Origin of the sequence: Aquimarina callyspongiae, from assembly GCF_034322225.1 — a bacterium.
Taxonomy (GTDB): domain Bacteria; phylum Bacteroidota; class Bacteroidia; order Flavobacteriales; family Flavobacteriaceae; genus Aquimarina.
In genome coordinates this window covers 288,358-346,028 of the sequence record NZ_JAXLPA010000001.1, presented here as the reverse complement: position 1 = coordinate 346,028, position 57,671 = coordinate 288,358, and the positions used below count along the sequence as shown (strand labels likewise).

General features: G+C 32.4%; 52 protein-coding genes (2 of these 52 only partly in view). 28 read left to right on the top strand and 24 right to left on the bottom strand.

Annotated elements, in window-relative coordinates; genetic code table 11:
• The 3 genes in view from U0D62_RS01435 to lipA are tightly spaced (at most 24 nt apart) and all read right to left on the bottom strand, a layout consistent with a single transcriptional unit that may run on beyond the window.
• Positions 1-1,066, bottom strand: the start of a protein-coding gene (locus U0D62_RS01435) for a tetratricopeptide repeat-containing hybrid sensor histidine kinase/response regulator (protein ID WP_322193427.1). The gene continues 1,178 nt to the left of window position 1, outside the view; only the first 1,066 of its 2,244 coding nucleotides appear in the window; its start codon is at positions 1,064-1,066; its stop codon lies beyond the left edge, outside the window.
• 9 nt (positions 1,067-1,075) lie between these two features.
• Complete coding sequence (gene gap, locus U0D62_RS01430; protein ID WP_322193425.1) at positions 1,076-2,080, bottom strand: type I glyceraldehyde-3-phosphate dehydrogenase; 1,005 nt, start codon at positions 2,078-2,080, stop codon at positions 1,076-1,078.
• Positions 2,081-2,104: 24 nt separating this feature from the next.
• Positions 2,105-2,977, bottom strand: a complete 873-nt coding sequence (gene lipA, locus U0D62_RS01425) for a lipoyl synthase (protein ID WP_322193423.1) — start codon at positions 2,975-2,977, stop codon at positions 2,105-2,107.
• Positions 2,978-3,791: 814 nt separating this feature from the next.
• On the opposite strand from lipA, the gene U0D62_RS01420 reads away from it, so the two are divergent.
• Positions 3,792-4,043 (top strand): hypothetical protein, encoded by a 252-nt coding sequence (locus tag U0D62_RS01420; protein WP_322193422.1) that lies wholly within the window; start codon positions 3,792-3,794, stop codon positions 4,041-4,043.
• 79 nt (positions 4,044-4,122) lie between these two features.
• Here the strand turns inward: U0D62_RS01420 and U0D62_RS01415 are convergent, their stop codons facing one another.
• The 4 genes from U0D62_RS01415 to U0D62_RS01400 form a co-directional block, all read right to left on the bottom strand.
• Positions 4,123-4,689 (bottom strand): RNA polymerase sigma factor, encoded by a 567-nt coding sequence (locus U0D62_RS01415; protein WP_322193420.1) that lies wholly within the window; start codon positions 4,687-4,689, stop codon positions 4,123-4,125.
• A 38-nt stretch (positions 4,690-4,727) separates the two neighbouring features.
• Entirely contained in the window at positions 4,728-4,934 is a 207-nt protein-coding gene (locus U0D62_RS01410; protein WP_322193418.1) for a membrane or secreted protein, read from the bottom strand.
• 238 nt (positions 4,935-5,172) lie between these two features.
• Entirely contained in the window at positions 5,173-6,186 is a 1,014-nt protein-coding gene (gene murB / locus U0D62_RS01405) for a UDP-N-acetylmuramate dehydrogenase (protein WP_322193416.1), read from the bottom strand.
• Positions 6,177-7,376 (bottom strand): pyridoxal phosphate-dependent aminotransferase, encoded by a 1,200-nt coding sequence (locus U0D62_RS01400; RefSeq protein ID WP_322193414.1) that lies wholly within the window; start codon positions 7,374-7,376, stop codon positions 6,177-6,179. Before U0D62_RS01400 ends, murB begins: the two co-directional genes overlap by 10 nt.
• A 105-nt stretch (positions 7,377-7,481) precedes the next feature.
• On the opposite strand from U0D62_RS01400, the gene U0D62_RS01395 reads away from it, so the two are divergent.
• Positions 7,482-8,858, top strand: a complete 1,377-nt coding sequence (locus U0D62_RS01395) for an aspartyl protease family protein (RefSeq protein ID WP_322193413.1) — start codon at positions 7,482-7,484, stop codon at positions 8,856-8,858.
• 72 nt (positions 8,859-8,930) lie between these two features.
• Here U0D62_RS01395 and U0D62_RS01390 read toward each other — a convergent pair whose 3' ends face one another.
• A complete protein-coding gene (locus U0D62_RS01390) occupies positions 8,931-9,332 on the bottom strand; it encodes a DUF1573 domain-containing protein (RefSeq protein WP_322193411.1) in 402 nt (133 codons plus the stop codon).
• Between the two features lie 297 nt (positions 9,333-9,629).
• On the opposite strand from U0D62_RS01390, the gene U0D62_RS01385 reads away from it, so the two are divergent.
• Positions 9,630-12,263: a valine--tRNA ligase gene (locus U0D62_RS01385; protein ID WP_322193410.1), complete on the top strand. Its 2,634-nt coding sequence runs from the start codon at positions 9,630-9,632 to the stop codon at positions 12,261-12,263.
• Between the two features lie 106 nt (positions 12,264-12,369).
• On the opposite strand, the gene U0D62_RS01380 is transcribed toward U0D62_RS01385, so the two are convergent.
• The 6 genes from U0D62_RS01380 to rsfS all read right to left on the bottom strand — a co-directional run bounded on the left by U0D62_RS01380 (position 12,370) and on the right by rsfS (position 17,152).
• Positions 12,370-12,639, bottom strand: a complete 270-nt coding sequence (locus U0D62_RS01380; protein WP_322193409.1) for an acyl-CoA-binding protein — start codon at positions 12,637-12,639, stop codon at positions 12,370-12,372.
• 2 nt (positions 12,640-12,641) lie between these two features.
• Positions 12,642-13,289 (bottom strand): phosphatidylserine decarboxylase family protein, encoded by a 648-nt coding sequence (locus U0D62_RS01375; RefSeq protein ID WP_322193408.1) that lies wholly within the window; start codon positions 13,287-13,289, stop codon positions 12,642-12,644.
• Complete coding sequence (locus U0D62_RS01370; RefSeq protein WP_322193407.1) at positions 13,279-14,082, bottom strand: phosphatidate cytidylyltransferase; 804 nt, start codon at positions 14,080-14,082, stop codon at positions 13,279-13,281. The genes U0D62_RS01375 and U0D62_RS01370 overlap by 11 nt, the downstream gene beginning before the upstream one ends.
• Position 14,083: 1 nt before the next feature.
• The gene (locus U0D62_RS01365) at positions 14,084-14,695 is read right to left on the bottom strand and encodes an LUD domain-containing protein (RefSeq protein WP_322193406.1); all 612 of its coding nucleotides are present in this window, start codon (positions 14,693-14,695) and stop codon (positions 14,084-14,086) included.
• A gap of 117 nt (positions 14,696-14,812) precedes the next feature.
• Complete coding sequence (gene ftsH, locus U0D62_RS01360; RefSeq protein WP_322193405.1) at positions 14,813-16,762, bottom strand: ATP-dependent zinc metalloprotease FtsH; 1,950 nt, start codon at positions 16,760-16,762, stop codon at positions 14,813-14,815.
• Between the two features lie 18 nt (positions 16,763-16,780).
• Complete coding sequence (gene rsfS / locus U0D62_RS01355; protein WP_322193404.1) at positions 16,781-17,152, bottom strand: ribosome silencing factor; 372 nt, start codon at positions 17,150-17,152, stop codon at positions 16,781-16,783.
• 91 nt (positions 17,153-17,243) lie between these two features.
• Here rsfS and U0D62_RS01350 point away from each other — a divergent pair, with 91 nt between their 5' ends.
• Complete coding sequence (locus U0D62_RS01350) at positions 17,244-17,975, top strand: biotin--[acetyl-CoA-carboxylase] ligase (protein ID WP_322193403.1); 732 nt, start codon at positions 17,244-17,246, stop codon at positions 17,973-17,975.
• On the opposite strand, the gene U0D62_RS01345 is transcribed toward U0D62_RS01350, so the two are convergent.
• Both U0D62_RS01345 and pyrE read right to left on the bottom strand, forming a co-directional pair.
• Positions 17,976-18,368: an SRPBCC family protein gene (locus tag U0D62_RS01345; RefSeq protein ID WP_322193402.1), complete on the bottom strand. Its 393-nt coding sequence runs from the start codon at positions 18,366-18,368 to the stop codon at positions 17,976-17,978.
• Between the two features lie 14 nt (positions 18,369-18,382).
• Positions 18,383-19,024: an orotate phosphoribosyltransferase gene (pyrE, locus tag U0D62_RS01340; RefSeq protein ID WP_322193401.1), complete on the bottom strand. Its 642-nt coding sequence runs from the start codon at positions 19,022-19,024 to the stop codon at positions 18,383-18,385.
• An 8-nt stretch (positions 19,025-19,032) separates the two neighbouring features.
• Here pyrE and U0D62_RS01335 point away from each other — a divergent pair, with 8 nt between their 5' ends.
• Entirely contained in the window at positions 19,033-19,641 is a 609-nt protein-coding gene (locus U0D62_RS01335; RefSeq protein WP_322193399.1) for an NUDIX hydrolase, read from the top strand.
• A 67-nt stretch (positions 19,642-19,708) separates the two neighbouring features.
• Entirely contained in the window at positions 19,709-20,947 is a 1,239-nt protein-coding gene (locus tag U0D62_RS01330) for a glycoside hydrolase family 18 protein (protein ID WP_322193398.1), read from the top strand.
• A gap of 4 nt (positions 20,948-20,951) precedes the next feature.
• Here the strand turns inward: U0D62_RS01330 and U0D62_RS01325 are convergent, their stop codons facing one another.
• Positions 20,952-22,697: a M14 family metallopeptidase gene (locus tag U0D62_RS01325; RefSeq protein WP_322193397.1), complete on the bottom strand. Its 1,746-nt coding sequence runs from the start codon at positions 22,695-22,697 to the stop codon at positions 20,952-20,954.
• Positions 22,698-22,850: 153 nt separating this feature from the next.
• On the opposite strand from U0D62_RS01325, the gene U0D62_RS01320 reads away from it, so the two are divergent.
• Complete coding sequence (locus U0D62_RS01320; RefSeq protein ID WP_322193396.1) at positions 22,851-24,695, top strand: SulP family inorganic anion transporter; 1,845 nt, start codon at positions 22,851-22,853, stop codon at positions 24,693-24,695.
• A gap of 616 nt (positions 24,696-25,311) precedes the next feature.
• Here the strand turns inward: U0D62_RS01320 and U0D62_RS01315 are convergent.
• The 7 genes from U0D62_RS01315 to U0D62_RS01285 all read right to left on the bottom strand — a co-directional run bounded on the left by U0D62_RS01315 (position 25,312) and on the right by U0D62_RS01285 (position 31,306).
• Positions 25,312-25,770, bottom strand: a complete 459-nt coding sequence (locus U0D62_RS01315) for a GyrI-like domain-containing protein (RefSeq protein ID WP_322193395.1) — start codon at positions 25,768-25,770, stop codon at positions 25,312-25,314.
• A gap of 138 nt (positions 25,771-25,908) precedes the next feature.
• Entirely contained in the window at positions 25,909-26,247 is a 339-nt protein-coding gene (locus tag U0D62_RS01310) for a hypothetical protein (protein ID WP_322193394.1), read from the bottom strand.
• A 455-nt stretch (positions 26,248-26,702) separates the two neighbouring features.
• Positions 26,703-27,896, bottom strand: a complete 1,194-nt coding sequence (locus tag U0D62_RS01305) for a DUF1501 domain-containing protein (RefSeq protein WP_322193393.1) — start codon at positions 27,894-27,896, stop codon at positions 26,703-26,705.
• Between the two features lie 13 nt (positions 27,897-27,909).
• On the bottom strand, positions 27,910-29,304 hold the full coding sequence (locus U0D62_RS01300) for a DUF1800 domain-containing protein (protein WP_322193391.1): 1,395 nt from the start codon (positions 29,302-29,304) through the stop codon (positions 27,910-27,912).
• A 57-nt stretch (positions 29,305-29,361) separates the two neighbouring features.
• Positions 29,362-29,751 carry a VOC family protein gene (locus U0D62_RS01295; protein WP_322193390.1) on the bottom strand — a complete coding sequence of 130 codons (390 nt, stop codon included), beginning with the start codon at positions 29,749-29,751 and terminating at the stop codon, positions 29,362-29,364.
• A gap of 4 nt (positions 29,752-29,755) precedes the next feature.
• A complete protein-coding gene (coaD, locus tag U0D62_RS01290; RefSeq protein WP_322193389.1) occupies positions 29,756-30,211 on the bottom strand; it encodes a pantetheine-phosphate adenylyltransferase in 456 nt (151 codons plus the stop codon).
• A gap of 111 nt (positions 30,212-30,322) precedes the next feature.
• The gene (locus U0D62_RS01285) at positions 30,323-31,306 is read right to left on the bottom strand and encodes a D-alanine--D-alanine ligase (protein ID WP_322193388.1); all 984 of its coding nucleotides are present in this window, start codon (positions 31,304-31,306) and stop codon (positions 30,323-30,325) included.
• 95 nt (positions 31,307-31,401) lie between these two features.
• Here U0D62_RS01285 and U0D62_RS01280 point away from each other — a divergent pair, with 95 nt between their 5' ends.
• The 21 genes from U0D62_RS01280 to U0D62_RS01180 form a co-directional block, all read left to right on the top strand.
• Complete coding sequence (locus tag U0D62_RS01280) at positions 31,402-31,992, top strand: PASTA domain-containing protein (protein WP_322193387.1); 591 nt, start codon at positions 31,402-31,404, stop codon at positions 31,990-31,992.
• 64 nt (positions 31,993-32,056) lie between these two features.
• On the top strand, positions 32,057-33,103 hold the full coding sequence (locus tag U0D62_RS01275) for an RluA family pseudouridine synthase (RefSeq protein ID WP_322193386.1): 1,047 nt from the start codon (positions 32,057-32,059) through the stop codon (positions 33,101-33,103).
• A gap of 69 nt (positions 33,104-33,172) precedes the next feature.
• Entirely contained in the window at positions 33,173-34,267 is a 1,095-nt protein-coding gene (locus U0D62_RS01270) for an AraC family transcriptional regulator (protein ID WP_322193385.1), read from the top strand.
• Positions 34,268-34,357: 90 nt separating this feature from the next.
• The gene (locus U0D62_RS01265; protein ID WP_322193384.1) at positions 34,358-35,701 is read left to right on the top strand and encodes an amidohydrolase family protein; all 1,344 of its coding nucleotides are present in this window, start codon (positions 34,358-34,360) and stop codon (positions 35,699-35,701) included.
• Positions 35,702-35,813: 112 nt separating this feature from the next.
• Entirely contained in the window at positions 35,814-36,005 is a 192-nt protein-coding gene (locus tag U0D62_RS01260; RefSeq protein WP_034244160.1) for a cold-shock protein, read from the top strand.
• Positions 36,006-36,132: 127 nt separating this feature from the next.
• The gene (locus U0D62_RS01255) at positions 36,133-36,822 is read left to right on the top strand and encodes a nitroreductase family protein (protein ID WP_322193382.1); all 690 of its coding nucleotides are present in this window, start codon (positions 36,133-36,135) and stop codon (positions 36,820-36,822) included.
• A 117-nt stretch (positions 36,823-36,939) separates the two neighbouring features.
• Complete coding sequence (gene yaaA / locus U0D62_RS01250) at positions 36,940-37,701, top strand: peroxide stress protein YaaA (protein ID WP_322193381.1); 762 nt, start codon at positions 36,940-36,942, stop codon at positions 37,699-37,701.
• Between the two features lie 204 nt (positions 37,702-37,905).
• Entirely contained in the window at positions 37,906-38,409 is a 504-nt protein-coding gene (locus tag U0D62_RS01245; RefSeq protein ID WP_322193379.1) for a TRAP transporter small permease subunit, read from the top strand.
• A complete protein-coding gene (locus tag U0D62_RS01240) occupies positions 38,409-39,755 on the top strand; it encodes a TRAP transporter large permease (RefSeq protein WP_322193377.1) in 1,347 nt (448 codons plus the stop codon). The genes U0D62_RS01245 and U0D62_RS01240 overlap by 1 nt, the downstream gene beginning before the upstream one ends.
• Before the next feature lie 78 nt (positions 39,756-39,833).
• Positions 39,834-40,964 (top strand): TRAP transporter substrate-binding protein, encoded by a 1,131-nt coding sequence (locus U0D62_RS01235; RefSeq protein ID WP_322193376.1) that lies wholly within the window; start codon positions 39,834-39,836, stop codon positions 40,962-40,964.
• A 200-nt stretch (positions 40,965-41,164) separates the two neighbouring features.
• Positions 41,165-44,617 (top strand): pyruvate carboxylase, encoded by a 3,453-nt coding sequence (locus tag U0D62_RS01230; RefSeq protein WP_322193375.1) that lies wholly within the window; start codon positions 41,165-41,167, stop codon positions 44,615-44,617.
• 117 nt (positions 44,618-44,734) lie between these two features.
• The gene (locus U0D62_RS01225) at positions 44,735-45,247 is read left to right on the top strand and encodes a ClbS/DfsB family four-helix bundle protein (protein WP_322193373.1); all 513 of its coding nucleotides are present in this window, start codon (positions 44,735-44,737) and stop codon (positions 45,245-45,247) included.
• A gap of 21 nt (positions 45,248-45,268) precedes the next feature.
• Positions 45,269-45,994: a hypothetical protein gene (locus tag U0D62_RS01220; RefSeq protein WP_322193372.1), complete on the top strand. Its 726-nt coding sequence runs from the start codon at positions 45,269-45,271 to the stop codon at positions 45,992-45,994.
• A 335-nt stretch (positions 45,995-46,329) separates the two neighbouring features.
• A complete protein-coding gene (locus U0D62_RS01215; protein WP_322193371.1) occupies positions 46,330-46,587 on the top strand; it encodes a hypothetical protein in 258 nt (85 codons plus the stop codon).
• Between the two features lie 278 nt (positions 46,588-46,865).
• Entirely contained in the window at positions 46,866-47,990 is a 1,125-nt protein-coding gene (locus U0D62_RS01210) for a M57 family metalloprotease (RefSeq protein WP_322193370.1), read from the top strand.
• Positions 47,991-48,241: 251 nt separating this feature from the next.
• Positions 48,242-49,759: an SGNH/GDSL hydrolase family protein gene (locus U0D62_RS01205; RefSeq protein WP_322193369.1), complete on the top strand. Its 1,518-nt coding sequence runs from the start codon at positions 48,242-48,244 to the stop codon at positions 49,757-49,759.
• Positions 49,749-51,026 (top strand): GDSL-type esterase/lipase family protein, encoded by a 1,278-nt coding sequence (locus U0D62_RS01200; RefSeq protein WP_322193368.1) that lies wholly within the window; start codon positions 49,749-49,751, stop codon positions 51,024-51,026. Before U0D62_RS01205 ends, U0D62_RS01200 begins: the two co-directional genes overlap by 11 nt.
• Complete coding sequence (locus tag U0D62_RS01195; protein ID WP_322193367.1) at positions 51,019-52,677, top strand: MBOAT family O-acyltransferase; 1,659 nt, start codon at positions 51,019-51,021, stop codon at positions 52,675-52,677. The genes U0D62_RS01200 and U0D62_RS01195 overlap by 8 nt, the downstream gene beginning before the upstream one ends.
• A gap of 176 nt (positions 52,678-52,853) precedes the next feature.
• The gene (locus U0D62_RS01190; RefSeq protein WP_322193366.1) at positions 52,854-53,519 is read left to right on the top strand and encodes a uracil-DNA glycosylase family protein; all 666 of its coding nucleotides are present in this window, start codon (positions 52,854-52,856) and stop codon (positions 53,517-53,519) included.
• 596 nt (positions 53,520-54,115) lie between these two features.
• Entirely contained in the window at positions 54,116-57,376 is a 3,261-nt protein-coding gene (locus tag U0D62_RS01185; protein ID WP_322193364.1) for a S8 family serine peptidase, read from the top strand.
• Between the two features lie 193 nt (positions 57,377-57,569).
• Positions 57,570-57,671, top strand: partial view of a S8 family serine peptidase gene (locus U0D62_RS01180; RefSeq protein WP_322193363.1) — the beginning only. It continues 3,474 nt past the right edge of the window; the window shows 102 of its 3,576 coding nt (coding positions 1-102); its start codon is at positions 57,570-57,572; its stop codon lies off the right edge, out of view.

Here is a 57,671-nt window from a genome sequence, read left to right as displayed (position 1 = left end):
TTTGTAACAATTCATTAGCTCGAGCTCTTAAATTATTGTTTTTATATAAAGATAAGGTGAGTAGTGAAAGAATTGTAATTAAAGCTATACTAAGAATTGTTGTTAATCGTCCAAGTTTTAGAGATTTTTGTTGTTGACTATTTTCTTCCTGTAATTCTTCAATAAGGACTTTATCGTCATCCATATTAAGTTTGGCAGCAGCTTCTTGAGCTATAATCTCTTTGTTGATACTAAAGAGAGAATCCTTGAATTGCTGATGTGCCCTAAGGTTGGATAGAGAGGTTTTATAATCATTTTTGTTTTCATAGATCAGACTGTAGATCTCAAAGGATTCAGATCTAATTTCAGAAAACCCCATATCTCGACCAATTTGCATAGCGAGATCATTGGTTTCTTTTGCATCTGTTAATTTACCCAAAGTTAGTTGTGCTCGGGCTTTATTAGTATATAGTTTTGCTTTGTTGTAAGATTGATCCAGAGAATTAATAATTGGAAGACCGCTATTAAAGTGTTTAATAGCCTGTTTTGGATTGTTTTGTGCCAATGCTAACAAACCAAGATTTAATTTTACGGATCCTTCTAGATTCTTGATCTTATTTTTTTCTACCAGTACAGATGCTTCTTCAAGATGTTGCTTGGCGAGATCATATCTCACCATTTCGGTTGCAATAGAGCCACAAATATTAAAAGAATGAGCTAAGGCGACTTCGTCTCCTTCCTTCTTTTGAATTTCTATGGCATTTAGAATTTGTTTTTCAGCGTTTTTTAAATCTCCTAACTCCAGATACAATTGTGAAAGAACTCTAGTGGTTTTTGCAAGGTATTTAGAGTTTTGATATTGCATTGAAAGCTCTTTGGCTAATATTATATTAGTCAAAGCTGATTCTAATTGAACCCTATTTATAGCATAGGAAGCTTCTTTTAAAAAGTTTTCTATAGAATCTTTAATCTCTTTGTTTTCAGATTCTTCTGTGTTCTGAGAAGAGACTGAAAAACAGCAAAAGAATGAAATTATGACGATTAAATATTTGATTTGGGTTGGCATTTTTCCTCTGAAATAACTCAACTAAGATAGTTATTTCTTACAAATGTTAATAATTAAATCTATTATTCTGTTACTATAACCTATTTCGTTGTCATACCAGCCGATGATTTTTACCATTTTTCCGATAACAGAAGTCATTAAAGAATCAAATACACAAGAGTTAGGATTTCCTAAAATATCTACTGATACAATGGGGTCTTCTGTATAAGCCATAATACCTTTTAAATGAGTTTCTGAAGCTTCTTTAAATGCTTTGTTAATTTCATGAATAGAAGTTTCTTTTTTTACATTGAAAGTAATATCAGTAAGAGAACCATCCGGTACGGGAACTCTAATACCACACCCACCGATTACACTACTTAATTCAGGAAATATCTTAGTAAGGGCTTTTGCAGCACCTGTAGTGGTTGGTACAATGGATTGACTTGCAGCTCTTGCGCGTCGTAAATCTCTATGAGGTTGGTCATGAAGACTTTGATCAGTTGTGTAACTGTGTACTGTGGTAATGTAGGCTTGTTCAATACCACATAGATCATTAATCACCTTAATCATTGGTGCAGCATTGTTGGTCGTACAGGAAGCATTTGAGATAATGGTTTCAGAACCATCTAGAGTATGATCATTGACTCCTAAAACAATGGTTTTTATACTATCTTCTATAGGAGGTGCAGAAAGAAGGACCCTTTTTGCTCCAGCTTTTATGTGTTTGTTAGCCGCCTCTTTAGTTTTAAATTTCCCGGTAGCTTCGACTACTATATCAATTTGTAAATTTTTCCAATTGCAGTTTTCTGGATTTTCTTCATTAAACACTACGACCGATTTACCATTAACCTGGATCTGATCTTTAGTATGTGTTATTTCTTCTTTAAGAACCCCATGAATACTGTCATATTTTAAAAGATGGCTAAGAGTTTTTGTATCTGCCAGATCATTTATGGCAATAACTTCAATGCTTTGGTGATTAATTAGTAATCTAAAAAGATTACGACCAATTCTACCAAAACCATTAATTGCAATTCTAATAGGTGTATTCATTAGCGTGTATTACCCAATTCTTTTTTAAGTTAGATGTTTTTGAGCTTTATAAGAGGATCTTACCAAGGCACCACTTTCTACATGTCTGAATCCCATCTCTAAACCGATCTCTTCATATTTCTTGAATTGATCCGGAGTAATAAATTGTTTTACTGGCAAATGTTTTTTACTTGGTTGTAAATACTGACCAATAGTAACGATGTCTAGATTAACTGCACGTAAATCTTTAAGAGTTTGGATAACTTCTTCTTCTTTTTCTCCAAGTCCCAGCATAATCCCACTTTTTGTTCTATTGATACCGTTATCTTTTAAATATTTTAATACTTGAAGACTTTGTTCATATTTTGCCTGGATACGAACCTCGCGAGTAAGCCTTTTAACGGTTTCCATGTTATGAGATACCACTTCTGGTTTAACCGCGATAATTCGATCAATATTTTTTGTCTTACCTTGAAAATCCGGAATCAATGTCTCTAAAGTCGTATCTGGATTCATTCGCCTGATAGCTTGAATGGTTTCTGCCCAAATAATGGATCCACCATCTAAAAGATCATCTCTGTCAACAGAAGTAACCACCGCATGTTTGATATTCATAATTTTAATAGATCGAGCAACTTTTTCAGGTTCTTCCCAATCTACAGTCTCAGGTCTTCCGGTTTTTACTCCACAAAAACCACAGGAACGTGTACATATGTTACCAAGGATCATGAAAGTAGCAGTACCTTCACTCCAGCATTCTCCCATGTTAGGACAACTTCCTGAAGTACAAATGGTATGCAGATTATATTTATCAACTAGACCACGAAGTTCTGTATATTTTTTACCAGTTGGAAGCTTAACACGTAACCATTTTGGTTTTCCCTTAGGAGGTGCAGCTGTAGCAACGTCATTATTCATACAAGCAATATTTGAAGCAAAAATACAAAGAAAGCTTAGATTAATAAGCAGTTCTTTTGAAAGTTCTGGTTCTTACTACTAAAATATAATACGAATAATTTGACTGTTTTATTTATACATTAAGTTTTCAGGGGTTTTTTATGGTGAAGTTTATAGTAACTTGAAAAAGTTAATTGTCATTTTTGATGTATTTGTATTGAAGTATGTTTGATTTAAACTATATAATGAAAAATTATTAGGGCGCTACTGTGTAAAGAAAATATTACAATTGTTAAAGGTTTTGGTATTTTTATTTTGAGATCATAAGTGAAATAAAAAATAAATAATTGCAAAAAAGGGGAGAATCCCTATTTAAAAAGAGTTTTTTGCCCCGGATTTTTTATGCTATGACAATTTTTTTTTCTATAACCGTAATTCTATTGTTGATAAACTAACACTTGTTTGTTTAAATTCTCCTACTCTTGTTTGTTCCTTTTTTTTAACACTAAATGTTTAACATATTTTATTTAATATAAAATATGTTAAAGCGTTATATTATTGATATTCAGTGAGTAAAATTGTGTTTAAACAACTGGTTAAAAAAGTTTTTTTTAAGGGAATTTTCCGTTAAACTTTGAATGAAGATAGAATGAGAAAAATAAGAATTACGGTAAAACCGTAAACATATTACGGATTAATTCTTGTATTTAAAATTACTTTTCTTACTTTTGATGTATAAAATTTATTGAAAAAGAACTTTAAGTTAAGGTTAAAATTAGCTTAACCCCATTTTTTATTATAAAAAAAAGTTAAAAACCAAAAAAGTTTAGAGAATATGAGTCCACGTCAAACTCATTCGGATGAAGAATTAGAAAAAATTAAGAAAAGAGGAAACAACCGAAAACGACTAGAACGATGGTTGATTGAAAATCAACGATTTATAAACATTACAGGAATAGAAAAGGAAATTTCAGCTCCTAAAGGATTGCTTCAGAAATTCATTAAATATGATAAGAAGATTAATGATAAGTGGATTGATCCTCTACATACTGTTGTTAAAGAAATAACGACTTTCCGTCTTAAATAAGATTATAATAAGATTTATTCTGATTGATAGAGTCTTGATTTGTTGATGGTCGGTAATTTAGAATGCGTATTTGTGTTTTTTATTTAGTGTTCGTAATTATCTCTGATAATAATTTTCGAGCTCTTAATAATTTGACTTTTACATTGTTCATAGGTTCATTCATTACCTCAGATATTTCTTTATAACTCAATTCTTGAAAATATCTTAGATTAATTACCTCTTGATAATGTGGTTTTAATTCTTTGATGTAACGAAGTAATTGAGCTAAGTTTTGCTCTGTGATAAGCTTATCTTCAGGAGAAGGATTGTTATCTACAATTTTATACACAGAATCATCAACATCTGTGGTGGTTTTGGATCTAATAGAGGCATCTTTTTTTCTTAGTAGATCAATATGAATATTTTTGGATATCTGAATCAACCACGTCTTAAAATTATATTCTTCTTTAAAACTATCAATTTTATCAAATGCTCTGGAAAAACTTTGGATGGTGATATCTTCAGCTTCATATTCATCATGCGTTCTTTTTAACTGAAAACCATATACTTCATTCCAGAAAGTATCTAGTAAGTAGTTAAAAGAGGCTTGTTTGCCTTCTTTGGCTTTCTGTATATGATCTGACAGAGTAGAAGATTCTTTTTTCAAGGACTCGATTTTGAGAAGAATTACCTTTCTATGGATTTTTAGCTACCGTGTTCTTGATCGTTACAATTTGCATATTGATCAGGAGTTTTACCACATAAGGAACAAGGTTCTCCTTCTTTATTAAGAAACGGGCTTTGACTAGCACAAGTACCTGCAAATTTTCCATCCTTTTTTGCCCATAATTTAATTGCAATTCCACCAACTGCTAATAGCAACAATGCTATAGTAAGTAATAAAAGTTTCATATTGTAAAAACTATCAAATTGACTGCAAAGATACAAAGATTGTATATGTATGGCTCTTAATAAATGAATAAAACAATTTAAAGGAGTAATTATTAACTAACTTTTACAGTTTGTTTGATATAGTCTTGAGATTGTGTTGGGTATCTTTGTGTAAGTTATCTAAACTAAATACTTTAATTTTATAGTTGTTTAATTTAGTCAAATGGAATACCCTTGATAGTTTTATATCAGGGGTATTTTATATAATATTGACTTCGGTTTCAAGGGTTATAGAAAATTTCTCTCTAATCTCTTTTTGTATTCGTTGTGATAGCTCTAATATTTCTTTGCCCTTTGCATTGTCATAATTAACTAATACTAATGCTTGCTTTTCATGAACTCCGGCATCACCCCAGCGTTTTCCTTTAAAACCGCATTGTTCTATTAACCATCCAGCAGGAACTTTTATAGAGTATTCATCTATTTTGTAGCTTGGGATGTTAGGGTATGAAGCTTTTAAAGTCGTAAAATCATGACTCGAAATAACTGGGTTTTTGAAAAAACTACCGCTATTTCCAATTTTAGAAGGATCAGGAAGTTTACTACTTCTTATTTTGATTACTGCAGCAGAGACATCTTTAATAGTTGGGTGTGTTATGTTATTTTCTTTAAGCTCTTGCTCAATAGCGCCATAACTAGTGTTAAGAATGTGATTTTTTGTGGTTAATTTAAAAGTTACCTGGGTAATAATGTATTCTCCTTTGATTGTATTTTTGAATATAGAATTTCGGTAACCAAATTGACAATCTTCATTCGAAAAAATGCGTTTTTCTCCTGATTTGATATGAATAGCTTCGCAATTCACAAAAACATCTTTTAATTCGATACCATAAGCACCTATGTTTTGAATTGGAGCACTGCCTACATATCCTGGTATTAAAGAAAGGTTTTCTAACCCTCCGTAATTATGGTTAATACAATATTGTACAAAATCATGCCAATTTTCACCAGCTTTTGCAGATACTAAAACAGTATTATCTGTTTGAGCTGTAGTTGTTATTCCTTTATTGGCGATATGTATAACTAGAGATTCGATGTTTTTAGTGAGTAACATGTTACTGCCACCACTAAGAATAAACAATGAATCGTTCTTTTTTTTATTGAGAATGTTTACTAATTCTTCTTCAGAAGTTATTTTTACAAATTCTGATGCAATTACATCTATACCAAAAGTATTATGAGCTTTTAAAGATTTATTATATTCTAATTGCATGAACCTGGGTATTTTTCTAATGCTATTTTTAAAATGTTTACAGCTTGTTTTAGATCTCTTCGATTTAGCACATATGCTATTCTTACTTGGTTTTTACCTTCATTAGGGCTTGAGTAAAATCCAGAAGCAGGTGCTAACATTACCGTTTGTTTATTAAGGTCAAATTTATCTAGGAGCCATTGAGAAAAATGATCAGCATCATCAATCGGTAACTCAGCAATACAGTAAAAAGCTCCATTAGGAGTAGAAACTTTTACTCCAGGAATTTCTTTAAGTCCAGAAACTAATGTATCTCTTCTGGCTTTGTACTTTGCTATGGTTTCTTGATAATAAGATTCTGGAGCTTCTAATGCGGCTTCACTTGCTATTTGGGCAAATGTTGGAGGGCTTAATCGAGCCTGTGCAAATTTCATAGCAGTCTCCATTACACTTTTGTTTTTGCTAACCATACAGCCTATTCTAGCACCACACATGCTGTATCGTTTAGAAACAGAATCTACAATGATTGCGTGATCTTTTAATTCTTTTTCTTGAAGAACAGAATAATGTTCAGAGCCATCGTATACAAACTCGCGATAGACTTCATCAGAAATTAAAAACAAGTCATACTTTATTGCAAGTTTTGCTAACTCTTGTATTTCTTCCTTACTATACAAATATCCTGTAGGATTACCAGGATTGCATATTAATATAGCTTTGGTTTTTGGGGTTATTAGTTTTTCAAACTCCTTGATGTTTGGTAGTGAAAAACCAGTGTCAATTTTAGATATTACGGGAACTACTGTTATTGTAGATTGAGTAGAAAAGCTATAATAGTTTGCATAAAATGGTTCAGGGACAATAATCTCGTCTCCTGGATCTGTTATGCTTCCCATTGTAAATATCAGGGCTTCACTACCACCAGTTGTAACTAGTATATCGTCTGATGTTATGGTGATATCATGTTTTGCATAATAGGCAGCTAGTTTTTTTCTGAAACTTTCGAATCCGGCAGAATGACTATAGGCTAATACATCTACATTATGATTTCTAACGGCCTCTAAGGCCTCAATAGGAGTCTTTATATCGGGTTGACCTATATTAAGATGATAAATGTGCTTGCCTGCTTTTGCTGCTTTTTCTGCAAAAGGAACCAATTTACGTATTGGTGATTCGGGCATAGCTTTGCCTTTACTGGATACAACTGGCATTCGAAATGATTTAATTCTATAAAATAGCGGTAAATTTCTTAAATTATTTAAGAATAGATCGTTAAATAAGACGATTTTTTTAACTATTTTTTTATATTTAGCAGAATGAAGATTTTAATATTGAAATTTTATCATTTTCCTAAAAGTAAGGTTTTAGTCCCATTTCTGTTTTTATTTTTAAATTATTCACTGATAGCTCAGGGAGGTTTTAGGCTTCCGCATGGTGTGAAGAAAGAAAAAATAAAGTTTGAACTGGCTAATAACCTTATTATAATTCCCGTTGTTCTAAACGGAGTAGAGCTTTCATTTATTTTAGATACAGGTGTCAGTGCGACTATTATTTTTAGTCTAGAGGATAGAAATACTCTGGAGTTAAAGAACGCTTCTAAGATTTATATCCGAGGCTTGGGAGATGAAGCTCCCGTTGAAGCTGTGAAGTCTATTAATAATGAATTGAAAATTGGAAAATCTATAAGTAGTGATCATACAGTATTTTTGATATTTGATGAATCAATTGATTTTTCTTCCAGAATGGGATTTCCGGTTCATGGAATTATTGGATATGATTTTTTTAAAAAATTCATATTAGATATTAATTACTCTAGAGAAGTATTAACAGTAAATGACCCTAAATTCTATAATTATAAAAAATGTAAAAAATGCTATAGACCTAACTTAAGATTGATAGATGGAAAACGACCTTTTATGGATGTAAAACATAAGACCGAAAAAGGGATGATGAATCTAAATTTATTGATTGATACGGGATCTGGTTCTGCTTTATGGTTGTTTGAAAACGAAGAATTAGGGATAAAAGCACCACAAAATTCATTTGAAGACTTTTTAGGAAAAGGTTTTAGCGGGGATATTTATGGCCGCCGTTCTAAGATTAGTAGTTTTAGTATAGGAGATTTTGTGATGAAAGACGTTACTACTTCTTTTCCAGACTCGATTTATATTAAAGGAATATCTGTAGATAATAGACAAGGATCTATTGGAGGTAGTGTTTTAAGAAAGTTTAATTTGATAGTGGATTATCCTAATCAGAAAATCTCTTTCAAGAAAAACAATTCGTTCTATAAGCGATTTTATTATAATATGAGTGGATTAAGTATTCAGCATTCTGGTCAGCATTTGGTAAAAAAATATAGTAAGACAACGCCTAAAAAATCCACTTTTAAGATAGAAAAAGAATCAAACGGGAATATTAAATCTGTTGTTGGACAAAGAGAATATTCCTTACTATATAGTTTAAAACCTAAATATGAAATTGCAGATGTACGGCCAGATTCACCAGCTGATATTGCCGGACTAAAAAAAGGAGATGTTGTATTGGCTATAAACGGTAAAAATGCGTATCGATATAAATTATCGGATCTTAATGATTTATTTTATTCTAATGAGGGTAAAAGGATCAAAATTAAAATAGAACGATTAGGTGTAGAAATAGAATATGTGTTCTATCTTAAAAAAGTAATCTAGTCTAACAATATACCATTCAAAAAAAAGGTTTTGTCAAATGACAAAACCTTTTTTTCTAAAAAGTTATTTTTTTTAATTCTTTTTCTCCAAAACACTCTTAGTATTATCTAAGACAGTTCCTTTGATTTTTATAGGTTTCGGCATTTCACCAGCATTGGTGTATACCGATATTGTTTTGCGAAATGGTCCAACTCTTTTGGTGTCATATTTTACTTCTATGATCCCTGTTGCTCCTGGAGCAATAGGTTCTTCTGGTTTTTTAGGAATGGTGCATCCACAACTTGAGGATACCTTAGAAATAACCAAAGGCGCATTTCCTGTGTTTGTAAATTCAAATTGACGAACGCCATTACTGCCTTTAGCAATTTCACCATAATCAATAACATCGTTTTTAAATTCTATTTTTGCCTTATCTTGTGCTTGTAGGGTTGTTCCCAAGAAGCCAATAAATAGAATCATCATTACTTTTCTCATAATGTAGGTTTTTGTTAAACGTAAAAGTACTTACTTTTTACCCAACTTCAAAATTACCACTATAACTACTAAGCGGAAATTTCAGAAGTAAAAACGTATTTAACTCTAAATTATTACATAAGATTTATAAAGTAATAGATTATTAAGATTCTGATAATATAGATCTTAGTTTGTATATCTTGTCTTAATAATATTGTTATACCCTATAAAACATCGTAATATTTCTAAATTAGTACTTCATACTTCGTACTTTAATAAGTACTTTTGCACTTCAAATTTCAAAAACCAGACCAAAGTATGGCTTTATCGGAAAAATATGATGCAAAATCGGTAGAAGAAAAATGGTATAACTACTGGATGGATAACAATTATTTTCATTCTGAAGTTGATGAAAGAGAAGCATATTCAATAGTAATTCCTCCACCTAATGTCACAGGAGTTCTTCATATGGGTCATATGCTTAATAATACCATACAGGATGTTTTAATCAGAAGAGCTCGTCTTAAGGGTTACAACGCCTGTTGGGTTCCGGGAACGGATCATGCATCTATTGCTACAGAAGCTAAAGTGGTTGCTAAATTAAAAGAAGAAGGGATTGATAAAAATGATCTTACCAGAGAACAATTTCTGGAACATGCCTGGGAGTGGACTCATAAGCATGGAGGGATCATTCTTGAACAATTAAAAAAGTTGGGAGCATCTTGTGATTGGGAAAGAACTGCTTTTACTATGGATGACAATCTGTCTGCTTCTGTTATTAAGGTTTTTGTAGATCTTTATAATAAAGGATTGATCTATAGAGGGTATAGGATGGTGAATTGGGATCCTCAAGCTCAAACCACGTTGTCTGATGAAGAAGTGATTCATGAAGAAAAACAAGGAAATCTATACTATTTAAAATATAAAATAGAAGGTAGCGAAGATACTTTAACTATTGCTACAACTCGTCCAGAAACAATTATGGGGGATACAGCTATTTGTATTAACCCTAATGATGAACGATTTACACATCTTAAGGGTAAAAAAGCAATTATACCAATTGCTAATCGTGTGATTCCAATTATTGAGGATGAATATGTGGATGTAGAATTTGGAACGGGGTGTCTTAAAGTTACTCCAGCTCATGATCCTAATGATAAAGTGTTAGGAGATAAGCATAATTTAGAAGTGGTAGATATCTTTAATGATGATGCAACGCTAAACTCTTATGGATTGCATTATGAAGGAAAGGATCGTTTTGTAGTTCGAAAAGAGATAGTGAAAGAATTAGAATCTATTGGAGCTCTTGAAAAAACAGAAACACATCTTAATAAAGTTGGTACAAGTGAACGTACTAAAGCTGTAATAGAACCTAAACTAAGTGATCAATGGTTTCTTAAAATGGAAGGATTGGCCAAACCTGCATTAGATGCGGTATTGGATCAAGATGTTAATCTGGTGCCAGAGAAGTTTTTGAATACGTATCGCCACTGGATGGAAAATGTGAGAGATTGGAACATCTCTCGCCAATTATGGTGGGGACATCAGATACCAGCTTATTATTATGGGGATAAAAAAGAAGATTTTGTAGTAGCAGAGAGTAAGGAAGAGGCTTTGGTGTTAGCTAAAGAAAAATCAGGTAATGCTTCTTTATCAATCGATGATTTAACTCAAGATCCAGATGCATTAGATACTTGGTTTTCTTCCTGGTTATGGCCTATAACTGTATTTAACGGTATTTTGGAGCCAGATAATGAAGAGGTTAATTATTATTATCCTACGAATGATCTTGTTACTGCACCAGAGATTTTGTTTTTCTGGGTAGCGCGAATGATCATTGCTGGATATGAATATAGAAATGAAAAGCCTTTTACAAATGTTTATCTCACCGGAATCGTGAGAGATAAGCAAAGACGTAAAATGTCTAAATCTCTTGGTAATTCTCCCGATCCGTTAGATTTAATTGATCAATATGGCGCAGATGGTATTCGAGTTGGGATGTTATTGAGTTCTCCAGCGGGTAATGACCTGATGTTTGATGAAGATTTATGTAAACAAGGAAGTGCTTTTGTAAATAAAATATTCAATGCTTCCAGGCTTATTTTAGGGTGGGAGGTTAATCAGGAAATAGAACAGCCAGAAGCCTCTAGAATTGCGATAGATTGGTATAAATCCAGATTTCAGCAAGCACTATTAGAGCTTGAAGATAGTTATGCTAAGTATCGAATTAGTGATGCGCTTATGACTACATATAAGCTTATATGGGATGATTTTTGTAGTTGGTTGTTAGAAATGGTTAAACCAGCTTATCAAAGTCCTATTGATGCAAAAACCTACAGTGATATTATTGAGATTCTAGAGAATAACTTAAAAATATTGCACCCTTTTGTTCCTTTTATCTCTGAAGAAATATGGCAGCAAATTAAAGGAAGAACATCAGAAGAAGCGTTAATTATTTCTAGCTGGCCAAAAACAAAATCAGTTAATCTCGATTTGATTAACGAGTTTGAAGTGGCTTCTGAAGTGGTTTCGGGTATTAGAACGATTCGAAAAGAGAAAAATATATCATTTAAAGAAACTATAGAGTTATCTATATTGAATAGTGAAAAAGTAAATACAACTTTTGATGCTGTTATTTCTAAACTAGGAAACCTGGCTTCTTTGAGCTATGTAGAAGAAAAAGTAGAAGGAGCACTTTCTTTCAGGGTTCGATCTAATGAGTATTTTATTCCGATTTCGGGAGCAATTAATGTTGAAGAAGAGGTTAAAAAACTTACGGATGAGTTATCGTATACAGAAGGTTTTTTGAAATCTGTACAGAAGAAACTACAGAACGAGCGTTTTGTGAATAATGCACCAGAGCAGGTTATTGCTAACGAGAGAAAGAAAGAAGCTGATGCAGAGGCCAAAATAGCTACAATAAAATCAAGTCTTGCAGGTTTGCAAAATTAGTAAGATTAAAATAAAATTATTCAGGTGTGAAAAAGGTGTTTTGATCATATCAAAACACCTTTTTTATATGAGTTGTTTCGGTGCGTAAAACGATAAAACGAATAAGTTATATATCTGTAATATACTTATTTACTAATTCTATATATTTTAACTTTGCTTCTTTATGAGAGAGATCCTTAACTTGAAAAAGAGCATTGAGTTTAAAGGCATTTCTTAATTCACTATCTCCAGAAGGAGTGTAAAAACCTTGATTATGTATAGCATGCTTGTAATAAGCATACAAATGAAGCATAATATCAGGTGGCAACTGTATTTTTGTGTTACAAGCTCTTTCAAAAGCTTTTTCGAAGGCGGTATTTAATTCTTCTTCGGTCATAATTATACATGGGCAATAATGTTTTCGCCTCCTCGCACTTTTTGATTTAAAGACACGTTTAATTTTGTTCCTACAGGTAGAAAGACATCAACTCTAGAACCAAATTTTATAAATCCACTATCAGATCCTTGTGTTACTTTTTCACCTTCTTCTGCATAATTTACGATTCGTTTAGCTAAAGCACCGGCAATCTGTCTGTAAAGCACTTGAACATTGTTGTTTTTAACTACTACCGTGGTTCTTTCATTTTCTTCAGAGGCCTTAGGATGCCAGGCAACAAGATATTTTCCAGGATGATATTTGCTAAATAATACTTCTCCATTTATAGGATGTCTCGTTACATGAACATTGATAGGAGACATAAATATAGAAACTTGAAGCCTTTTTTCATTGAAATATTCTTTTTCAAAAACTTCTTCGATAACAACAACTTTACCGTCTACTGGAGCTACAACTGTATGATCATCGATTTTGGTTTTTCTTTCAGGATTTCTAAAAAACTGTAAGATTAAGATAAGAAACACTAATGTGATCAAAAATATGGAAGCAATCCATTCTTCTGGTTGAATAGCAACATATGAGGCTACATTAACACCTAGAAAAATTACAATTGCAATTGATATGATTTTATATCCTTCTTTATGGAACATACTTTAAAATTTGTAAAAATGCATATAAAAACGGACTGGCAAAAATTATACTGTCTAGTCGATCAAAAATTCCACCATGTCCAGGCATTATGGAGCCACTATCTTTAACTCCGGCTTGTCTTTTAAATTTTGATTGTATCAAATCTCCTAGAGTACCAAAAATACTCATAATAAAGCTTATAATCAACCAAATGGTTGTAGATAATGTATCTGTAAAAATAGAAATTAAGTATCCGGCTAATAAAGTAAAAAGAAACCCTCCTATAAAACCTTCGATTGTCTTTTTTGGAGAGATGCGTTCTAATAATTTATGTTTTCCAAAATTCTTTCCTACCAGATAAGCAAAAGTATCGTTAGTCCATATCATTAAAAGGGCTCCTGCTACAATAATAGGTTGATAGGTGCCATTATAATTGGGTATTAAGGTGAGAAAAACGATAGATGTGATCAGATAGAAAATGCTGGTTAAATATTTTCTTTTTTCAAACATTGGTATAATGCGAATGGTCACTAGATCTTTAACTAAAAATAATTCGGTAATAATAGTTAGAATTAATATTGGCAGTGTTACGTATAATTGATTTTCAAAATAATGAAGACCTGCCAGAAATAGAACAAAAATTAGATATAAACGTTTGTTCTTTAAATGAATTAGTTTTTGAAACTCATAAATGCATAATAGCCCAAAAACAAGAAATACTCCGATAAAAGTGTATTTAGAAATAAATATAGAAATTAGTAGTATCGAGACGTACAAAAAACCCGACAATGACCGTGTGAGCAGTTCCTTCATATTATAAATCTTCCAGCAGCAGCAAATATAGATTTTTTGAGCTACTTCCATAGCTTAAGAAGTCTTTTTCTTTTTGCGGTTCGAAGTTTTTAATTGTGGTAATATTTGAAGGGATTGAGTTTTTGTTTTTTTCCTTAATTCCTTTTAAACCTTCTCCAATACTTTTAACCAGTTGACTGGTAGCAGCTAATATTATAAAACTATCTGGTAATTCGGTTAATTTTTTTTCTCTTAGTTGGTTTGAAGAGATAAGAATGGATCCGCTATCCGCTATCAAATATTCACAAGTAGCAAAAAAGAATGATGCAGGAGTTTTTTTTGTAAAATTGAGATTATAGCCTGAGAATTTATGTTCTAAGCCTATTTCAAAACAACACACATCTTTTTCATACCAATCATTTTCTAATAGTATTTTGTCAAAAGAGTCTTGAACTTCGGCATCATTATCACAGTACAAAAATTTACCACCATTTCTTTTGAAATTAATCATGAAACTTTCGTCTATCGGGAGATTAATTTCTGGCATGTACTTACTGCGATCTTCTACGTGACGTTCCTTACTCTTTTGGTCTGATTTAGATTTTGAGGAAAATAATCTTCTAAATAGACTCATTTTATAGATTTGGATCCAGGTTACAATTTTACATTACTACCAAAGATAAAAAAAATCTTAACCTAATTTTCTCTTAGGCTAAGATTTTTCATTTTACTAGTAAAATTTATTGAGCGTTTATGATGGCTCAACTATAGTTTCTTCGGGTTTACCAAAAGGTCTTTCTCCAAATATTATCTCGAGATTGTCCTTAAAAATAACTTCTTTTTCTAACAAAACCTCTGCAAGCTGAGTAAGCTTGTCTTTATGCTTCTCTAAAAGATCAATAGCACGTTTATATTGGGTTTCAATAATATTAGAAATTTCTTTGTCGATTAATTCGCTGGTTTGCTCACTGTATGGTTTGGTGAAATTGTATTCACTTTGTCCAGAAGAATCATAATATGTTAGATTACCAACTTTATCATTTAATCCATATACGGTTACCATAGCTCTAGCTTGTTTAGTAACTTTTTCCAGGTCACTAAGTGCTCCTGTAGATATTTCATTAAATATTACTTTTTCTGCAGCACGCCCACCAAGAGCAGCACACATTTCATCAAGCATCTGATTAGGTCTAACAATTAGTCTTTCTTCTGGTAAATACCAGGCAGCACCTAAAGATTGTCCTCTAGGAACAATGGTTACTTTAACCAAAGGAGCTGCATGTTCCAGCATCCAGCTAACCGTTGCGTGTCCAGCTTCGTGAAATGCAATTGCACGTTTTTCATCTGGAGTAATGATTTTATTCTTTTTCTCTAATCCACCAACAATCCTGTCGACAGCATCTAGAAAATCTTGTTTACCAACTGCTTTATTTCCTTTTCTGGCAGCTATTAAAGCGGCTTCATTACATACATTAGCAATATCAGCTCCTGAGAATCCAGGAGTTTGTTTTGCCATAAAATCTGTATCAAGTTCGTTTTCAACCTTTTTAAGAGGTTTTAAATGAACATCAAAAATTTCTTTACGTTCTCTGATATCTGGTAGATCTACATAAATCTGACGATCAAAACGCCCTGCTCTCATTAATGCTTTATCTAACACATCAGCTCTGTTGGTTGCAGCAATGACAATTACATTTGTATTAGTGCCAAAACCATCCATTTCTGTTAAAAGTTGATTTAAAGTATTTTCTCTTTCATCATTAGATCCTGAGAAATTGCTTTTACCTCTTGCTCTACCAATAGCATCAATCTCATCAATAAATATGATTGCAGGAGATTTTTCTTTGGCTTGTTTGAATAGGTCACGAACTCTAGAAGCTCCAACACCTACAAACATTTCAACAAAATCAGATCCTGATAGTGAGAAAAAAGGCACTTTAGCTTCACCAGCAACAGCTTTTGCTAGTAATGTCTTACCAGTACCTGGAGGTCCTACTAATAATGCTCCCTTAGGTATTTTACCACCAAGAGAAGTATATTTTTCTGGATTTTTTAAGAAGTCTACAATCTCTTGAACTTCTTCTTTTGCTCCTTCAAGTCCTGCTACATTTTCAAAAGATACTTTTACTTCTGTATTTTGATCAAATAGTTTTGCTTTGGATTTACCTATGTTAAATATTTGTCCTCCGGCACCGCCTCCGGCACCACCACTCATACGTCGCATAATAAATATCCATACCCCGATAATCAATGCAAATGGTAATAGAGTGATAAAGATTTCACCCCATACATTACTTTCAGTGTCATAAATTACTTGGGTTCCTAAGCCATTATCTTCTTTAACCTTGGCGATTTGATTTTCAAAATTTTGTAAATCTCCAAACTCAAATTGATAATCAGGTTCATTAGGTCCTGCTGGTAATATTGATTTACCTTTCTTTTTCTGGTGTTTTTCAAGACTTTTAGCTTCGGCAGTTAAAAAGACTTTGGCTTCTCGTTTGTTTAGTATTACTACTTTATCTACTTCACCATTACTTAAAAAGCTTTGAAAATCAGAAGGAGTTGTTTTTGGAGCTGAGCCCCATCCGCTTCCTCCCATGAAGTTCAATACTAGAAAACCAACAATAATAATCGCATAAATCCAATATGCATTAAATTTTGGTTTTTTATTTGGTTCTATTTTTTTATTGTCTTTAGCCATTTAGCGATTGTCTTAAACTTAATAATTTGTTTGAATAATCGTAGTTTTTGCATCTCCCCACAAACCTTCTATATCATAGAATTCTCGTATGTGTTTTTGGAAAACATGAACCACTACGTTTACATAATCTATTAATACCCACTCTGCATTTTCGCTACCTTCAACATGCCATGGTTTATCCTTAAGTTCTTTGCTTACTGTTTTCTGGATGGAATTTACGATTGCATTTACCTGAGTATTAGAAGTTCCATTACAAATAACAAAGTAACTACATACAGTGTTTTCGATTTCTCGTAAATCCAATATATTGATGTCATTACCTTTTACTTCTTCAATACCTCTAATAATTTGAGTTATTAATTGATCAGCACTAATTTCTTTTTTAGTCATGCATTTTTTTAATTTGTGTAAAGTTATTACTTTTTATCTTTTTAATGTCCGTATTAAAGGACATTTGTGAAACTTTTACACCTTGAATTACATGCATATAATCAAAGTTGATGCCATTGACTCTACAAATATTTTTCTGAGAGAACTTCATCGTCAAAAAAACCTTTTAGAACCAGTTTGTGTAACAGCCCAAGAGCAATTAGCTGGAAAAGGGCAAATGGGTACGGTCTGGCAAAGTAATCCAGGAGAAAACCTGACTTGTAGTGTGTTTATGCCTGTTGATGGTGTTAAGTTATCTGATCAATTCTATATTTCTATGACTACTTCTTTAGCTATTTATGATGCATTGCAAAGTTTGTTAGTACCAAAATTATCTATAAAATGGCCTAACGACATTCTGTCAGATAAATTAAAGATATGTGGTATCTTGATTGAAAATGTGGTTAAAAATGGCAGATTGACTGGTATAATAATAGGAGCAGGAATTAATATTAACCAATTACATTTTGATAATCTCCCACAAGCTGGGTCATTAAAACAGATTCTAGGTAAGAGTTTTAATATTGAAGAGGTATTACATCTTATCTTAGAAAATTTAAAAATTAGATTTGAACGATTACAAATGTCGAATTTTGAGAATCTAAAAAAAGAGTATGAAGGACTTCTTTTTAGAAAAAATAAACCCTCTACATTTATAGATGTAAAGGGTGATTCTTTTGTTGGAATTATTCAAGCTGTAACGATCGAAGGAAAGTTGCAGATCCTTTTAGAGGATGAAATCATCCAAGATTTTGATCTTAAAGAAATAAAACTATTGTACTAGTTATATTTTTGAAATATTTTCACTTAAAGTATTGATGAAATTCTGAATAGGATTTTTAATCATCATTGCCATCATTGCATTAAATTTTCCGTCAAAAGTAAGTTTTGTTGTACTTTTTCCATCACCTAAATCAACAATATCTGCAATTAATGTAAATGGTAATTTATCACTAGCAGCACCTAATACCACTTGACTATTAGCAGTACTATCCTTTTGTTCCAAAACAATTTCTGGCATTCCTTTTAATTGAAAAAGAAACCGTGAGTCGTTTATTTTTTCAAAATTTTGTTTGCTTTCAGGCATTAATTCTTCAAAATTTTCAACTTTAGTTAAAAATTGAAATACTTCTTCAGGCGTTTTTTCTACGGTAACTGTAGGGCTTTCTAAATTCATAGCAGTTTTAAAAATTATTGATTCCACTCAGCGGGATTAATTCTCCAGCTTTGTAGTGTTTCTTGTTGATCTTCTGTGATATAGCTTGTGTCCAAAGCTTGTTCCAGAAGGTTTTCGTAATTACTTAGAGTATGCAAAGATAATGCCGCTTCTTCAAAGTTTTTTGAAGCAATATCAAAACCATAATTAAAGATAGCTACCATTCCTTTTACATTTGCATTGGCTTCTTTTAAAGCTTTTACCGCATTTAAACTACTTTTTCCAGTACTGATTAAATCTTCTACTACCACAACATTTTTACCAGCAGGTACAATCCCTTCAATCTGGTTTTTTCTACCGTGTTTTTTTGCCTCTGGACGAACATAGATAAAAGGAAGGTTTAATTGTTCAGCAACAAGCATTCCTATTCCAATTGCTCCAGTAGCAACACCTGCGATGACATCAGGTTTTCCGTATTTTTCTACAATGAAGTTGGCAAGGTTTTCTCGTAAGTAATTTCGTATCACCGGATAAGAAAGGGTGATGCGATTATCACAATAGATTGGAGATTTCCAGCCAGAAGCCCAAGTAAAAGGTTCTTGTGGTTGTAATTTAATTGCGTTAATTTGCAATAATAATTCAGCGGTTTTTTTTGCCGTATTTTTGTCAAAAATCATAGTTGCAAATGTATAAAGTTTTTGTGAATAATACGCCTATTATTCTTTCTACAAAAAAGACCATCAATGGTTATAAAACTTTACCTGTTAAAGAGGTCGATTTTCCTGAAATTATTAGAGATATCCTTAGTAAAGAAACTTCAGGAGAAGAAGCTAAATATCATTTCTATCATAAAAACGAAGATAAACTGATGGAGCATTTATATACTAAACTTCCTGTGGTATTAGCTGGAGGTGGCAAAGTGTACAATGCTAATAAAGAAATTTTATTTATTCATCGCAATGGGAAGTGGGATCTGCCAAAAGGAAAAGCAGAAAAAAAAGAGGATATGGAAACAGCAGCTTTGCGCGAAGTAGAAGAAGAAACAGGTGTAAACGGGCTGGAGATAACAAAGTTTTTATATAAATCTTTTCATGTTTTTAAAAGAAGTGGCGAGTTTAGATTAAAAGTGACATACTGGTTCGAGATGAAAACAGATTTTAATGGAAAATTAGTTCCTCAAAAAGAAGAAGGTATAATGAAGGTGAAATGGAAAGGTAAAAGGAAAGCTAAAAAAGCCTTGCAAGATTCCTATGCTAATATCCGACAATTGTTTTCTCTAGATTATCTGGCATAGTTTATAATGATTTAGCCAAGACAAGAATTTCTAAGACTTGTTAATACTCTTTTAAAACCTAATAACTATGAGGATTAAATTGCTCGTGATTTCTTTTTTAATTATCACAATATATTCCTGTACCAACAAGAAAAAAAATATAAGTAAAACAGAGATTGATACTGAGGATTCGATTTCTAATTATATAGGGCCTGGATTTTTACATCATCAACAATTTTCTAACAAGAATTTTACTAGTGAAAAACAATGGGATAGTTTAAATAAAATAATCCTAAATTCTAAATCTGCATCTAAGTATAGAGTTCATAATGATTTTAAAACTTTTGGATGGCATTTATATTCAAAAGGTTCTGCGTATAAAAGTTATAATTTTTCATTGTTATGGGGAGTTTCTTATTTTTCATATATAGTCAATCCTCAAACGGGGAGTTATAAAGATATTCATCAGTGGAAAACTACAGCCCTAGTCGATAGTGCCAAAGTAAATAATTGCAAAGTATTTCTTAGTGTATCTAATTTTGGAGCAAAAGACAATGAAGTTTTGCTAAATAATCCCAAGGCTCGAAAAACATTAATAGATAGTTTAAGTTCTTTAATTAAGTATAGAGAAGCAGATGGCGTTAACATTGATTTTGAAGGGGTTTCTTCTAAAACAAGAAAAGTATTTAATGATTTTGTAATCGAATTATCCAAAGAGTTAAAAACCCAGAACTCTGATTATATGATATCCATTGCATTGTATGCTGTGGATTATCATAAGATTTTTGATATAAAATTAATAGATCCATATATTGATTTTTATACATTGATGGGATATGATTATTATGGAGGATTTAGTAAACATGCTGGGCCAGTATCTCCATTGATAAGTAGTGAGAAATGGGGCTCAAAAAGTGTCGAAGCTTCGGTGGATTATTATATAAATAAAGGTGTTACTAAAAAAAAATTGATTGTTGGTTTTCCTTATTATGGAGCCAAATGGCAGACTCAAAATAATAATGTACCTGGAAAAGTCAAAAAGTTTATTGATCACAATTTATATAATACTATAAAGGAGCAGATCAGTACAAAAAAATATAAAGTACATTATGATACTGCTAGTTATAGTAGTTATTTGATCGACAATCAAAATAAAGAGATAAGACAATTATGGTTTGATGATAGTCTTTCCTTATCCTATAAATACGATTGGATTAAGAATAAAAAAATAGCTGGAGTAGGCGTATGGGCACTGGGATATGACCATGGATATCCTGAATTATGGGAACTTTTGGCCAATAAATTTGGCCAAAAGGACAGCTTGTGATGGTTTATTTCAGAATTCGATATACTGGGTATCTTAGATGTGCCTTTTCATAATTATCAGATTGCTTATGAAGCCAATCAAGCTGTGCATACCAGTTTTTAGAAAAAGCTGTATCTTTTTTCTTTTCCTCAAACCTAAGTTTTAACTCATTGTTATTTTGTAATAACTCTAAAGCTTTATCTTCCCATACGTATGGAGAGAATCCTTCTTTTTGTTGTAGTATAGTATCAAAAAAGTTCCAGTTAAAGAAAGAATCGGGAGCTTCTGGTTCTAAGGTTTCTATTAGATACCTAAAACCTTTTTGATTTGTGGGGATGAGAATATCTCCTTTTTTAAAAGATAAATGCTCATTATTTTTATTTACAGATGTTCCATAATGCAAATAATGCCCTTCAAAAGGAGACTTACGGCTTTTATAATCTTTGATGTGATATGCTTCAACCGCAATAGTTGTATCCTTTTTTAAAACCTGAAATTCTATTTGATTCAATTGTAGTGGATCGAGGATACTCCACCATCCTTGAGGGATTACATATGCTTCTGGAATTACAATTTCTGTAGTAGGAATGAAATAGTTTTTATAAGAAACCTCTCTGGTATACGGTTTATTTTGATCGTATTTTAACCGCTTTACTCCAGTAATTTCGCTATCTATAAATTCACCTTCATACCCTTTAAATTGAAATTTAGTTACTTGGGAGGTATCTGTTTTCCATTGTACAGGATATGTATTTTGTTTTGGGAAATCTATAAATGCGTTTTCACGTAGCGCCCTGATTTTATCACCATCTTTTTCAGTAATATCAATCATAGATCGCATTAATTCATAAGTTCCTTCAACTCTGGGTTTATAAGGTTTTAGCATATGCGTTTCGACCATCATTCCAAGAGTATTCCATAATGTAGTATATCCTGTAGAATATCTGGGAGAATCCATAAACTGCCCCCATCCCTTATCTGGAGTTGTTCCCCAAACATTTACATAGGGTGTAATATCCCAGTTTTTTTCTTTTAAAGAGGTTTCTAATTGAGGATGCATTTCAGTATGTAAGTAGTTACCCAGTTTATTGCCAAGTTTGTTATGTTGAGTAAATAAATGAGTTAAAGTATATTGATAATCAGCTCCATTACTTACGTGATTATCGATAAATACATCGGGTTGTACAAGATGAAAAATAGTAGCAAAAGCTTGAGCATTCTTAGTATCGTTTTTGATAAAGTCGCGGTTAAGATCATAGTTACGGGCATTTCCTCTAAAACCATAGGCTTTTGGTCCGTTTTGATTTGTTCTGGTAGTAGAATTTCGATTTAATGCGCCTCCAATATTATATACAGGTATAGCTGCTAAAACAGTGTTTTCTGGAGCTTTAATTGTACCTTGAACAATATCTCTAAAGAGTAACATGGTAGCATCAATACCATCACTTTCTCCCGGATGAATACCATTATTGATAAGAAGTATACGTTTTGTCTTTTTAATCTTTTCAAAATCAAAAACTTGATCAGGGTTTAGTGTGACTAGGTGTAAAGGGTTGCCACTATCTGTCATACCTATTTCTCTAATATCAATTTGAGGATAGGTATTTGCCAGATTATGATAATAGTCAATTACTTCTGGATAGGTTGGAGTTTCTGTTCCATTGCTTTTTTCAAAAGTAGTGGTAAAATCTATGTTTTCTGATGTTTGTTTTTTTGATGTGTTACAGGATATTAGAAAAAGAAAGCTAACGAGAAGTAGAGTTTTTTGCATGGTTGATTTGTTTGAGAGGTTAAATATAATGAGATTTCAAGATTTAAAACCTGCTATAAGGTTTTAGTTAACTTTTGAAAAAAGAATAGAATAATATTTTGCTTGTCAGGCCATAAAATAACTGTATTTTTGCAGCCTCAAAATACGCTGATTATGACTGAGTTTGTAAGAAAAAGAGTGGCAAATGCCAAAAATGATATTTTATCTGGGTTAACTGTAGCATTGGCTTTGGTTCCTGAGGCTGTTGCATTTGCATTTGTAGCAGGAGTAGACCCTTTAGTTGGGTTGTATGCTGCTTTTATGATTGGTTTCATAACTTCAATTTTTGGAGGACGTCCTGGTATGATCTCTGGAGCGACTGGAGCATTAGCTGTTGTAATGGTAAGTTTAGTAGCAGAAGGTAATGCAATGGGAGCACCGGGAGAAGAATTAGGATTATATTATTTATTTGCAACCGTAATCTTGATGGGTATTATCCAGATGCTTGCCGGAGTATTTAAACTTGGTAAATTCGTGAGATTGATACCACATCCTGTAATGATGGGATTTGTAAATGGTCTGGCAATTGTGATTTTTCTTTCACAATTAGGAATGTTTAAAGAAGGAGATAAAGACCTTTTTGGGAATGATAAATATGTAACAGAATCGGTCGAAAAGAAGTATGAGGTTAGAGATAATAGCGTATATGACTTAGTAACAAATCAAGCTGTATTTACCTTTGATAGCAACCGAATTGAAGATATCCAATCCAAAGAAGGGAAATATCTTATTCATGATGGACAGGTGTTTGATTTAAGCACAAAAGAAGTTGTGTTTAATTATGAAGACAATACGGTTTTTAGTATTAAGAAAAAAGGTAAGGCCAAGAAATGGATACCTACAAACAATTTATTGTTAATGCTAGGGTTGGTATTGCTAACGATGTTGATAATGTGGGGACTCCCAAAGATCAAAGCAACTTCTAAATTTCCAGAAGCATTAATAGGGATCATTGTAGTTTCTGCTATTGTAATTTTAGGAAAACTAGATGTAGCTACTGTAGGTAGTTTTATTAGAGACGGAGGAGGAGAAGGTCTTAAAGGAAGTTTGCCACAATTTCAGTTTGATATTTTTAATAAAATACCAATGACTTGGGAAACATTTAGATTCATAGGGCCATATGCAATTATTCTGGCAGCTATAGGGTTGATAGAATCATTAATGACACTTAATCTTATTGATGAATTAACAGAGACCAGAGGAAACTCTAATAGAGAATGTTTAGCTCAAGGAGGCGCTAATATTGTGACCGGGCTTTTTGGAGGAATGGGTGGTTGTGCTATGATTGGTCAATCTATTATTAATATTAAAGGAGGTGGTCGTACTCGATTATCAGGAATAGTTGCTGCTGTTACCCTATTATTATTTATACTATTTGCTTCTGGATTGATAGAGCAAGTTCCTATTGCAGCCTTGGTTGGAGTAATGTTTATGGTAGTGATCGGTACTTTTGCCTGGTCGAGTTTTAGAATACTTAATAAAATACCATTGCCAGATGCTATTGTATTAATAGCGGTTTCTTCGCTTACTGTATTTTTTGATCTTGCTGTAGCTGTGATTGCAGGGGTAATCATGTCGGCATTAGTATTCGCTTGGGAGAATGCAAAACGTATTCGAGCAAGAAAACATATTCGTGAAGATGGAACTAAAGTATATGAAATATGGGGGCCTCTTTTCTTCGGAAGTATACAAGCATTTAATAATAAATTTGATATAGCTAATGATCCGGAGCGAGTGGAAATTGATTTTATCGAATCTCGTGTAAGTGACCACTCGGCCTTAGAAGCAATCTTTAATTTGGTAGGGAAATACGAAGAAGCTGGAAAAAAAGTAAAAGTAAAACACCTAAGCGAAGAGTGCCAGGTATTAATGATTAAAGCTTCACCAAGACTTGCAAGTGTTATTGAACATGATATTGATGATCCAAGATATCATGTAATGGCTAAAGCTTTAAAATAAAACAATATTTAAAATTATTATATAGAAAAAGGATGCTGTAAAGCATCCTTTTTTTGATTACGAAAAATGTTAATTCGATAAATCAGGAGTTAAATATGATTATAAGATCTTTTACTGGGATAATGGGGTTGTTAAACATATTTATGGGGGTATAACTTGTTTAAAAAACCTTAGACATTAAAATCGATTAAACTCTTTTCTTAATAATTATATACTGTTTTTTTAACCCTGTAATACTTTTTTTATTTTAAGTTTTTTGGGGAATTTTCGCCAAAAATACACAAAAAAAATTAATTTCTGGTTTTGCCTTAAATTATTTACTTACTAATCTTAGTTGTCTGAATTTTAAATCTATAAAGAGTGTGTTGTGAGAGGAAAAAGAATCTTAATTTTTTATAGAGATTTTGTGATTTTGCTCTGGAATTTTATGATTTGTTATTGCAAAAATAGTATCAACATAAGCCATTGATGTTTTGGAAGAAACATTAAGGTAATATAAACTTTTAAATCCCGAAATTATGAACAACCGTAACCTATTTAACGATGATATCATCTTTATTATAAAAATAAAATCTGACCTAATATTTGCAATCGATCAGGTTTTTGTTGACTTATTTTACTCAAGAGCTATAAAAATATCAACTTCGGCATTCTGAGGATTTTGAGCTTTCATACCATAAACCTCAAAATCTGTAGTATAAGATCTGTTTAAGTCGCTTTGCCAGATTTTTAACCACTCTTCATAAATAGCACCTTTTGTAACATCTCCTTTGGCCGTAAATTGAGAATAATTACCTTTTTGTACAGTGGTACTGGTCATTCCTTCTGGAATAGTATCCAGATGCTCTACCTTGCATCCTATGATTAAAGTGTAATCTTGAGTATAATCACTTTCATAATCAGTATAAATGGCATATATGGTATTGTCTAATTTATGAGGGATTTTATTGATAATACCTTCATTCATAAAAGTAGCCCATAATTGCTCAATATCTTTTGATGTATTCTGGTTGTGATTATTGGTACGTACAGAAATGCCAATAACTGGAAAAGATTCAAATTTTTTGTTTGTCATTTTTTTTGTTTTAGGTAAATGTTAAAACAAAAATAGATGCCGATGATGACAAAGGTATGTCAGTAGGAATTCAAACTTCTAACTTAAAGAGAAATAATGAGGATTAACGAGTGTCACGAGCAATTAATAATTGCACTTTTAAGGCAATAAAGTGACTAGAATAGCAGCTTCTTTTGTGGTAGCTTTCTTAACATCGTTATTATCTGTTAATTTTGTAGTAATAACTGGTTTAGACTGAAAACCATTTTTTTCTAATAATAAGTTGTAAAAATCTCCTTTTGTATTTACAGAAACCCCTTTTCTGTTATTTTTTATTTTAATGTCAAAATTATTCTTTTCTATAAGCGCTTGAAAAAAATCAGTTTTTGAAGCTTCTATATTTATAGTATTAGTTTCAGAGTTTTGGCTAGCAAGTTCTTGACCATTAATATTAGAAAAAGAAAATAAAACAATTAAAGTAAAAAAGATAGTTTTCATAGTTCGGGGCTTTATGAAGTAATTAACTTATTTGAAACAAATTTACTTTGAAAAGATTGTGTAAGAAAATGTTTTCAAAACTTTTAGATAAAGAGGTTTTTTGTCTCGATGAAATACACAAATTTTATGGTTTAACCGTAATTTGGCGATGTGTAAATGACTGAAATTGAGTCTTAAATAGAAGTTTTTGTATTAATAATAAGGTGTTTTCCATCAGTTTTTGTGAAATATTCAATGAAAGGGAATTTGTTTTAGATATTTGTAATGTTTGTTAAAAATACGATGAAATACATGGTATAGATTTCCTTTTCTATTTTAATAGCTTATAACTCCGGCTTTCTTGAAAATTTCAAATAGATTTTTAATCAAAGAGATTAAGGTCTATGTGTAAATTGGCTTGTAGTTTAGTTGTAAAGGATAATAAAATAAACAACTTATCTATCGATAAAACTAAATTAAATGAACCCTAGATTTTTGAAATTAGTGTTCAATATTGCCTGATCATCAACATTTAACCAATTGTTTAGAATGGTGGCATACACACTTCTAAAATCTACACTATATTTTATATCACCATTATTATCAAGATCTGATAAGTTTGGTAGTTCATTATAAACCCCAGCTTTTTTTAAGGCGCCACTAATGGCTAAAACATTATTGGCAGCACCATGATCTGTTCCTCGACTTCCGTTTTGTTTAACTCTTCTCCCAAACTCAGAAAAAGTAAGAATCAAAGTATCATTAAATCTATCGTTTTTCTTTAGATCCAGAACTAAAGCTCCAATCGCTTCAGAATAGATGTTTAATAACCTGTCTTGAGTATTTAACTGATTAACATGACTGTCAAATCCACCAAGTGAACTATAAAACACTTTTGTTTTTAATCCTGATACAATGAAATCTGCTATAATTTTTAGATTTTTCGCAAATGGTGTTTGAGGGTATGTAGTGGAGGTTTTATAAATTTTTGATGTTTCATAAATGTATGAAGCAGAAGAATATGTTTCTAACATGGTTTTATACAAATATCCTTGATTTTCTTCATCTAACATTTCTTTTTGGGTATTGGTAATAATGTTGTTAAAGAATGGTTCTCTAGTTGTTCGGTATAACTGATTGGGATCAGAAACAGCTATGCCATTCATAGTACGACCTTTCATTGCTAATGATAATGAGTTGTCTACTTCAATTGCTTGGTACGGATGATGGCAATTGGCATCGAGATATCTGCCTACCCAACCCGTATGTAAATACTGATTAGTATCACTTGCCGTTTGCCATATATCCGTACTTCTGAAATGAGATCTATTAGGATTGGGGTATCCTACATTATTAATGATGGATACTTCTCCTTGATTATATAATGCTGCAATCTCTTTCAGGTTATTGTTAAATGCCAGGTCTTCAGTTATTTTTAATGTTTGGCCTGATTTTTTTGCTATTGATGGTCGTAGACTATGGTAAATATCATTACTTATAGGAATGATGGTATTGAGTCCGTCATTTCCTCCAGATAGTTGAATGATAATTACGTTTTTATACCCCGATAACTGATCTGGAGATAAGAATTCCATTCCTTTTAAGAAAGAAGGTATAAGTGCCATACCTGATGCAAAAACTGATTGTTTTAAAAAATCCCTCCGTTTCATAGTTCTATAGTTTTTAGCAAAGTTGATATTCGGGTAAACTCAACAATTCGATAATAAAATTTTTGGTATCCTCAGCGTTTAATCCGGATACTACTCTTTGAGCTGTTGTGGATAGTTCAGGTTGTATAATAAAATCAGTAATTGCTGTCTTGCTTTTTGGTTCCAGATTTTTTAGAAATGTATCCCAATTAGCTTGAGCTTTTATTTTTCGACCAATCTCAGATTTCATTTTTTTATACAATTGCCTTCGCATCATGGTTGCTTGCGGAATATCATTTTGATCATGCCACTCTATTACTCCTTGATTTAGGGTTACAGAAGCCAATTTTAACCGAAGCATCAAAGTAGAGTTGTCAATCCAGGTTCTACCACCTGGCCAACCAGCTACATTAGGAGGGAAAAATAGCATTTGATTTAATTTACGCTGAAGGTAGAGTAGTACTTTTGGGTCTTCATATCGTACATCAAAAGCTTTGCTTAACCCTACAATAAGCTCTACTGGAGATTTGATTTTGTTACCAATGTTTTTATTGTCATAAAACCAATCACTGGTTAGTATTTTTTGCATTAAAACTTCAAGATTGTAATTAGAATCGTAAAAAACATTTGTTAATTCGTTAATGTTTTTTTTGTTTAACTCTTCGTTTACAAAATATTGGTAGATCTTCTGCGTAATGTATTTTGCAGTTTGTTTTTCTTTTAGAAGTATTTTGATAATATCTTCTCCGATAAAATTCCCTGTTTTTCCTAGAACAGTTTTAACTCCGTAGTCGTGATGATTTTTTCTAAAAACAAAAGAACCATCTTTTTTAAAACTCCAACCGGTAAAGGCTCTTGCTGCTTCTTTGATGTCGGTTTCAGTATATCCGTTATCTCGGCCTAATGTAAAAAGCTCCATTACTTCTCGTGCAAAATTTTCGTTTGGACTGTTTTTTCGGTTTTGTCGATTATTTAGAAAAATCAGCATTGCTGGTGATTTAGAAACTTCCATTAACATTTCACCAAAATAACCTAAAGCATGTTTTCTAATAACGTTGTTAAGATGTAGGCTTGCTCGAGGAACTCTTAACCTTACGGCAAAATGATTATGGAAAAACAAGGTCATTTTTTCACGAAGTACTTGTTCTGTTTGTGTAAGTTGTTGTAGCCACTTAATATTTAATTCAGACATTTTTTTGTTACGTAGCTGTCTTAATTGTTGGCGTTCTTCTCTGGATAGGTCTTTTGGATTTTTGTTTAAAATTTCGAGATCAATAGACAACGGAGATATGTTCTTACTTTGCTTAATTAATCTGCCTACAATTTGTTCTCTAGAAAGGGTTTGGGTAGCTATTAATTCTTTGCTATTTATTCCAAAACCAGTTCTCCAATAAAGATGTTGTATCTGTTTGTTAGATAAGGCAGTCATGATCATAGCGTTTATTGATTAGACTATGATCTTTCAAAAAGGTTTAATCCAGATGAATTATTTTTGTTCTATTAAATCCCACTTGTTTCCGTAAAGATCTTCAAAAACAACTACAGTGCCATAAGGTTCTACTCTAGGTTCTTCTAAAAAAGAAACACCTTTGGATTTCATTTGATTGTAATCATTCCAAAAATCGTTGGTATGTAAGAATAAGAAAACTCTACCACCAGTTTGATTACCTATAGCTTTTTGTTGTTCTGTAGAAGCTGCCTTGGCAAGAAGAATATTGGTTTCGTTATGATTTGACGGAGCAATGAGTACCCAACGTTTTGCATCATCTAGTTGAATATCTTGTATAAGACTAAAGTTGAGTTTTTCAACATAAAATTGAATAGCATCATCATAATCTTTAACTACTAGCGTTAGAGCTCCAATTTTACGTTTCATATGATTATTTTATGATCACAGTATCCGGAACCAATTCTGATACATCTCCGCCATTACGAATTACATCACGTACAATAGAAGAGGATATGTAACTTTTGCCAGAAGAAGTTAAGAGAAATACAGTTTCGATCTCTGCCATTTTACGATTAGTATGTGCAATAGCTTTCTCAAACTCAAAATCACCAGGGTTTCTTAACCCTCTAAGTATAAATTCTGAATTTTGTTGTTTGCAAAAATCTACTGTAAGTCCTTTATATGTCATCACTTTGATCTTTGGTTCATCTTTAAAAGCTTCTTCTATAAAGTTCTTGCGTTCTTCAAGAGAGAACATGTATTTTTTTTCGGCATTAACACCAATAGCTAGAATAATTTCATCAAAAAGGGTGAGTCCTCTCTCAATAATATCATAATGTCCTAAAGTAATGGGGTCAAATGATCCGGGAAAAACTGCTCTTCTCATATATAAGTAATGATTAGTGAGTATACAAAGTTAAACGAAATTACCAATAACTAATTAAACGTAAAAACTCTAGATATAGAAGTTATAAGTAATCAAAACGATTATTAATTTTTATTTTTTTGCTTTTATAGCTTCCTCAATTGTATTGGTTAATAATTCTTTAATACTAATCCCAGCAGCTAATGCTTGTTGGGGTAAAATACTTGCTTCACTAAAACCTGGATTGGTGTTCATTTCTACAAAATATGGTTCTCCGTTATGAAAAATGTATTCACTTCGTGAAAACCCTCTCATTTTAAGTATTTGATATATTTTTAGAGCGAGATCAGATACCTTTTTTTCTTCTTCTTTGGTTAATCGAGCAGGGGTAATTTCTTGTGATTTTCCTAGGTACTTAGCTTCATAATCAAAGAACTCATTTTCTGATACAATTTCTGTGATTGGTAAAACAATATCTTCTCCTTTGTATGTAATTACTCCAATAGAAACCTCGGTACCACTTAAAAAAGATTCAATAATAATTTCATCATCTTCTTGATAAGCTAAATTGATAGCAGGAATCAGTTCATCTTCTTTCTTAACTTTAGAAACTCCATAACTACTTCCTGCTTTATTAGCTTTTACAAAACATGGTAAACCAACTGTATCTATAATTGTTTTGGAATCAATAGGATCGCCTAGGTTTAAAAAATAGTTTTTAGCTGTAGGAATTCCATATGGTTTTAATGCACTTATACAATCTCTTTTGTTAAATGTAAGTGCAGCTTGGTAGAAATCACAAGCAGTTTGCGGAATCTCAATCAAATCAAAATATGCTTGAAGCAAACCATCTTCTCCTGGAGTACCATGAACTATATTAAAAGCAGCATCAAAAATAGTTTTTGTGCTATCAAGAGTTAATGAAAAATCATTTTTATCGATACTATGTTTGTTTTCATTATCATCTACATAAAACCAACCGTTTTTTGTAATATGAATACGGTATGGTTCATATAAATCACGATCGAGATGTTTGTATACAACATTTCCGCTTTGTATAGAAATATCAAACTCACTGGAGTATCCTCCCATTAAAATAGCAATGTTTTTCTTCATTAAGTAAGGTTTGAAAACAAAAATATTCATTTCTCCCATAACAAAACCGTAAAACTTTCCGTTTTTATATCTTTGTCCAAATTATAAATGTACTCATGAATTTCTTGAAAGGTCTTTTTAAATTTGTTTACAGTAAAATATTTCTGATACAATTGGTAATTGCAGTTGCTTTGATTGCTATTCTGTGCTTTGTGGCGTTGGAATGGTTAGATAGCACCACTAAGCATGATCAACGTATTGTAGTGCCTAGCTTAAGCAAAAAATCTATTGATGAAGCTAAAGCTGTACTTGAAGAAAAGGACTTGAGATTAAAGGTCAGAGAAGATTCATCAAATTTTAATCCGGATTATCCTCGTTATTCTGTGATAGAGCAAAACCCTGCTCCAGGAATTATGGTAAAAGAAAACCGTAAAATCTATGTTACTCTAAACCCTTCTGGGTATAGAAAAATAGAAATACCTGATGTGGTTCAAAGAACAAGAAGACAAGCAGAACCTCTATTAGTAGCATCTGGATTTAAAATAGGATCTATAACCTATAAGCCTGATATGTCAGATCTTGTACTAGAACTTAGATATAAAGGTAAAAGAGTAAAACCAGGAGTTAAATTAATGAAGACTTCTACTATTGATTTAGTGGTGGGAGATGCAAGTGGTAAATCTCTCAACCTTTCTTCTGATCAATAATTTATAAGACAGCAAGTTTTTGTTTAGAAACAACTTTTGGGATAATAATTATAATTAATCAATTTTGGAAGAAAATTTAGGGATAGGAGATATTGATAATAATGAAGATGATCTCTATGAGCATTATCGTTTTGTTGCAGGAGCAGGTCAAGTACCATTACGTGTAGATAAGTTCTTAATGAACTTTGTTGAAAATGCAACACGTAATAAGATCCAACAAGCTGCTAAAGCAGGTAGTGTCTTTGTAAATGACATTGCTGTAAAATCTAACCATAAGGTAAAGCCTAATGATGTTGTGAGAGTATTATTCTCTCACCCTCCTTATGAAAACTTATTAACTCCAGAAAATATTCCATTAAACATTGTTTATGAGGATGATGCTTTATTGGTTGTCAATAAGCCTGCTGGTATGGTTGTGCATCCAGGACACGGAAACTATTCTGGTACCTTGATTAATGCTTTAATCTATCATTTTGATAACCTTCCTAATAACAGTAGTGATCGACCAGGATTAGTGCATCGAATTGATAAAGATACTAGTGGATTATTAGTGATTGCCAAAACTGAAGAAGCGATGACTCATCTTGCCAAGCAATTTTTTGATAAGACATCAGAACGTGAGTATGTAGCTATAGTTTGGGGTAATGTAGAAGAAGATAGTGGTACTATTGAAGGAAATATTGGGCGTCACCCTAAAAACAGGTTGCAGAATACGGTTTTTGAAGGAGAAGAGGCAGAGAAAGGAAAGCCAGCAGTTACTCATTATAAAGTAATTGAACGACTCGGATATGTGACACTGGTTTCTTGTAGATTAGAAACAGGTAGAACTCATCAGATAAGAGTACATATGAAATATATTGGGCATACTCTTTTTAATGATGAACGCTATGGAGGAGAAAAGATTTTAAAAGGTACTACATTTACTAAGTACAAACAGTTTGTAGAAAATTGTTTTAAAACACTTCCCAGACAAGCACTACATGCAAGAACGTTAGGTTTTGAACATCCAACAACAGGAGAGAAAATGCTTTTTGAAACTACAATACCTGAGGATATGGAACAGTGTGTAGAACGCTGGAGAAACTATGCAAAGAATCAATTAAATGATTAATAGTTTTTAAAATTTAGGTATACGATAAGTACATTCGATAAAAAATCCTGATAAAGATATAGGTTAGTTATGGAAATATCTTTTATAGAAATTTTTGTTCTTATCGGGATCATTCACGGATTTACATTAGGCCTAATTATTCTGTTTTCTAGGTTTTTTAAAAATAAAGACAATGCGTATTTAGGATACGGTTTGATTATTCTCTCTATAGTTGGAATGAACAATTGGTTTTGGGATTTAGGAGAAAATCCATTTATTGTTTCAATATTAGATCTTTTTTTATGGCAATTTCTTTATCCTGTAATACTATACACTTTCTTTTTAAAAAAAGTAAAACATCCTTTTGTAGAAACTAGCAAAATATACTTTTTATATATTCCTTTTATTGCACTTAGCTTCATTAACATTATAATATCGCTGGATACTATATTTGGTTTGTATGACATCGATTTAATGTATAAGAAAGAAATTATATACTATTTCTATAAAATCATTAGCGCTTGTTCTGTGCTGTTTCCAATTATATTAATGTTTTATTCATATAAGTACGTTTTTTATGCAAAAATGGAGTTAGACCTTAAATGGATCAAATTGGGATGGATATTTATATCTCTTCTTGAGATTTATGGAGTGATTCTAGAAGGGTATCGTTTATTATATGGAGATAAAATGCCTGTAACATTTCTTTGGGTTGTGGTGTCCATATTTACATATTGGTTGATATACAAAGGATTATTTCAATTTAAATTATCTAATGATCAATACGAGATAAAACAACTTCTTAAACGTTCTGTTCTAAAAAAAACAAATGATGAACCAGAAAGCGAAAATCCTTATATCCAACAATTAATAACTTTAATAGAACAAGAATATATCCATCAGAATCCTGATTTAAGTCGAGATATTGCTGCCAAAAGATTAGGGATTAGTAGTGGTTACCTCTCTAAACAATTTGCGTTGACTACTGATGTTAATTTTTCAGAATTTATCAATCGTTATAGGATAAAAGATATAAAACGTATGATATTGGATCCTGAGTTTGATAAATATAGTTTATTAGCGATAGGATTAGAAGCGGGGTTTAAATCTAAAACTACTTTCTATACCACTTTTAAAAAAGAAACAGGAATGTCTCCTAACGCATTCAAAAAACTACATCGATAGGTTCTGATTTCTCAGAACTTGACAATACCGAACTTTGTAGATGCTTTCTATTACTAGGTTTGTTGCTATTAATAATAAAAATAGCATAAGATGTTCAGATTTAATATTTCGATTGTAGCCTATTGTTTTTTATTCTTAAAAAGTAGCTTTTTGATTCAGGGTCAACAAAAAAGTTTAGTTTTTGAAAATGTCAATGTGATTCCTATGGATAAAGATACTATACTCTACAATCAAAGGGTAATCATAATTGATGGAAAAATATCCAAAATTCAATCAGCTTCTATAAAACCACCAAAGAAAGTAGGTGTTGTTATTCCTTCTAAAGGCAAATATTTGATTCCGGGCTTGTCAGAAATGCATTATCATATGGAAAATAATCCTGAAAACGAGTTCAAAATGTTAATAGCAAATGGAGTAACTACCGTAAGGGATATGGCAGAATATCAAGGGCAAGATCATATAAATATTCGGGCGCAAACTAATAAAAACGAAATTTTGGCTCCTTATTATGTAACTACAGGTCCATATCTTAAAGCTAATGATTTAAAAACGACAGATGAAGTAATAAATGTTGTGAAAAAACATCATGAAAGAGGATATGATTTTCTGAAAATTGCAGACAACCTTCCCAAAGAAATATATTTAAAACTTCTTGAAGAAACCAATAAATATAACATTCCGGTTGTTGGGCATGGGCAACGACAGTTGCCGTTAGAATATTCATTGCGTATGAAATCCATCGCACACATAGAAGAGTTTATGAATATATTCAATGCAGAACAAAAGGCGGATACAATATATCTTAAAAAGGCAGCTGCTCAAATCAAATCTAGCGGGATATATGTGTCACCTACTTTAGGGATTTTTGGAATGATAAGCAGGTATGCTGACGATAAAAAGTTTGAGATACTGAAAAAAAAGGATGAAATTAAATATTTACCAGAGAGGTATTCTGCGTATTTTATGTCTGATAGTATACATTACAGAACCAATACGTGGTTTACTGCTGAAGAATCATTAATTCGATTAAGAAAAGAATTGGAATGGCAAAAAGAATTTACTAGAATTCTGGCAGAACAAAAGGTACCTTTATTGTCTGGTAGTGATACGTATGGTCTTTTTCTTCCTGGTTTTTCATTGCATAACGAACTAGAATTGATAAATAAATCAGGGATATCTCCTTATGAAACGCTAAAAACATCTACAATATATCCGGCAAGATATCTAAACACAATAGCAATGAGAGGTACAATTACCGAAGGGAAATTTGCAGATCTTGTATTGCTTCAGAAAAACCCATTCTCGGATATAAAAAACACAAAAACCATTGAAGGTGTGGTATTAAAGGGGATGTGGTTAAATCGAAAAACACTTAATAAAATGCTTAAAGAAGTAGAAATTTCTGTAAAAAAGCAAAAAATGACTGTAGAATAATTGTTATGATAACCTACATAAAACATTAAATAAGTGTTACTAAAAACTTTATTCTGAAATAAATAGGGATTGCTTAACAAATAATAGTATCTTCGCCCTTTAATTATTTACAATGAATAAAGGAACAGTAAAATTTTTTAATGACTCCAAAGGATTTGGATTCATCACAGAGGAAGGATCAAACAAAGATCATTTTGTACACATTTCAGGATTAATCGACGAAGTGCGTGAAGGTGACGAAGTAGAATTTGACCTAAAAGAAGGTAAAAAAGGAATGAACGCGGTAAACGTGAAAGTATTATAATATACATTTTGACTTTTTTAAAGCACAAGCCTGTCAGTTTTGACAGGCTTTTTTTGTTTTAAAATGTTGTGAGGCGTTAATTAAAAAACTATTTTTAGGATAGCATTTATTTTAAAAATGAAACCATATGGAAACACAGGAGCAAGTTATAATTAATGGGTATGAACATATTCGTTATCATCAAAATTCATGTACTGGCCAAGAAATGATACAAAAAAGTGGCGCTTTTTATGAACTGATGGATGCTCGTCGTTCGGTTAGAGAATTTTCGGATAAACCAGTTTCAAAAACTATAATTCAGAATATAATTAAAACTGCATCCACAGCTCCATCAGGAGCACATAAACAACCCTGGACATTTTGTGCTATATCAAATGACCAATTAAAATCCAAAATCAGAATTGCGGCAGAAAAAGAAGAGGTAGAAACATATTCTAACCGTATGAGTGATCGATGGAGAAAAGATTTAGCGCCTTTGGGAACTGATACAAATAAGCCATTTATAGAAGAAGCTCCTTGGATTATTGTCGTTTTCAAAAGAGTATACGAATATGAAAATGAAATAAAGCATAATAACTATTATGTCAATGAATCAATAGGAATTGCTAGTGGGATGCTTATCACAGCAATCCATCAAGCGGGGTTGGTTACTTTAACTCATACGCCAAGTCCGATGAACTTTTTGACCAAAGTTTTGGATAGACCTAGCAATGAAAGAGCTTATTTGTTATTGCCTGTTGGGTATCCTAAAGACCCTGTGTATGTCCCAAATATTGAACGTAAAAAATTGGATGAGGTTAGTGTTTTTTACGAATAAAATGTTGAGTTAACCACTATTATAGAACCTCTCAATACCTAAATAGATAAGAAATACAAATGTCCATTTTATTTATGAATATACTTTGTATTTTTGAAAAACAAAAAGCTATAAAAGATGAAAATTGTAGTATCTCCAGCTAAGTCATTAGACTTTGAAACCGTACTTCCCACAAAAAAATATACAGAACCTGTTTTTCTATCAGAAGCAGAAAAGTTAAATGTGATATTAAAGAAAAAAACACCTAAAAAACTTTCAGCTTTAATGGGGATTAGTGATAATCTTGCGCAACTTAATTGGCAACGTAATCAGGATTGGAATCTTCCATTTACTTCAGAAAATGCAAGACCAGCAATGTATGCATTCAAAGGAGATGTGTATATCGGTTTAGATGGATATACTATTCCTGAAGATAAGTTAGAAGTTGTAGAAGATAAACTTAGAATACTTTCTGGTCTGTATGGAGTTTTAAAACCTTTGGATTTGATACAGCCTTACCGATTAGAAATGGGAACTAAATTAAAAATTGGCCGTAAAAACAATTTGTATGAATTCTGGAAAAAACAACTTACTCAAAAACTTAATGAAGAACTGGAAGAAGATGAGTTGTTTATAAATTTAGCTAGTAATGAATATTTCAGTGCGATTGATAAAAAAGCACTAAAAGTACCAGTGATTACTCCACAATTCAAGGATTGGAAAGGAGATAAACTTAAAATGATCAGTTTCTTTGCTAAAAAAGCAAGAGGTATGATGGTAAGGTATATCGTTGATACGGGAGCAGAAACTATAGAAGATCTTAAAGGGTTTAATTATGAAGGTTATGGATTTAGTGAAGAACATACCACTAAGCCTAATGAATTAGTTTTTGTGAGATAAAACTTTTTAAACCTCTACAGTATTTAAGTGTACTTTATACCGGTTTAATCCTCATTGTAATATGTTTTTAAGTTTTAGGAATATATGAAAGCAGTTATGTGTTTTTTTATTTATTCCTGGATGGAGATTTGTATTTATAATTCTGATTTCAATATGTAGCTAATTTTATTATCTTCACCTTCAATTTAGAAAACCAATCGTTAAATGCTGCGACTGATTAATGTCTTGGATAATATTGGAGAGAAAGTAGGAACTCTGGTAAGCTGGGTTGCAGCTCTGTTGGCATTAGTAATAGGATTAGACGTAGTGATTCGCTATGTATTTCAGTTTACATATGTTTGGATGATAGAAATAGAAATCTATCTGTTTGGAATGATGTTTTTGCTTGCATCGGGATATACATTTAAATACGGAAAGCATGTACGAGTAGATGTATTTTACACTAAACTTTCAAAAAAAGGAAAAGCCTGGGTAGATCTTATGGGCGGAGCTTTTTTATTAATCCCGTGGTGTTATGTTGTCATAGTTTCTTCCTGGTATTATGGACTGTCATCTTTTATGATTGGAGAAGGATCTCCTCAACCGGGAGGACTTCCAGCACTTTATATACTTAAATTTTGCATAACCTTAGGTTTCACATTTTTATTGCTTCAAGGAATATCTCATATGTTGAAATCAATTCAAATTATTTTTAATAAGGATACTTAATGGAATATCTGGCAATACTATTATTCGTAATTATCTTTATTCTGATTCTAAGAGGGTATCCCGTGGCATTTACTTTGGGAGGGATCTCTGTAGCATTCGCTTTTGGGGTATCTATATTTGCTCCAGAAATTTTTCAGATGTCTACATTTTATCTACTTCCTTCAAGAATTATGGGGGTTGTAAATAATTATGTATTGATGGCAGTTCCCTTATTTATTTTTATGGGGATTATGTTAGAAAAATCTGGACTCGCCCAAAGCTTATTAGAGACAATGGCGATGATGTTTGGTCGTGTAAGAGGAGGACTAGCTATTTCTGTAGTAATTGTAGGAGCTTTGTTAGCAGCCTCTACAGGAATTGTAGGAGCAACAGTGGTGACTATGGGGTTAATTAGTTTACCAACAATGCTCAAGAGAGGATATAAGACTGAGCTAGCTACTGGAGTGATTGCTTCTTCAGGAACATTGGGACAAATTATACCTCCTTCAATAGTTCTGGTATTATTAGCGGATACGATCAATAGTTCTTCGAGAGGTACTGCATCAGTAGATGTAGGAACTTTGTTTTCTGCAGCTTTGTTTCCTGGATTAATATTGGTTGGACTATACATTATCTATATTTTAATTACTTCTTTTATTAATAAAGAAGATGCTCCAAGTATCCCAGAAGAAGAAATAGCAGCATTTAGAGGATCTGATTTTGCCTCAAAAATATTGAAGGTGTTGTTTTTACCGGTGCTATTAATCGTTTTGGTATTAGGATCTATTTTTACTGGAATAGCTTCGCCTACAGAAGCTTCAGCAATTGGAGCATTAGGAGCAACAATATTAACCGTAATTCAAAAAAAGTTTTCTTTTAAAATTTTAAAAGAAGTAGCTCAAGAGACTACACGATTAACTTCTATGGTCTTTTTTATCTTATTAGGTGCTACAACGTTTACGTTAGTATTTAGAACTTTAGGAGGAGATAGATACCTTCAGGAATTGATTATGTCATCTCAATTAACTCCATTGCTATTCTTGTTGCTGGTAATGTTAGTGATTTTTATAGCTGGATTTTTTATTGACTTTATTGAGATCGTATTTATTATTGTTCCTGTGGTAACTCCAATATTTAATGCTTTTGGTATGGATATGCTTTGGGTAGGTATTTTAATGGCGTTGAATCTTCAAACATCATTTTTGACACCTCCATTTGGATTTGCATTATTCTATCTTAAAGGCGTTGCACCAGATACAGTAAAAACCAGTCAGATATATAAAGGAATTATTCCATTCATTATTATTCAGTTATTGATAGTAAGTTTAGTGATATTTTTTCCTGAAATTATTTTTATGTCTAAGTAAAACCCATTTTCTCTGTAGAAGAGGATAGAAATAAAAGTGTTCTATTTCACTATTATTTAATTAATATTTTCTGTTGTTATGAGTTCAATAAAAGCCTATAAAAACAATATTACCAGATTATTTACTGTGGTATCAGTTACACTACTATTTCTATCTTGTTTAGGAGAGCCTCCTGCAAGTATGAAGCCTACTTCTTATGATGTAACCAAGCCAGATAAAGTATTTTATTGGAAAATGACTACTACTTGGCCCCCTAATTTTCCTGTTGTGGGTGAAGTAGCTGAGAAATATGCAGAATGGGTAGATGAGTTGTCTAACGGGCAAATTAAAATAAAAGTCTACGGAGGAGGAGAATTGGTACCTCCTTTAGAAGCTTTTGATGCAGTGTCACAAGGAACTATTGAGATGGGATGCGGAGCATCATATTATTGGGCAGGAAAAACACCAGCGGCACAGTTTTTTGCTGCAGTACCTTTTGGAATGAATAGTCAACAGATCACTTCCTGGTTAGAAGTAGGAGGAGGTTATGAATTATGGAAAAAAACCTATGCAAAATTTAATTTAGTCCCTTTTATGGGAGGAAATACCGGTGTGCAAATGGGAGGCTGGTTTAATCGTGAGATCAATTCTATAGAGGATTTCAAAGGATTAAAAATGCGTTTACCAGGTATAGGAGGGAAAGTAATTGAAAAAGCAGGAGGCGCAGCAGTTCTTGTTGCAGGAAGTGAGATATACACTAGCTTAGAGCGTGGTGTTATTGATGCTACAGAATGGATAGGACCTTATCATGATTATAAGATGGGGTTTCATAAAATTGCTAAATATTATTATACTCCAGGATGGCATGAAACAGGATCTCAATTAGAATTTTTTGTTAATAAGAATTTGTATGATGGATTACCACCACATTTACAAGCTGTGTTGGATGCGGCATCCAAGAAAGCTCAAGTCTGGGTGTTGTCTGAATTTGATAAGCAAAATGGTATCTATTTAGATAAACTTTTAAATGAAGAAGGTGTTGAGGTTCGTGAGTTTTCAAAAGAAACTTTAGACGCATTAAGAGTGTATACTGATGAAGCCATACAAGAAATGATTGGAGATGATCCATTATCCAAAGAGGTTTATAAAAGTTACTCAGATTTTCAGAACAGAATCTCAAAATGGTCAGAATTGACAGAAAAAGCTTATTATAATAAGATTCAAAAATAAATTTCCTTACTTCAACGTATCGTCTTCATTATGATTGCTTAAGAGAGACTCCAGATAATTAGGGGTGTCACTTACGATTTCATAACTTCTCTTCAGAATAAATTTATAACTTCTTGAAAAACGAGTTGCAAGGAACTTTTCTTATCGATATCTTCGCAGCGAATGTTCGCTAAATATTGTTTAAACTCAAATTCATTACAATGAAAATTAAAAAGGTTTTAGTAGCTAATCGAGGAGAAATAGCAATCCGTATTTTTAGAGCTTGCACAGAGATTGGTCTTCAAACAGTTGGAGTATATACATATGAAGATCGATATTCTTTACATCGTTATAAGGCAGATGAAGCCTACCAGATCGGAGAAGATAATGAGCCTTTAAAACCATATTTGAACATTGATGCTATCATAGCAGTTGCCAAAAAAAATAATGCGGATGCGATACATCCAGGATATGGTTTCCTTTCAGAAAACGCAGATTTCGCAGAACGATGTGAAGAAAATGGGATCATTTTTATAGGACCTAAGGTTTCTGTTCTTCGTTCTTTAGGAGATAAAATTATGGCAAAAGAGGTTGCTATAGCTAATGATATTCCGATTATTCAAAGTAATAAAGAAGATCTGACTAATGTAAAAATAGCTTTAAAAGAAGCTAAGCGTATTGGGTTTCCAGTAATGTTAAAAGCTGCTTCTGGAGGAGGTGGTAGAGGTATGAGGGTAATTCGTAGTGAAGAAGAGTTAGAAAAAGCATATCCAGAATCACAAAGAGAAGCATTAAATGCATTTGGAGATGATACTGTATTCCTCGAAAAGTTTGTGGAGAATCCCAAACATATCGAAATTCAGATTGTAGCAGACCATCACGGTAATATGGTACATCTTTTTGAGCGTGATTGTTCAGTGCAACGACGTTATCAAAAAGTAATTGAATATGCACCATCATTTGGAGTATCAGAAGACATAAAACAAAGTTTATATCAATATGCACTTACTATTTGTAAAGCTGTAGATTATAATAATATTGGTACCGTAGAGTTTTTGGTGGATGATGATGGTAGCATTTATTTTATAGAAGTAAATCCTCGAGTACAGGTAGAGCATACTGTTACAGAAATTGTAACAGGTATAGATCTTATTAAAGCACAGATTTTTATTGCAGGAGGATATAAATTATCTGATAAACAAATCAAAATAGAAAGTCAGGAAAGCCTTAAAACAACAGGTTTTGCTTTACAATGTAGAATTACAACCGAGGATCCGGAGAATAATTTTAAGCCAGATTACGGAACTATTACAACATATCGAAGTGCTTCTGGTTTTGGAATTCGATTGGATGCAGGTAGCGTCTATCAAGGAGTTACAATTTCGCCATTCTTTGATTCTATGCTAGTAAAAATTTCAGCAAATAGTAGAACTTTGGACGGTGCTTGTAGAAAAATGCGTAGAGCACTTTCAGAATTCAGGATTCGAGGAGTGAAGACCAATATGCCATTCTTAGATAATATCTTAAAACATGATACTTTTAGAAAAGGAGAGGTAACTGTTAATTTTATTCAAAATACAAAGGAGCTTTTTGCAATACGTGAGTCTCGTAATCGCGCAACAAAATTGGCGAACTTCTTAGGAGACGTCATCGTTAACGGAAATCCGGATGTAAAGAAAATGGATCCATCCAGAACTTTTGTTACTCCAGAGATTCCTAAGTTTGATGAAAATATAGAATATACCAAAGGAACCAAAAATCTATTAACAGAGTTAGGTCCGGATAAATTTTCTGAGTGGCTGAAAAATGAAAAAAAGGTGCATTTCACAGATACGACCATGCGTGATGCTCACCAAAGTTTATTAGCAACCAGGATGCGTACATATGATATGCTTAAAGTAGCAGAAGGATTTGCCAAAAACCACCCTGAAGTATTTAGTATGGAAGTTTGGGGAGGAGCTACTTTTGATGTATGTCTTAGGTTTTTAAGAGAAAATCCTTGGGAACGATTAAGAGCCCTGCGAAAAGCAATGCCTAATCTTTTACTTCAGATGTTGATTCGAGGATCTAATGGAGTAGGGTATACTGCTTATCCTGATAACCTTATAGGTAAGTTTGTAGAGCAATCCTGGGAAAATGGTGTAGATGTTTTTAGAATTTTTGATTCTCTTAATTGGATGAAATCTATTGCACCGTGTATTGAACACGTTCGTACCAGAACCCAAGGTCTGGCAGAAGGTTCTTTATGTTATACAGGAGATATCTTAGATCCAAAACGTACAAAATATACATTAGATTATTATGTGCAATTAGCAAAAGATATCGAAAATGCCGGAGCACATATTTTAGGAATTAAAGATATGGCAGGGTTATTAAAACCATACGCTGCTTATGAATTGGTTTCGGCTTTAAAGTCAGAAATTAATATTCCAATACACTTACATACACATGATACCTCTTCTGTGCAATCGGCAACATATCTTAAGGCAATTGAAGCCGGAGTAGATGTAGTAGATGTGGCGTTGGGAGGACTATCTGGATTAACAGCACAACCTAATTTTAATGCTGTAGTAGAAATGTTGAAGTTTCACGAACGTGAGAATGCAGTAAATATTCCTAAGTTAAATGAGTATTCTAATTATTGGGAGTCTGTGAGAGAGTATTACTATGTTTTTGAATCTGGACTTAAAGCTGGTACAGGAGAAGTATATCAACATGAAATTCCCGGAGGACAATATTCTAACTTAAAACCGCAAGCACAAGCATTAGGACTAGCAGATCGTTTTCATGAGATCACTAGAATGTATGGAGAAGTAAACGAACTTTTTGGAGATATCGTTAAAGTAACCCCAAGTTCTAAAGTAGTAGGGGATATGGCACAATATCTCGTAAGTAATAACCTGACTATCGAAGATGTAAAGGAAAGAGGAGAAACGATTTCTTTTCCGCAATCTGTAATGAGTTTTTTTAAAGGAGAATTAGGACAACCAGTTGGAGGATTTCCTGAAATGCTTCAGAAATCAGTTTTAAAAGGTCAAAAACCGTTTAATGATAGACCTAATGCACACCTGGAACCAGTAGATTTTGAAGAAGAATTTAAAGATTTTGTCAAAGTTTTTAAAAGAGGAATGGGTCGAGAATTGGATATTACAGATTTCCTTTCATACAAACTCTATCCAAAAGTGTTTACAGGAGCATACAATCACCATATCAAATATGATAATGTGATGACAATACCTACTAAAAACTTTTTCTATGGAATGACTCCTGGAGAAGAGATTATTATACAACTGGATAGAGGTAAAATATTACTGGTTGAATTGATCTCTGTGGGTAAACCCAATGAAGAAGGTATGGTTACTGTATTCTTTAAAGTAAATGGTCAAACCAGAAATGTAGAAATACAAGATAATTCAATTAAAGTAGATAAAGTAGTTCATGCCAAAGTTGATAAAGCTGATGTAAAACAAATAGGAGCTCCGTTACAGGGAGCACTATCTTCGGTTTTAGTTAAAACAGGTCAGGAAGTTAAAAAGAATGAACCTTTATTTATTATAGAAGCCATGAAAATGGAAACAACAATTACTGCCAATGAAGATGCTATTGTTAAAAAAATAGTTCTTAAAGCCGGAACTATGGTAGAAGCAGACGATCTGATAATAACATTAAAATAATGCAGAAAAAGGACCTTTCAAATTTTTAACCTGAAAGGTCTTTTTTTTGAAATAAGCTGTATTTATATAATTCAAATATATTTTAGTTCATAATCTAACCAGTAATTCTAATCTTTTATGGCAATACCAAAAACCAAGGAAGAACTGCTTCTAGCAATTGAAAAGAATTACACTAAGTTGCGAGAAGATTTAATTGAAATCCCTGTTCAGTATACAGAAGCTTATGAATTAGAAGGCCATGCCAAAAATACCAAAATGAGTGTATGTAATTTGGTCTCTTATTTAATTGGTTGGGGAGAGTTAGTTTTAAAATGGAATAGCAAGAAAATAAAAAATGAAGAAGTTGATTTTCCTGAAACTGGTTATAAATGGAATGAGTTAGGAAGATTAGCACAAAAATTTTATGAGGACTATAGTGATATAAAATATGATGAATTGCTAGAGAAACTGGATGCAATTGTACTCCAGATTATAGTATTAATAAAACATCAGGATGATCATCACTTATACCAGATTCCTTGGTATGAAAAATGGACTATGGGTAGAATGATTCAACTTAATACGGTATCACCCTACAAAAATGCAAGATCAAGAATAAGAAAGTGGAAAAAAGAGAAAAATCTAAAATAAAAAAAATACTACTTTTGCTTAATGCACTACTTTTTAATTCTAGCACTACAAGGCTTTTGTATTTATCACGCAATTAAAAACAGAAATCATTACTATTGGTTTTTTGTTATCATCTTTTTACCCGTGATAGGAAGTATTATCTATCTTTTTACACAAGTGTTTAATAAAAGAGATCTAGATGTAGTACAAGGAGAAATAGTTAATGTTATTAATCCTACTAAGAAAGTAAAAGACCTTCAGAAAAAGGTAGAATTTGCAGATACCTTTCAAAATCGTGTTCTTTTAGGAGATGCCCTATTTGAAATAAGAGATTATGCATCAGGAATAGGAGAATATGAAATGGCTCTTAATGGTAATTATGAGCAAGATACAGGTGTAGTTAAAAAATTAATAGAAGGATATTATAAAACAGAACAATATGATAAAGTCATTTTTTGTGCAGAAAAAATAACGCATAAAAATGATTTTAAAGGATCACGAAGTCAATTCTTATATGGATTATCTCTTGAGGAATCTGGAAGATCAGAAGAAGCAGAAAGAAATCTAAAACCCATCGATCAAAGATATTCTAACTATCAAGAACGATATGAACTAGCTCAATTTTTAATAAAAAAAGAAAAAACTTCTGAAGCCAAAGACATCCTTTTTGAGATCATAACAGAATCAGAACATATGTCAAAACCCAATAAGAATAAATACAGAGTGGTGGTAGACGAAGTAAGAAAATTAATGGCCTCTTTGCCATAATTTTTTATACAAAAATTATATGCCCTTAAAATCTTAATAATCGGATAATGTTATCATTACGTAAATAATTAATGTAATTCTCCCCATTTTTTTTATCTTTATACAGTACAAAAAATACGTTTTTTATACACTGACGTTATGGCTTGTCTTTTACTCCAATAGGATATTGCCATATTAACCATAAGGGAAACTGTTTTTATTAAAAGGAATACTTGCGAATGCCTTGGGATATTTGATACTCAGGATAGCATTCAAGCATTGATTAGAATCATCAATGGATAAACCCTGATTATCCTTATATGTTCAGGGAAGTATTAATTATAAATCAGTTTATTATGTTTAAAAAACTCTTAGACCTGGGAGCTTACCAAATTACTAGAAAAGAACAAAAAAGTATTAATGCGGGCGGATCCAGAGGTCCTTGCTATCCATTTTTTCATTTAGGACCTTGTCGCCTCAATTGTAATTGTCAAACACATACAGCTCGCCAACCATCAGGAGCAAGCCAACAGTGTTTATTAAATTATCCTGCAATCATTTTTAATGCTGCACAATGTGGTGGATCAGGAAATGGTGGAGGTGGATGGGCTTAATGTCTATTACTCCTAATTCTTATGATATGTTGCAAAAAAACTAATGTTTTTATAAAACTCATTGATAATAAATAGGCAGCATTAATAAGAATGTACATAAACTTTAAAGCCATGATATTTTTTAATATCCATGGCTTTTAACTATTGTAATAGCTATGGTCAACTTCTATAATCACGAAGTAATATCAGAAAAATAATCATTTCTTTAAAGTTATATGACATAGACTATAGCTATTAAGTATAAATTAATTGCACAAACTAACTTAATATAAAGTATCATGAAAAGAAATGTTATTACAAAAACTCTTTATTACCTTATTTGTTCACTCTTATTAATAAGCTGTGAAAATGAATCTGATGAAATTTTCACACCAGAAAATAGTAACCTCAATCAATCCGATTTTAAAAAACTAGCACAAGATAATCATCCTGTAGTACAATTATTATATAGCAGAGGTTATGAAAAAGGTAGTATTTATGAAACAAAAGATCATTTTTTAGCACCACCAGATTTATTGTATAGTAAAGATATTAGCGATTATAGTGAAGCAAATAATGAGAACAGACAAGCTTATAATACCGGTAAAATTGTTTCGCTAGATAGAATGAGAATACGTGTGTTTTTAGATAATTCTATAAACGCAACTTTACGTAATGATGCGGTAAATGCAATGAACTCCTGGAACGGAATAAATAATTGTGCTTTATTTTTTGAAAGAGTTTTTAATAGTGGAGATGCTAATATTACAATAAGAAGTGATTTTGGGGTTGAAGATCCTGACGTTTTAGGAAGAGCCGGATTTCCTTCTAATGGTATACCGTTTGGAACAGTAACACTCAATGTAGATGAATTAATTAGATTTGGAGCTACTATAAGAAGAAATGTAGTGATTCATGAACTAGGTCACTGCGTTGGTTTTAGACATACAGATTGGAGAGCTAATGGAGAAGGTGGAGCCATTAATATACCAGGAACTACAGAGAATGATACTCAATCCATTATGTGGCATACCGCAAGAGGAGGAGGCGCTTTTTCTAACGGAGATTTAATAGCATCAAGAGCTTTGTTTCCTAGAGCATTGAGATTGAGCAGAGATCTTGATTATAGTGATTTCTCTTATCCTGATTTTGAAGAGTCGTATAGTGTTTTTGTTGATGTTTTTACAAATGGTAGTTATACTACTACTGCAAACCTTAACAGGAACGTAGCTATAAGTTATCTTATAAGAGTACAAGAGTATAATCATACTTCAGGTTCTTATAACATTTATAGAAATCGAAACTTAAATGCTGGAGCTAATAGATATTTTATGGATAATGAAGAAGAACAATGTACATATTTGCAAGGAGAAACCTGTACAGAAGAAACGTTAGAAATTAGATTAGCACGTTCAATATTATAACCGTTTTTTGATTTAAAAGAACAACTAATGACACTTCGATCATTTAAAATTTTTTTAAAAAATGTAGATATAGCGTAAAGGTGAATTTCTATCTCATCTTTACGCTATTTTATAAGAAACTAGAATATCGATTAATCTAAATCGAATAAAAACTAAGAATTATCTCTTATCTACTGCGAACTAAACCTTTGAAGTTCCCAAAATCTTTTTATTTTTACTAAAAAGTAAAAGTAAAAGATCCCTCTCAAACATTGAAAGTAAGACCGATTCAAATATCGTTATTTATCCTATTTATATTAGGAGCATTGTTTGGTCTCATGTTTTTGAGCGAAAAAGGTGCGGTTAAAAAAGCTCAAAAACAGGATGATGGTTTTTCATATGAAGGTGTATCAGTTAAATACCCAACACATACTACTTTTTTAGGACTTGAAAAAGATTCATCGTTAACACGACAAGATATTCTAAAGGTTACAGAGATTGTAACTCCTCTCGAAATCGAAACCGAAGAAAATAAAACAGCAGTATCAATTAATAATGATACTAAGAATGATAAACTTCAGTTACCGGATTTTTCTAAAATTGATACGACACAATTAGAGAGAATACGATATCCAGAGAGTAATCCTGAGTTTGTAAATGAGTTGAGAAATAAGCTGTCCTCAAGATCTTGTAGGATTTTACATTACGGAGACTCGCAAATAGAAGGAGATAGGATAACAGCATATTTACGTAATAGACTTCAGCGTATGTATGGAGGTAGTGGCCCTGGATTTATTCCTGTAAAACCTGTATATAGACAAATAAGTGCTATTGTTGAACCTAGTGAAAATTGGGAACGATATGCATTTTTTGACCCTACCAAGAAAAAATTCTCGCATAAAAAATATGGAGCTTATTTATCGGTATCAAGGTTTACACCACATCAATCAAAAATTCCTGATAGCACTGCATTAGATTCTTTACCTATTGTCAAAGCCACAATAAAAGTTGGAAAATCAAAAAAATCATTTGCAAAATTCAGAACATTTACCAATATAGGTTTGCATTATGGTAATGCCAATACACCTATCAAAATATCTGTATATAATGATGGTACTTTAATAAAACAAGATAGCCTGATTGCCGATGGCAAATATCATCGCTATAAAATTAAAACGACTTCTACTCCTACAGATCTTAGAATCGAATTAGAAGGTAAGATAAGTGCTGATTTTTATGGATTAACATTGGATGGAGGATCAAGAGTGCAGATTGATAATATAGCTATGCGAGGAGCTTCAGGAACTATTTTTGCAAATTCAAACGGAGCTACTTATGGTAGAATGGTTAGACAATTAAACCCCAAAATTGTTATTATGCAATATGGAGGCAATACAATGCCGTATCTTAAAGATTCTACCGATGTAGATAAATATACTGCACGTATTGCCAGGCAGATCAATTGGATCAGGAGAAGAGCAAAAAAATCTAGTTTTATCTTTATAGGTCCTACCGATATGTGTCAACCCGTTAATGGAAAAATGGAAACTTATCCAATGCTTCCATATCTTAATACTAAGTTGATGGAGACCTGCCTCGAAAATAATGTGGCTTATTGGAGTATGTTTGACGCTATGGGAGGAAAAGGATCTATGGAGCTGTGGGTCGAAGAAAAAATGACCGCCAAAGACTATATGCATTTTACCTGGAAAGGAACCAAAATAATATCAGAACTATTTTTTACCGCCCTATACCTTGACCTTAAAGAACCTGATGAGAATGAAACCTAAACACCTACTTTTCTATTTGTGGCTTTTTACTATGCCACTTATGGCGCAAACCTATGTACTGGATACAGTACAAAAAAAATATACTTTTGTTAACTGGAAAGCGAATAAGATTAAGATGAAAGAAAGCTCTCCGGCTTTTGCAAAATTATATCAAAAACTAGATACGATTGCAAAAGGAGGAGAAGAAAACCTTCATATTTTTCATATAGGAGGCTCTCATATTCAGGCAGATATTTATTCAAATAGGCTTCGATCTTATCTCCAGACAATGAGCCCCACATCAAAAGGACAACGTGGATTTATTTATCCGTTTAGTATAGCTCATACCAATAATCCTGGTAATTATAGAGTAGAGTATGATGGAGAATGGAAAGGATATAGATGTTCTGTACGTAAAGATAGCGTGGCTTGGGGATTATCAGGAGTAACCGCTGTTTTTAAAGACACCATATCTAATGTAAAAATAAAAGCTAATGGGAATAATTATCATGAAAACCTATATGACTTCAACAGAATGAGGGTTTTTTATGATAATTGGAGTGACGATTATGAAATATCCTTTAAAGAAGATTCTTTGGTCACAGAAATAAAAGAAAACAAAGAAGCACATTTTATTGAATTTTCTTTTACCAAAAACGTTGAAGAAATTGAGTTTTGTATCCGTAAAATAAAAGATGTTGAGGATCCCGAGTTTCTTATGATGGGAATAGAATTAATGAATGATAATAAAGGGATCCAGTACACCTCAATCGGAGTAAATGGAGCTAGTTTTGCCTATTATAAACGATGTCGATATTTTGAAGAACAATTAATGCTCTATAAACCAGACCTATTTATAGTTTCTGTAGGTACTAATGATGCTTATCATCCTGATTTTAATCCAGTAGAGTATAAACAATATTATAAAGAATTGATTCACTTAGTGCAAAAAGCGAATCCAGATTGTGCCATTTTATTAACGGTTCCTAATGATTCATACTATAAAAAGAAATTTCCAAATCCAAGAACCAAAGTTGCCAGAAAAATGATATATGAACTTGCAGAGGAACATAAGATGGCGGTTTGGGATTTTTATGAAATTATGGGTGGTTATAACTCATCTAGAGATTGGTATAATAACAAATTAATGCCACGAGATCGAATTCATTTTACAGTGATGGGATATCGCATTAAGGCAGATCTCCTGTTACAGGCGTTAGCAAACTCTTGGGAAAAAGAGTTAGAACTTAAACCAAATTCTATTTTGAATCAGATTATTAATGAATAGACTTATAGATATATTTTCTTTTTCAGAAGATTCTCCATTAATCTTTACTCAAGCGGATTTTTGGATATTCTTTGCAGCTATATATTTTATATATGCTATCATCTATAGTAAAAAGAGTTTAAGAAGTGCCTATCTCTTTGCGATAAGTTTATTGTTCTATTATAAAACCAGTGGTTTTTTTATTGGGATTCTGTTATTTAGTACAGTCAATGATTTCTTTCTCGGAAAAGCGATTTATAAAAGTTCTTCAGTTTTATTAAAGAAAATACTGGTCGCCATTAGTGTGATTATCAATTTAGGAACTTTGTGTTATTTTAAATATGCATATTTCTTTACAGAATCATACAATAACCTCTTTGATACAAAACACGAAGTATTTAATTACCTAGCACATTGGGCAAACACTGCTTCTGAGATTGATTATTTTACAGTCGATACCATTATATTACCAGTAGGAATTTCATTTTACACTTTCCAGACTATTAGTTATAGCGTGGATATATATAGAAAACAAATTAAACCGCTTAATTCAATTATAGATTTTGGTTTTTTTGTTAGTTTCTTTCCGCAATTGGTGGCAGGTCCTATTGTAAGAGCATCCGAGTTTGTTCCTCAGATCAGAAAAGAAATTAATATTACTAAAGAAGAGTTCGGAAAAGCATCTTTTATGATCTTGAAAGGATTAATCAAAAAAATGTTATTTGCCGATTATATCGCTGCCAATTTTATGGATCGCGTTTTTGATGTTCCGGAGATGTTTTCTGGGTTTACTAATATTATGGCAATGTTTGGATATTCTTTACAAATCTATGGCGATTTTTCAGGGTATACAGACATAGCAATAGGATTAGCCTTATTGATGGGATATAAGCTTCCGGTAAACTTTAATTCACCTTATAAAGCGATCCACTGTGGAGATTTTTGGAGAAGGTGGCATATTTCTCTATCAAGTTGGCTTAAAGATTACCTGTATATTCCAATAGGAGGTAACCGTAGCGGAAGTATCTTTTCATATGCATTTATATTAGTATTCACTTTTCTGGGAGTCTTTGCTGTATCAGACTATGCAACAGCACTTTTGGCAGTTACTGGCGTAGGAGTGTTTTTGATTGTTACACTGTTTTCTTCAACTCTTGCCTGGCATTTTAATCGAAATGTAAACATTATGATTACCATGTTGGTAGGAGGATTGTGGCATGGCGCTTCCTGGAAATTTGTGATTTGGGGAGGACTTAACGGGATAGGAATAGTTACCTATAAATATTGGCGAAAGGTTAGTCCCTATGAAAATTCTAAAGCCTGGTACGCTTTGTTATGGCGAATTGCTTTGACCTTTGTCTTTATCACTTTTACACGTATTTATTTTAGAGGTAATAGCATGGATCATATTGATCGTTTTTATCAACAAGTAGCAACTAATATGGATTGGCAAAATGCGCTAGCTGTATTATGGGAGTATCGTGCAGTATTTATTGTTATGCTTATTGGGTATATCACACATTGGTTGCCATATAGCACAAAAGGTTGGATTGAAAATGCATTTGTAAAAAGTAATTTTCTTATAAAAGCGCTAGTAGCAATTGTAGTAGCTATTATCTGTTATCAAACGTATGCGGCAGATTTTCAGCCATTTATTTATTTTCAGTTTTAAAAATTATAGCAGTTTATGTTTTTGAGCGTTTCCTGATCTGGATAACTCAAGATCAGGTCGGGCTATTCACTATATCTTTTTCTGCTTTCTTCATATCTTAGAAAACAGAAAAAGGATGTCGTTGCTATCCCTAACGTTAATAAAACTTTTACCTTCGAATTTTATATTTTGAATTTATGACACATAATTTGTTTCATCATATACATCCGTATGAACCTTTTTTTCCTAAAGGAGTTACCAAAATAATTGTTGGAACATTGCCTCCTCCAAGATTTACAACAAGAGATCTTAATGAGAGAGATGTTGATTTTTGTTATGGTAGTAGTAACGGATTGCTTTGGCCAGTACTAGATCAAATTTTTGAACTTGATTTGAAATATGAAACTACCAGATATGCAGCGAATCAACGAAAAGACTTTCTTACTCAAAAGAAAATAGGAGTTTGTGATATTGTGCAAAGTTGTAAACGAGAAAAGATCGATGCTTCTGATCTAGGTATGAAGGATATCGAATTAAGAGATATAATCGGATATTTAAAAAAATATCCTACAATAGATACTTTGATTTTTACAGGTGGTAATAGTAAAAACGGGCCAGAATATTTCTTTAGAAAACATCTTAAAGAGTATGATCTCAAATTAGAATTGGTATCCAATGATGTTCCTAGAGTGCATAACGTACAGTTAGAAGATCGAATTGTTAAAACAGTATCGTTAACAGCACCTTCAGGAGCAGCTAATCGTGCTATAGGGAGCATGCAAAAATACAAAGACCTTAAGAGTAAAAACCCTAAATTCAATACGCTGGATTTTAGAGTGCTACAGTATAAAGAGTTTTTCTAACTCTATCCTTTTTCTGCTGTAATAAAGAGTTTATAAATATTTTATTTTTGTCTCTTTCCATTACTTTTTAAGAAAATACCTGATATCAATAAAAATAAGTTGTTGATGTGGATAATTGTGCTATTCAACTATTTTTTTTTGAAATAAGTAGATAATTGTAGAATTTAAATACATCATTACACGCAATTATAATCAACTTATAACCAAAACTAACTCACATGAAAAAAGCACAAAGAATTAACAGCCAATAGGCATTTCTGTTTTTAAATCCAGGTTTCATACATACGTTAACCAATTTCAACTTATTTAATAGTATAATAAAAGTTCTTATATCATATGACTTTATCAGTTATATGATGTTAAGAATAATAAAAGATAAGTCAGAGGCTAAATTCTTTGTTTTTATGGCCTGCTATCTCCTATACTTTAAAGAAAATGAAGAAGGAGACGCTATATTTTAATTCTTCAAAATTCCACAAAGTGTCGTAAGGAAACCTTATTCAGCATTCCTTTTTGTTGCCGTATGTTATGTAAAGAAATACACTTGCTAGTTGAGCAACATTATGCATAGATCTCTAATCATAAATACTTTTAAAATGAAACAAAACCAACTTAAATTCTACGTAATCATTATCCTTTTTTTCTCTTTTGAAATCATAACAGCACAACAAAAAATCAACGAAAAGGGACAGTATGAAAATGTGCTCCATATCAAATTTAAACCAGATCGAACAAAAAAATTAGATAAAGAGTTCGAAAGAAAAGCTTTAAAAGCTGCAAAAAAGGAAGAAGGATATGTTCGCCTAAACCTTAAAGATATGGATGTGAGAAATAAAACATTTAAAGTGAGTTCTTTAAAAAGAATATTTCGACCAGCTGGAAAATACGAAGAAAAGCATAGAAAAAACGGACTACACTTATGGTACGAATTAGTATTTGAGGCTAATCAAGAAGTAGATAAAGTAGTTGACGCTTATAAAGAAGCACAGTCTATTGAAATTGCAGAACCTGTATATCAAATACAACTAATAGATGGAAACAATACCGTTCAAAAAACAATTGCTACAGTAACCGATTATAAAAATAAACAAGTTAATAGTGTGGTAAATGATCCAATGTATAAAGATCAGTGGCATTACAATAATACAGGACAAAAAAACGGAACCGTAGGAAGAGACATCCATTTAGAAGAAGCCTGGGAAATAGAAAAAGGAGATGCTAGGGTGATTGTAGCAATACAAGATAGCGGTATAGATGTCAATCATCCTGATTTGATAGGTAATTTATGGATAAACTCTGGAGAAATACAAGGAAACGGTATAGATGATGACAACAATGGCTATATAGATGATATACACGGATATAACTTTATCAATAATACTAGCACTATTCCGGCAGGAGATCATGGTACTCATGTGGCAGGAACAGTAGCAGCAGAAACCAATAATGGGATAGGAGTGTCTGGAGTTGCTGGTGGTACAGGAAACAATGATGGAGTTCGATTAATGGCATGCCCTGTAATAGGATCAGGTGTACCTAATGGAGGAGCAGAATCGTTTGTGTATGCGGCAGATAATGGAGCTGTTATATCCCAAAACAGTTATAGCTTTAGAGGATTTACGGGCGACGTCATTCAACTGCATAAAGAAGCAGTGGATTATTTTATTGCTAATGCCGGAGGATCAAATGAAGCTATGAATGGAGGAATTGTATTTTTTTCGGCAGCTAATGACAATACAAACTTATCTACATATCCCAACACTCATGAATCTATTGTTATGGTTTCAGCTTTAAATAATAAAGATCAAAAAGCAAGCTATTCAAATTATGGAAACTGGGTGGATATTGCAGCTCCAGGAGGACAAGGACAAGGAGGAGTTTTAAGTACGGTACCTGATCAAAGTTATGGGTATAAACAAGGAACATCTATGGCGTGTCCTCATATGTCAGGAGTAGCAGCATTGGTAATATCAAAAAATTATGGAGATATTACCGCTACACAATTGAGAAGAATATTAGAAGGAACCACAGATCCAATTGACTATCTTAATCCAGGGTTTGAAAACCAATTAGGAGTAGGAAGAGTAAATGCTTATAAAGCACTACAAGTAGGAAATGGAGAAGGGATTCCGCTAGGATTACGAGTACAAAATATAACCCAAACAAGTGCAGATATCAATTGGAGTCAAATATCAAGTGCACAACAATATAATATAAGATATAAAAAAAGTACCGAAAACAATTGGACTCTTGTTTCAGCAGCTTCAACTACCATATCTTTAAATAATTTAGAAGAAGGACAATTATATGAAGTACAAGTAAACGCTTCAGGAGCATCCGGAGTATCACCATATTCGTATATATTTGAGTTTACAACCAAAGTATCATCACTGAATCCTCCTTTGGGAATTTCATTTACCGATATTACCGAAACCAGTGCAAGTATACACTGGAATGCTGTATCGGGTGCGTCAGGTTATATATTAGAGTATCAGGAGCAAGGTAATTCAGAGTGGAAAATAGTTCAAGTAGATCAAGAAACAGAAGCAAGTTTGTTTGATTTTACACAAAAAACAACTTATAATGTTAGGGTTAAGGCTACAAATGATACTGTACAATCAGCGTATTCGGCCATAGCCTTTTTTACAACCAAAACTTCAAAATGTGGAGATATTGCTCCGTGGAAACCCCAGCAATATAGAATTAAAGGAACAAAAGTTGCATATCAGGATGTTATATATGAAAATCAATGGTGGGCAGAATCTAATCATATTCCAGGAGTTCATGAAGTATGGTTGAAAATCGAGGAATGTACAGGAACAGGAGACAACCAGCCTCCAATAGTTAACATTACGACTCCCGAAGATAACACAACAATTGTACAACAAACACTTACAGAAATTACCTTATCAGCAAATGCTATAGATAGTGATGGTACTATTAATACCTTACAATTCGAGGTTAATGCAACTTTACTTCAAGAAGGGAATAACGTTAGTTGGTTACCTACTGCTTTTGGAACATATACCATAAAAGTGACTGTGACCGATAATGATGGAGCGATCGCTACAGATCAGATAACTATTACAATAAGTGAGAGTGCAAATAATCAACCACCTACAGTATCAATAACGCAACCCAGCGATGGACAGGTATTTCATCAAGAAGTGTTAACAGCAATTACTTTATCAGCTGAGGCTACAGATGTTGATGGAACTGTAATTTCTGTTCAATTTAAGGCAAATGACGTATTGCTACCTATAGGAAATAATATTAACTGGTTACCTTCTGTTTTTGGTTTACATACAATTTCTGTAACCGTAACAGACGATAAGGGAGCCACAGCTACAGACCAGGTAACGATTACAATAGAAGAAGTTATTGCCGGTAACTGTAATGGTATTACACCTTGGGATCCAACAAGAATTTACCCTTCAGAAGGAGGAGTAGAGGTATCTCATAAAGAATTTATATATCAAAATAAATGGTGGACACAAAATAATGAACCTGGCACTGGTGGTCCTTGGGGACCTTGGGAACTGATTGGTCCGTGCAATGCTGCATCTTCAATGTCTATAACATCAAATACTACTAATAATGAAAATATCAGGATAGGAATAAATCAGGTAACCAAAAAAATGCAAATACTCCTTTATCAAGAATCTTTAGGCAATATAAAAATGTCTTTATACAGTATTGATGGTAGATATTCTAAAGTGTTGATAAATGATTTAATGTCAAAAGGAATACATGAATTATTCATTGATATAGGAGAAATAAGTGGAGGCCTTTATGTATTACGATCAGAAATAAATCAGAAACCTTCAGAGATAAGAAAAATAATGATTTTGAAGTAGGACGTAACTGTTCTATTAAATTATGTGGTTTGCTGGATTTAGTGAATGGTTTCCAACACATTTACTCAAAAAAGTGGCTTACTACTAATTTTCAATCGATGATAAAATATTTTGATTTACATAAGCTTGTCGGTGAAACATGATTACTGCTAATCAATATCATTTAATATAAAACTCTTAAAACCAAAAAACAATGAGTGTATTAAAAATTAAAATGCTTCTGGTGATCGTCATCTTGATCATACCATTTAGTATCTTCTCTCAACAAAAAACCAATAAAAAAGGAGAACGCAAA

Excerpts from the sequence above, each read along its gene's own strand:
- gap (WP_322193425.1), bottom strand. The coding sequence starts at position 2,080 with ATGAATACACCTATTAGAATTGCAATTAATGGTTTTGGTAGAATTGGT.
- U0D62_RS01365 (WP_322193406.1), bottom strand. The coding sequence starts at position 14,695 with ATGAGTCTATTTAGAAGATTATTTTCCTCAAAATCTAAATCAGACCAA.
- U0D62_RS01185 (WP_322193364.1), top strand. The coding sequence starts at position 54,116 with ATGAAACAAAACCAACTTAAATTCTACGTAATCATTATCCTTTTTTTC.
- U0D62_RS01420 (WP_322193422.1), top strand. The coding sequence starts at position 3,792 with ATGAGTCCACGTCAAACTCATTCGGATGAAGAATTAGAAAAAATTAAG.
- U0D62_RS01350 (WP_322193403.1), top strand. The coding sequence starts at position 17,244 with ATGCATATAATCAAAGTTGATGCCATTGACTCTACAAATATTTTTCTG.
- yaaA (WP_322193381.1), top strand. The coding sequence starts at position 36,940 with ATGAAAATTGTAGTATCTCCAGCTAAGTCATTAGACTTTGAAACCGTA.
- U0D62_RS01345 (WP_322193402.1), bottom strand. The coding sequence starts at position 18,368 with ATGAATTTAGAAAGCCCTACAGTTACCGTAGAAAAAACGCCTGAAGAA.
- U0D62_RS01270 (WP_322193385.1), top strand. The coding sequence starts at position 33,173 with ATGGAAATATCTTTTATAGAAATTTTTGTTCTTATCGGGATCATTCAC.
- U0D62_RS01195 (WP_322193367.1), top strand. The coding sequence starts at position 51,019 with ATGAATAGACTTATAGATATATTTTCTTTTTCAGAAGATTCTCCATTA.
- U0D62_RS01370 (WP_322193407.1), bottom strand. The coding sequence starts at position 14,082 with ATGAAGGAACTGCTCACACGGTCATTGTCGGGTTTTTTGTACGTCTCG.
- U0D62_RS01255 (WP_322193382.1), top strand. The coding sequence starts at position 36,133 with ATGGAAACACAGGAGCAAGTTATAATTAATGGGTATGAACATATTCGT.
- U0D62_RS01280 (WP_322193387.1), top strand. The coding sequence starts at position 31,402 with ATGAATTTCTTGAAAGGTCTTTTTAAATTTGTTTACAGTAAAATATTT.
- U0D62_RS01210 (WP_322193370.1), top strand. The coding sequence starts at position 46,866 with ATGAAAAGAAATGTTATTACAAAAACTCTTTATTACCTTATTTGTTCA.
- rsfS (WP_322193404.1), bottom strand. The coding sequence starts at position 17,152 with ATGACTAAAAAAGAAATTAGTGCTGATCAATTAATAACTCAAATTATT.
- U0D62_RS01395 (WP_322193413.1), top strand. The coding sequence starts at position 7,482 with ATGAAGATTTTAATATTGAAATTTTATCATTTTCCTAAAAGTAAGGTT.
- U0D62_RS01315 (WP_322193395.1), bottom strand. The coding sequence starts at position 25,770 with ATGACAAACAAAAAATTTGAATCTTTTCCAGTTATTGGCATTTCTGTA.
- U0D62_RS01385 (WP_322193410.1), top strand. The coding sequence starts at position 9,630 with ATGGCTTTATCGGAAAAATATGATGCAAAATCGGTAGAAGAAAAATGG.
- U0D62_RS01225 (WP_322193373.1), top strand. The coding sequence starts at position 44,735 with ATGGCAATACCAAAAACCAAGGAAGAACTGCTTCTAGCAATTGAAAAG.
- U0D62_RS01285 (WP_322193388.1), bottom strand. The coding sequence starts at position 31,306 with ATGAAGAAAAACATTGCTATTTTAATGGGAGGATACTCCAGTGAGTTT.
- U0D62_RS01320 (WP_322193396.1), top strand. The coding sequence starts at position 22,851 with ATGACTGAGTTTGTAAGAAAAAGAGTGGCAAATGCCAAAAATGATATT.
- U0D62_RS01390 (WP_322193411.1), bottom strand. The coding sequence starts at position 9,332 with ATGAGAAAAGTAATGATGATTCTATTTATTGGCTTCTTGGGAACAACC.
- U0D62_RS01305 (WP_322193393.1), bottom strand. The coding sequence starts at position 27,896 with ATGAAACGGAGGGATTTTTTAAAACAATCAGTTTTTGCATCAGGTATG.
- U0D62_RS01265 (WP_322193384.1), top strand. The coding sequence starts at position 34,358 with ATGTTCAGATTTAATATTTCGATTGTAGCCTATTGTTTTTTATTCTTA.
- murB (WP_322193416.1), bottom strand. The coding sequence starts at position 6,186 with ATGCAATTAGAATATAATAAATCTTTAAAAGCTCATAATACTTTTGGT.
- U0D62_RS01375 (WP_322193408.1), bottom strand. The coding sequence starts at position 13,289 with ATGTTCCATAAAGAAGGATATAAAATCATATCAATTGCAATTGTAATT.
- U0D62_RS01215 (WP_322193371.1), top strand. The coding sequence starts at position 46,330 with ATGTTTAAAAAACTCTTAGACCTGGGAGCTTACCAAATTACTAGAAAA.
- U0D62_RS01220 (WP_322193372.1), top strand. The coding sequence starts at position 45,269 with ATGCACTACTTTTTAATTCTAGCACTACAAGGCTTTTGTATTTATCAC.
- U0D62_RS01190 (WP_322193366.1), top strand. The coding sequence starts at position 52,854 with ATGACACATAATTTGTTTCATCATATACATCCGTATGAACCTTTTTTT.
- U0D62_RS01235 (WP_322193376.1), top strand. The coding sequence starts at position 39,834 with ATGAGTTCAATAAAAGCCTATAAAAACAATATTACCAGATTATTTACT.
- U0D62_RS01300 (WP_322193391.1), bottom strand. The coding sequence starts at position 29,304 with ATGACTGCCTTATCTAACAAACAGATACAACATCTTTATTGGAGAACT.
- U0D62_RS01335 (WP_322193399.1), top strand. The coding sequence starts at position 19,033 with ATGTATAAAGTTTTTGTGAATAATACGCCTATTATTCTTTCTACAAAA.
- U0D62_RS01410 (WP_322193418.1), bottom strand. The coding sequence starts at position 4,934 with ATGAAACTTTTATTACTTACTATAGCATTGTTGCTATTAGCAGTTGGT.
- U0D62_RS01200 (WP_322193368.1), top strand. The coding sequence starts at position 49,749 with ATGAAACCTAAACACCTACTTTTCTATTTGTGGCTTTTTACTATGCCA.
- U0D62_RS01330 (WP_322193398.1), top strand. The coding sequence starts at position 19,709 with ATGAGGATTAAATTGCTCGTGATTTCTTTTTTAATTATCACAATATAT.
- U0D62_RS01380 (WP_322193409.1), bottom strand. The coding sequence starts at position 12,639 with ATGACCGAAGAAGAATTAAATACCGCCTTCGAAAAAGCTTTTGAAAGA.
- U0D62_RS01245 (WP_322193379.1), top strand. The coding sequence starts at position 37,906 with ATGCTGCGACTGATTAATGTCTTGGATAATATTGGAGAGAAAGTAGGA.
- U0D62_RS01400 (WP_322193414.1), bottom strand. The coding sequence starts at position 7,376 with ATGCCAGTTGTATCCAGTAAAGGCAAAGCTATGCCCGAATCACCAATA.
- lipA (WP_322193423.1), bottom strand. The coding sequence starts at position 2,977 with ATGAATAATGACGTTGCTACAGCTGCACCTCCTAAGGGAAAACCAAAA.
- U0D62_RS01230 (WP_322193375.1), top strand. The coding sequence starts at position 41,165 with ATGAAAATTAAAAAGGTTTTAGTAGCTAATCGAGGAGAAATAGCAATC.
- U0D62_RS01325 (WP_322193397.1), bottom strand. The coding sequence starts at position 22,697 with ATGCAAAAAACTCTACTTCTCGTTAGCTTTCTTTTTCTAATATCCTGT.
- U0D62_RS01310 (WP_322193394.1), bottom strand. The coding sequence starts at position 26,247 with ATGAAAACTATCTTTTTTACTTTAATTGTTTTATTTTCTTTTTCTAAT.
- U0D62_RS01295 (WP_322193390.1), bottom strand. The coding sequence starts at position 29,751 with ATGAAACGTAAAATTGGAGCTCTAACGCTAGTAGTTAAAGATTATGAT.
- coaD (WP_322193389.1), bottom strand. The coding sequence starts at position 30,211 with ATGAGAAGAGCAGTTTTTCCCGGATCATTTGACCCCATTACTTTAGGA.
- pyrE (WP_322193401.1), bottom strand. The coding sequence starts at position 19,024 with ATGATTTTTGACAAAAATACGGCAAAAAAAACCGCTGAATTATTATTG.
- U0D62_RS01260 (WP_034244160.1), top strand. The coding sequence starts at position 35,814 with ATGAATAAAGGAACAGTAAAATTTTTTAATGACTCCAAAGGATTTGGA.
- U0D62_RS01240 (WP_322193377.1), top strand. The coding sequence starts at position 38,409 with ATGGAATATCTGGCAATACTATTATTCGTAATTATCTTTATTCTGATT.
- ftsH (WP_322193405.1), bottom strand. The coding sequence starts at position 16,762 with ATGGCTAAAGACAATAAAAAAATAGAACCAAATAAAAAACCAAAATTT.